This window comes from Nostoc sp. DedQUE08 (assembly GCF_034530895.1).
GTDB lineage: Bacteria > Cyanobacteriota > Cyanobacteriia > Cyanobacteriales > Nostocaceae > Nostoc.
Window position 1 is genome coordinate 57672 of the sequence record NZ_JAVRCD010000026.1, and the last position, 45023, is coordinate 102694.

39 protein-coding genes, 1 other RNA gene and 1 pseudogene are annotated in these 45023 nt (G+C 41.0%); 25 read left to right on the top strand and 16 right to left on the bottom strand.

All coding sequences use genetic code 11. The features are described 5' to 3' along the window. Window positions 1-254: 254 nt before the first annotated feature. Complete coding sequence (locus RMY64_RS18460; RefSeq protein WP_322700798.1) at window positions 255-1316, bottom strand: L-histidine N(alpha)-methyltransferase; 1062 nt, start codon at window positions 1314-1316, stop codon at window positions 255-257. A 212-nt stretch (window positions 1317-1528) separates the two neighbouring features. On the opposite strand from RMY64_RS18460, the gene RMY64_RS18465 reads away from it, so the two are divergent. The 4 genes from RMY64_RS18465 to RMY64_RS18480 all read left to right on the top strand — a co-directional run bounded on the left by RMY64_RS18465 (window position 1529) and on the right by RMY64_RS18480 (window position 6237). After that, complete coding sequence (locus RMY64_RS18465) at window positions 1529-3307, top strand: ABC transporter ATP-binding protein (RefSeq protein WP_322700799.1); 1779 nt, start codon at window positions 1529-1531, stop codon at window positions 3305-3307. Between the two features lie 86 nt (window positions 3308-3393). Further along, the gene (locus RMY64_RS18470; protein WP_322700800.1) at window positions 3394-5196 is read left to right on the top strand and encodes an ABC transporter ATP-binding protein; all 1803 of its coding nucleotides are present in this window, start codon (window positions 3394-3396) and stop codon (window positions 5194-5196) included. A gap of 41 nt (window positions 5197-5237) precedes the next feature. Beyond that, the gene (locus RMY64_RS18475; protein WP_322674298.1) at window positions 5238-5492 is read left to right on the top strand and encodes a TIGR03643 family protein; all 255 of its coding nucleotides are present in this window, start codon (window positions 5238-5240) and stop codon (window positions 5490-5492) included. Between the two features lie 211 nt (window positions 5493-5703). After that, window positions 5704-6237, top strand: coding sequence for a dihydrofolate reductase family protein (locus RMY64_RS18480; RefSeq protein WP_322674299.1), 534 nt, complete (start codon window positions 5704-5706; stop codon window positions 6235-6237). Between the two features lie 82 nt (window positions 6238-6319). Here RMY64_RS18480 and trxA read toward each other — a convergent pair whose 3' ends face one another. After that, window positions 6320-6658: a thioredoxin gene (trxA, locus tag RMY64_RS18485; protein ID WP_322674300.1), complete on the bottom strand. Its 339-nt coding sequence runs from the start codon at window positions 6656-6658 to the stop codon at window positions 6320-6322. 228 nt (window positions 6659-6886) lie between these two features. Continuing rightward, entirely contained in the window at window positions 6887-7198 is a 312-nt protein-coding gene (locus RMY64_RS18490) for a hypothetical protein (RefSeq protein ID WP_322684155.1), read from the bottom strand. A gap of 463 nt (window positions 7199-7661) precedes the next feature. Here RMY64_RS18490 and RMY64_RS18495 point away from each other — a divergent pair, with 463 nt between their 5' ends. Continuing rightward, window positions 7662-7877 (top strand): hypothetical protein, encoded by a 216-nt coding sequence (locus RMY64_RS18495; protein ID WP_099101757.1) that lies wholly within the window; start codon window positions 7662-7664, stop codon window positions 7875-7877. 157 nt (window positions 7878-8034) lie between these two features. On the opposite strand, the gene RMY64_RS18500 is transcribed toward RMY64_RS18495, so the two are convergent. The 3 genes from RMY64_RS18500 to aroB form a co-directional block, all read right to left on the bottom strand. Continuing rightward, complete coding sequence (locus tag RMY64_RS18500) at window positions 8035-8355, bottom strand: hypothetical protein (protein ID WP_322674302.1); 321 nt, start codon at window positions 8353-8355, stop codon at window positions 8035-8037. A gap of 262 nt (window positions 8356-8617) precedes the next feature. Next, on the bottom strand, window positions 8618-9196 hold the full coding sequence (locus tag RMY64_RS18505; protein WP_322700801.1) for a Uma2 family endonuclease: 579 nt from the start codon (window positions 9194-9196) through the stop codon (window positions 8618-8620). 111 nt (window positions 9197-9307) lie between these two features. Next, a complete protein-coding gene (aroB, locus tag RMY64_RS18510; protein WP_322700802.1) occupies window positions 9308-10420 on the bottom strand; it encodes a 3-dehydroquinate synthase in 1113 nt (370 codons plus the stop codon). Between the two features lie 235 nt (window positions 10421-10655). Between aroB and petL the strand changes: the two genes are divergently transcribed. The 10 genes from petL to ssrA all read left to right on the top strand — a co-directional run bounded on the left by petL (window position 10656) and on the right by ssrA (window position 17938). Then, window positions 10656-10751: a cytochrome b6-f complex subunit PetL gene (petL, locus tag RMY64_RS18515; RefSeq protein WP_099101760.1), complete on the top strand. Its 96-nt coding sequence runs from the start codon at window positions 10656-10658 to the stop codon at window positions 10749-10751. A 268-nt stretch (window positions 10752-11019) separates the two neighbouring features. Next, window positions 11020-11460: an ATP synthase subunit I gene (locus RMY64_RS18520; protein WP_322674330.1), complete on the top strand. Its 441-nt coding sequence runs from the start codon at window positions 11020-11022 to the stop codon at window positions 11458-11460. Between the two features lie 60 nt (window positions 11461-11520). Next, on the top strand, window positions 11521-12282 hold the full coding sequence (gene atpB, locus RMY64_RS18525) for a F0F1 ATP synthase subunit A (protein WP_012411161.1): 762 nt from the start codon (window positions 11521-11523) through the stop codon (window positions 12280-12282). A gap of 151 nt (window positions 12283-12433) precedes the next feature. Next, window positions 12434-12679: an ATP synthase F0 subunit C gene (atpE, locus tag RMY64_RS18530; RefSeq protein ID WP_012411162.1), complete on the top strand. Its 246-nt coding sequence runs from the start codon at window positions 12434-12436 to the stop codon at window positions 12677-12679. A gap of 181 nt (window positions 12680-12860) precedes the next feature. Continuing rightward, window positions 12861-13292: a F0F1 ATP synthase subunit B' gene (locus RMY64_RS18535; RefSeq protein WP_322674306.1), complete on the top strand. Its 432-nt coding sequence runs from the start codon at window positions 12861-12863 to the stop codon at window positions 13290-13292. A 193-nt stretch (window positions 13293-13485) separates the two neighbouring features. After that, window positions 13486-14058: a F0F1 ATP synthase subunit B gene (locus RMY64_RS18540; RefSeq protein ID WP_322674307.1), complete on the top strand. Its 573-nt coding sequence runs from the start codon at window positions 13486-13488 to the stop codon at window positions 14056-14058. Then, window positions 14055-14609: an ATP synthase F1 subunit delta gene (gene atpH, locus RMY64_RS18545; RefSeq protein WP_322674308.1), complete on the top strand. Its 555-nt coding sequence runs from the start codon at window positions 14055-14057 to the stop codon at window positions 14607-14609. Before RMY64_RS18540 ends, atpH begins: the two co-directional genes overlap by 4 nt. Before the next feature lie 208 nt (window positions 14610-14817). Next, entirely contained in the window at window positions 14818-16332 is a 1515-nt protein-coding gene (gene atpA, locus RMY64_RS18550) for a F0F1 ATP synthase subunit alpha (protein ID WP_322674309.1), read from the top strand. A gap of 96 nt (window positions 16333-16428) precedes the next feature. Then, the gene (locus RMY64_RS18555; protein ID WP_322674310.1) at window positions 16429-17376 is read left to right on the top strand and encodes a F0F1 ATP synthase subunit gamma; all 948 of its coding nucleotides are present in this window, start codon (window positions 16429-16431) and stop codon (window positions 17374-17376) included. A 171-nt stretch (window positions 17377-17547) separates the two neighbouring features. Further along, window positions 17548-17938: a transfer-messenger RNA gene (gene ssrA, locus RMY64_RS18560) on the top strand. A gap of 387 nt (window positions 17939-18325) precedes the next feature. Here ssrA and RMY64_RS18565 read toward each other — a convergent pair. Next, window positions 18326-18781: a helix-turn-helix domain-containing protein gene (locus RMY64_RS18565; protein ID WP_322674311.1), complete on the bottom strand. Its 456-nt coding sequence runs from the start codon at window positions 18779-18781 to the stop codon at window positions 18326-18328. Between the two features lie 1084 nt (window positions 18782-19865). Between RMY64_RS18565 and RMY64_RS18570 the strand changes: the two genes are divergently transcribed. The 5 genes from RMY64_RS18570 (at window position 19866) to RMY64_RS18590 (ending at window position 26185) form a co-directional block, all read left to right on the top strand. Further along, window positions 19866-21605 carry a diflavin flavoprotein gene (locus RMY64_RS18570; protein ID WP_322700803.1) on the top strand — a complete coding sequence of 580 codons (1740 nt, stop codon included), beginning with the start codon at window positions 19866-19868 and terminating at the stop codon, window positions 21603-21605. A gap of 152 nt (window positions 21606-21757) precedes the next feature. Beyond that, window positions 21758-23470: a diflavin flavoprotein gene (locus RMY64_RS18575; protein WP_322684061.1), complete on the top strand. Its 1713-nt coding sequence runs from the start codon at window positions 21758-21760 to the stop codon at window positions 23468-23470. 395 nt (window positions 23471-23865) lie between these two features. After that, complete coding sequence (locus RMY64_RS18580; protein ID WP_322684062.1) at window positions 23866-24927, top strand: hypothetical protein; 1062 nt, start codon at window positions 23866-23868, stop codon at window positions 24925-24927. Between the two features lie 315 nt (window positions 24928-25242). Further along, a complete protein-coding gene (locus RMY64_RS18585) occupies window positions 25243-25470 on the top strand; it encodes a hypothetical protein (RefSeq protein WP_322700804.1) in 228 nt (75 codons plus the stop codon). A 535-nt stretch (window positions 25471-26005) separates the two neighbouring features. Beyond that, complete coding sequence (locus RMY64_RS18590) at window positions 26006-26185, top strand: hypothetical protein (RefSeq protein WP_292785777.1); 180 nt, start codon at window positions 26006-26008, stop codon at window positions 26183-26185. A gap of 20 nt (window positions 26186-26205) precedes the next feature. Here RMY64_RS18590 and RMY64_RS18595 read toward each other — a convergent pair whose 3' ends face one another. Beyond that, window positions 26206-27498 (bottom strand): dicarboxylate/amino acid:cation symporter, encoded by a 1293-nt coding sequence (locus tag RMY64_RS18595; protein WP_322689074.1) that lies wholly within the window; start codon window positions 27496-27498, stop codon window positions 26206-26208. Window positions 27499-27691: 193 nt separating this feature from the next. Here RMY64_RS18595 and RMY64_RS18600 point away from each other — a divergent pair, with 193 nt between their 5' ends. Both RMY64_RS18600 and tnpA read left to right on the top strand, forming a co-directional pair. Further along, window positions 27692-30325, top strand: a complete 2634-nt coding sequence (locus RMY64_RS18600; protein WP_322700805.1) for a DNA polymerase III subunit alpha — start codon at window positions 27692-27694, stop codon at window positions 30323-30325. 327 nt (window positions 30326-30652) lie between these two features. Further along, window positions 30653-31066: an IS200/IS605 family transposase gene (gene tnpA / locus RMY64_RS18605; RefSeq protein WP_322700806.1), complete on the top strand. Its 414-nt coding sequence runs from the start codon at window positions 30653-30655 to the stop codon at window positions 31064-31066. Between the two features lie 86 nt (window positions 31067-31152). On the opposite strand, the gene RMY64_RS18610 is transcribed toward tnpA, so the two are convergent. Together RMY64_RS18610 and RMY64_RS18615 are read right to left on the bottom strand one after the other, a co-directional pair. After that, a complete protein-coding gene (locus RMY64_RS18610) occupies window positions 31153-32886 on the bottom strand; it encodes an NFACT family protein (protein ID WP_322700807.1) in 1734 nt (577 codons plus the stop codon). A 495-nt stretch (window positions 32887-33381) separates the two neighbouring features. Further along, window positions 33382-34617 (bottom strand): annotated as a pseudogene (locus RMY64_RS18615) (glycosyltransferase family 4 protein); the annotation flags it as partial. Between the two features lie 626 nt (window positions 34618-35243). Between RMY64_RS18615 and RMY64_RS18620 the strand changes: the two are divergent. Next, the gene (locus RMY64_RS18620; RefSeq protein ID WP_322684068.1) at window positions 35244-35411 is read left to right on the top strand and encodes a hypothetical protein; all 168 of its coding nucleotides are present in this window, start codon (window positions 35244-35246) and stop codon (window positions 35409-35411) included. Between the two features lie 137 nt (window positions 35412-35548). Here RMY64_RS18620 and RMY64_RS18625 read toward each other — a convergent pair whose 3' ends face one another. Continuing rightward, window positions 35549-36121, bottom strand: coding sequence for a Uma2 family endonuclease (locus tag RMY64_RS18625; RefSeq protein WP_322684069.1), 573 nt, complete (start codon window positions 36119-36121; stop codon window positions 35549-35551). Window positions 36122-36283: 162 nt separating this feature from the next. Here RMY64_RS18625 and RMY64_RS18630 point away from each other — a divergent pair, with 162 nt between their 5' ends. Beyond that, window positions 36284-36808 (top strand): pentapeptide repeat-containing protein, encoded by a 525-nt coding sequence (locus tag RMY64_RS18630; protein WP_322684070.1) that lies wholly within the window; start codon window positions 36284-36286, stop codon window positions 36806-36808. A gap of 110 nt (window positions 36809-36918) precedes the next feature. On the opposite strand, the gene recQ is transcribed toward RMY64_RS18630, so the two are convergent. The 5 genes from recQ to RMY64_RS18655 form a co-directional block, all read right to left on the bottom strand. Next, window positions 36919-39078 (bottom strand): DNA helicase RecQ, encoded by a 2160-nt coding sequence (gene recQ / locus RMY64_RS18635; RefSeq protein WP_322684071.1) that lies wholly within the window; start codon window positions 39076-39078, stop codon window positions 36919-36921. 213 nt (window positions 39079-39291) lie between these two features. Continuing rightward, window positions 39292-39576: a type II toxin-antitoxin system YafQ family toxin gene (locus RMY64_RS18640; protein ID WP_322674324.1), complete on the bottom strand. Its 285-nt coding sequence runs from the start codon at window positions 39574-39576 to the stop codon at window positions 39292-39294. After that, on the bottom strand, window positions 39569-39814 hold the full coding sequence (locus tag RMY64_RS18645) for a hypothetical protein (protein WP_322674325.1): 246 nt from the start codon (window positions 39812-39814) through the stop codon (window positions 39569-39571). The genes RMY64_RS18640 and RMY64_RS18645 overlap by 8 nt, the downstream gene beginning before the upstream one ends. Window positions 39815-40145: 331 nt before the next feature. Continuing rightward, window positions 40146-41720: an AAA-like domain-containing protein gene (locus RMY64_RS18650; RefSeq protein WP_322674326.1), complete on the bottom strand. Its 1575-nt coding sequence runs from the start codon at window positions 41718-41720 to the stop codon at window positions 40146-40148. 139 nt (window positions 41721-41859) lie between these two features. Beyond that, window positions 41860-43266: an AAA-like domain-containing protein gene (locus tag RMY64_RS18655; protein WP_322700808.1), complete on the bottom strand. Its 1407-nt coding sequence runs from the start codon at window positions 43264-43266 to the stop codon at window positions 41860-41862. Window positions 43267-43848: 582 nt separating this feature from the next. Here RMY64_RS18655 and RMY64_RS18660 point away from each other — a divergent pair. Next, window positions 43849-44808, top strand: coding sequence for a protochlorophyllide reductase (locus RMY64_RS18660; RefSeq protein ID WP_322674328.1), 960 nt, complete (start codon window positions 43849-43851; stop codon window positions 44806-44808). Window positions 44809-45023 lie beyond the last annotated feature (215 nt).

Below are 45023 nucleotides of genomic sequence, written 5' to 3' on the forward strand. Positions count from 1 at the left end.
TCTACTGGCTGCCATTATAGTATCTAAGTTATAGCGATTCTCATTTGAATGGGTACATAGTATTGCCCATTATTGTCAACTTCAGATCAAATGCTTGTACCACAAGTCGAATTACCCCCCTTAATTCCCCCGATATATTGGGGGTAAACAAGAAAATCCGGTTCCCTCCCCTTTATAAGGGGAGGGTTAGGGTGGGGTAAAAGAATATTTGATACATTAATCATAACTTTTCAAACATTCTTTAAGTGAAAAACTTAGTTACTGGCAACCTTACAAATTACCATAATATGTGATTTGTATTTGTTAGTAGTATAGTGAATAAGTTGTAGTCCAGAACGTTCTAGCTCTTGCAATAGTTTAGGTATTTCATACTTGTGATGTCGCCAAATAGTAATCTCTTCACCTTTAGAGATTTCAATATTTTTATCTATACCCATGCGACTAAAATTTATAGTGTAATCATGACATAGTTTCAGATTAGCAACAATACTATCTGTTTTGAAATCGTATTTTCTCACTAGTTCGCAATCTTCAGATTTTATCCCAATCTTCTTTTTAACCCATCCATATATTTCTTCTACGTGATACTTGCAGCCACCTCTAACTATTCCATCCCATGTAGAGTTAGAACCAGTTTCGTTAGTAAATACTAAAAGATCATTTTTTCCCATGCTATCTCTAAAGTTTTTGAACACCTCATCTCTATTTTGATGATTTCCAATGGTAACACCTAAGTGTAAAAATATTTTTGCTGTGTCGTCCATTTCAAGGCTAGCTTGATTTTGGAATAAAATTTTGGGTACACAACTACTTTCTATGTCAATTGTGGAACTGAGAAAATCGATGAATGGAAACCATTTTTTAAAATTACTTTTGGAGACATGAAGCAATTCTTCGCTAATATCTAAAGCAATATATTTGTTAACCTTTTCTAATTGATTTAATTTGCGGATAAATTTTTTAACTGGATATGAATTCCCTGCACCAACGTCTATAATATTTACTCTATCGCCAGCTTTGATATTACTATTCAGGTATTTAAAATTATCTTTTAAAAGGTCAATTTCTACATTTGCTCTTCCATACCATCTAGGAATAGCGTGTTTCAAATAAAAATCGTTCCAAATTTTGGCACCTCTCCCTTTATAAGAATACTTGAGAGGAATTTCTCGTCTGACTTCTAATGCATGAATTATCCCTGAAACTTCTTCTTCAGAAAAAAGAGAGTAGAACTCAGAACTTGGCTTTGCTGTGCGACTGATAGCAGGTGAAATATCACAGGGAAGTTGGGAATTGCTATGAAAATTTTGAGCCATTATTCTTGTTCTTTGGTTTTCTTCGGTCTGGAAATTGATTAGCCGCAATGCTTGCTAAAAATGTATTCTCCCATGCCACTGTCCCAAAACTCGGAATTTGCACCACAAACAAGAGAGGTACTCTATATTTCACATTCGCCACTATCAAATGGTCAATTGTTTTTTTACAATCAAAGTACGATAATTTTCCAATGATACAGGGGTGAATTGCAGTGGTTCAGCAACCAGAACTCCAGGAAACTTCGTCGATAAAGGCAACCCAGCGCGTGCTTAAAAGTTTAAGCACTTACCGATGGACTTCGCTTGGAGCATTGGTCAGCCTGTTGCTGTTGACGATCGCAAACGCACTCACTCCACAACTATTTCGGTGGGGAATTGATGAAGGAATCGCGCCAAAAAATCTCCAAATTGTGCTATATAGCGCCGCCTGGATGGTAGTTGCCGCGATCGCTCGTGGTGTATTTAACTTTGGACAAAGCTATTTAGCAGAAGCAGTGTCTCAGGGTGTTGCTTATGACCTGCGAAACAAAATTTTCAGCAAAATTCAAAATCTCAGTTTCAGCTTTCATGACCAGGCGCAGACTTCCCAACTACTAACCCGTGTCACCAGCGACATTGAACAAATTCGTACCTTTGTTGGTACTAGTTTAATTCAGGTCGTCAGTTCAGTTGTGACATTGGTGAGTATTTCGGTGGTTTTGCTGGTAATGAACTGGCAATTAGCACTGATTAGCCTAACAGCAGTGCCGATAACCGCATGGTTAATGGCACGATTCGTCAGCCGAAATAACAAACTTTTTCGGCAAGTACAAGAGCAACTGAGCAACCTCAATGCTATATTGCAAGAGAACTTGCTAGGAATCCGCGTAGTAAAAGCCTTTGTGCGGGAGTCAACTGAAAGGTCGCGTTACACAACTCTGAATGATGGCCTAGTCAAGGCAAACATGAAGACCATTAGCGCCATCCGCGATACCTTCCCCTTGATATTCTTGCTGAGTAATTTGGTAACACTGGCAGTTTTCGCCTATGGGGGAGCGCAGGTGATTGGGCGCAGATTCTCCATTGGCGAACTGGTGGCGTTTAACTCCTACCTAGCGTTGATTCTCCAACCGATTTTGTTGATTGGATTTGCCGCACCCGCGATCGCTCAAGCAGCTGCTTCCGCCGAACGTGTCTACGAAGTTGTGGATGCAGAGGTAGAAATTCGCGATCGCCCCGGTGCTGTCCCCTTTGACATCTGTGGTGGTAGAATTACCTTTGAAAATGTTTCCTTTCGCTATCCCGGAGCGACAACCGAAACTCTCAAAGAAGTATCCTTTGAAACCAAGCCTAACGAGCTAATCGCCGTTCTCGGAATGACTGGTTCAGGAAAAAGCACAATCATGAACCTGATTCCTCGCTTTTACGATGTCACCAAGGGAGCAGTTCGCATTGACGGACGAGATATAAAAAGTTTCACACTCAAAAGTCTCAGATCGCATATTGGTATTGTTTTTCAGGAAACCACCCTCTTCTCTGGCACAATCCGCGAAAATATTGCCTACGCCAAACCCGATGCTACCTTAGAGCAAGTGATTGAAGTTGCAAAAACCGCCCAAATGCACGATTTTATTAGCGGTTTACCCGATGGCTACGAGACAATTGTGGGCGAACGGGGCGTAGGCTTATCTGGTGGACAAAAGCAGCGAATTGCGATCGCTCGTACCTTACTAACCGATTACAGCATTCTGATACTTGACGATAGTACCTCAGCTATAGACGCGAAAACTGCTGCCCAAATTCAAGCCGAACTAGATGGTTTAATGCGCCAAAAAGCTTGTACAACCTTTGTAGTAGCTCAACGTATTAGCACCGTGAAAAATGCCGACCGCATTTTTCTCATGGATAAAGGACGCTTGGTAGCACAAGGCACTCACGAAGAATTGATGCAAACCAGTCCACTCTACGGTGTGATTTTGGAATCTCAGGTAAAGCCGAAGGAGAAAAAATGATCTCCAATTAGCATCATTAATTTTGCTTACAGCCTTGTAATCAAGACTTTTAATCTAAAATCCAAAATCTAAAATCCAAAATTTTTATGAGAGGCACTATTCCCGTTGTTGCATCTGAGGAAAACGCGAGTCAGCAATTTTCCACCCTGCGGCGCTTTTTACAATACGTGCTACTTTATCGCAAAGAAATTCCCATCGCCCTGACATTAGTATTAATTGGTGCCATAACTCAGGCGGTTGGGCCATTCTTTCTGGGCTGGTCGATCGATCATCTGATTGCACAAGGTAATTTGCAAGGACTGCTGCTGTTGTTAGGACTACTAGGGCTGAACTATGGGCTTGGTGTCTTAGCAATTCGGGGTCAAATTATTCGAGTCGGCTGGATTATGCAGCGATTGCTGGCTCAATTGAGGCAAGATATTTTCATTAAAATCCAAAGTCTGCCACTCAGCTTTTTCGATCGCAGCGAAGCAGGCGATTTAATGAGCCGATTGCTGAATGATGTCAACACCGTGAATCAAGCATTTGGACTGACAATCGCCCAAATGCTGGGCAATACTTTCAGTTTGGTGGGCATTGTGATTGCCATGCTCTCAATCAACCTGCAACTTGGTTTGTTGAGCAATCTAGTTGTGCCACTGATGATTTTTACCACAAGTTTATTTGCACGTTGGGCAAGAGTCAGATTTCGCGTCACCCGACAAACTATTGGGGAGCTTTCTGCCAAGTTAGAAGAAGATATTGGCAGCGTGCGAGAAGCGCAAGCATTTAATCGCGTACAGATGAATATCAAAGAATTCGACGTTCTTAACGCCGCCAATAGAGATGCCAACGTTGAGGCTGTGGCAATTACTTCAGCTTTTTTACCCTCGATCGATTTTCTCAACACATTAGCAACGGCAGGCGTACTAGCCTATGGCGGTTATCTAGCGGTAACAGGAGCTGCAACAGTGGGTGTAGTCACATCCTTTTTACTTTACGTCCAGCAGTTCTTCCGCCCGATCCAAATTCTCAGCCAGTTTTATACTCAAGCTCAATCTGCTTTTGCCGGATTAGAGCGAATATTTCTATTATTAGATGAACCGTCAGAACTCAAAGATGCACCCGATGCCATAGAAATGCCGCCTATTCAAGGTGAGGTGACATTCTCAAATGTCAAATTTGGCTATAACCCGGATCGACTGGTTCTTAAAGGAGTGAATTTACACGCCTATCCAGGACAGATGGTTGCATTAGTCGGGCCAACCGGTTCGGGAAAAAGTACAATTATTAACTTGATTTTGCGCTTCTATGATGTATCAAGCGGTGCAGTGAAAATTGACGGTCTTGATGTGCGTAGCGTGACTCAAGCGAGTCTGCGCCGTCAAATTGGCATCGTTCTACAAGATAATATTTTATTCACCGGTACCGTCGCCGAAAATATAGCTTTTGGCGCTCCTTACGCCAGCCAAGCTGATATCGAAGCGGCTGCACAACTGGCAAATGTGCATGAGTTCATTACCTCACTACCACAGGGTTATACAACTCAATTGGGGGAACGGGGAGCGCCTCTGAGCCAAGGACAGCGACAACTAATCAGTATTGCTCGGGCGGTATTAATTAATCCCCGAATTCTGATTCTGGATGAAGCCACTAGCAGCATCGATACCCGCACAGAAGCACTAGTACAAAGTGCGATCGCTCGATTACTCCAAGGTCGTACTAGTTTCGTAATTGCCCACCGTCTCAGTACAGTTACTCAAGCAGATCGGGTATTAGTAATTCAGCAGGGAGAAATTGTCGAACAGGGTACTCACGCCGAACTCATTAATCAGCAGGGTGTTTATGCCAACCTATATGCCCTGCAACTGGGTGCAGCAGACACAATGGTTCTTGAAAACCAAAAGTAAAATAAATATATAGCTAGAATTTATCAATTACCAGCAGAAGAATGAAGTTACCTAACCTTGATTCACAAAGCATCGATCGCATCATTGAAATGGCATGGGAAGACAGAACATCTTTTGATGCTATTGAGGCTCAGTTTGGGCTATTGGAAAAAGAGGTAATCGCCCTAATGAGGCGCGAAATGAAAGAATCTAGTTTTAAGATGTGGCGAAAGCGAGTCACCAAACGCAATACAAAGCATTTATCTCAGCGAGAATTTATTGCAGGCCGGTTTAAATCGCATAATCAAAAAACCTAAATAATTGGGTAAGCGTAGGCGTAGCCCGCACTTCTCTACGAGACGCTCCGCGAACGACTTGGCTCAGTGACCATCGTAGACATCACTCTTTTGCGATCGGAACCACCAAGGGCTAAAATGCTGTAGAAGAAATAAGGCTGCGATCGCGCTTCGCGTTGCCACAGGCATCGCTTGGACTCATTGAGTGAAAACTACCAAAGAGAGAAGCACAATGACGAAAGTTACACTCTACATTGCAGCTAGTTTGGATGGCTACATTGCTCGCAGCGATGGCAAAATTGAGTGGCTATCAATCCTTGATATAGAAGGTGAAGACTACGGTTACACTGATTTTTACAAATCGATTGATGCGATCGCCTTGGGTAGCAAAACCTATGAAGTAGGGCTGGGTTTCGATCGATGGCCTTATCCAGAAAAAAAATCTTTCGTATTCACCCAGCGTAATTTCCAATCCGATCGTGAGGACGTTGTATTTGTTTCTGACCCAGTAAAACAGGCGTTAGCAGATATAGAGGCTCAAGGTTTTAAAAATATCTGGCTAGTTGGTGGCGGAAAATTAATCAATTCGTTTCTTCAGCACAGCTTGATTGACGAATATATTATTTCAACGATTCCAACTATCTTAGGTGGCGGTATACATCTTTTTCCACCACCTACCCCTGAAGTAAAATTGGAGCTGATTAACTCACAACAATATCCAAGTGGTTTACTTCAAGCACATTATAGGCGAAAAGTAAATGGTTAAAATAATTCGTAATCCTTAACGATCTTCTCTACGAATTACGTTAGCGCAGCGTTAGCGACGCAGGAGCGTCATTACGAATTAGCTAAACAAGCTTCTGAACAGCGTTGCTAAAGTCTTCGTAAGGAGAAACCCCTACTATAGTTTCTGCTAAAATACCATCTTTGAAAATTAAAACTGCTGGAATACTGCGAAGACCGAATTTTTTGAAAATGGGCTTATTCCTGTCAACGTCTACCTTGACTACTTTAGCGCGACCTTTATATTCTTCGGCAAGTTGATCCATTAACGGACTGACTAGGCGACAGGGGCCACACCAAGTAGCAGTAAAATCAACAACAACAACTTTCTCTTCACTTCCATTTAAAACAACATCAAATTCACTTTCTTCAACGTAAGTAACTATGTCAGTATCAGTAGACATTTTTTAATTCCTTAGTGGCAAACTAAAATTTCAGCAAAAAACTAACTATACAAACTATACTCCCTTCTGAGTGCCAGATTTATTAGTTACCTACATTCATGGGAAAACTCCCGCAGATGATTTTTGCTGACGAGGGTATATTTAATTACTTATAATCTTTTTACGTAGGGTGCGATCGCATAACGCACATTACTATCTAAAAACCCATACCTTCAAGGCGTAGAAGCGTCAACAGTCATCCTGCTGGCCAAATAATTCTAACAACCCAATTGTGCCGACAAAAAAAGTATAAGTAGCATATTTTATTGGTATCTTTTGTCTTGAAGGTGCATAAAAAGCTGCTATAATACTTTCAATAAAATGGCATATCATCGCAAAACGCTCAATCCAAAAAATTGGATTAAGGCTGCTTGGTACATGAATGTTAGTTATTACTGCATAAATATTCCACGATTCCAATCCAATTGCGCTTGTTATCAGCGCTGTAGATATAATTTTTATAAAGATATAAATCTTTTTCTTGATAAACTTTAAGTCCATACTGCCCAAAATAATATTTAACATATCTACAATACTTGGAAAATTAACCAAAAAGTTAATATGTGTTGTCTAAAAATTTGCCTTAAGCCAACCAATTTTATTTTATAATTTTCATTTTTACAAAAGTCTATAAAAATATAAATATGCTAGAGGTAAATTAGCACAGCTAGCTATATGCCCTCACGATGATAACCTCTATATTAGTAACTTACAAAAAAGAAATTATCCCAAATTATTCGTACATTTGTATTATAGTCCCACATTTGGGCATCCCTAAGATAAGATGTTTTTTAACTGGAAGTACCTGAAGTCAATATTCCCAAAATTTTGAGAAGAGAACAGATTAAAAACTATGAACGATCGAGATTAAATCGCCAGATATTTAAAAAATGACAAAAGTGTGGAATAATACATAAGTGGAAAATTTAATTGCACTCCATAGATTGATAATAAATGTAAAGCTATGATTGCTCAACATTACAACTCAATTCATGTTGAAAATGACTTGCTTAAACAAATCAAAATTAAAGAAAATCAGCTAAAAATTGCACAAGAGTCTGAGATGCTTCATGTAGCAGAAGAATTACAGAGTCAATTATTAAAGCTACAATCTCAATTATCAGAGCCGCAAGAGCAAGACGTTGAAATTCAAGCGTTGATGAGTTTGCTAGACGAATAAAATTGTAAAATTTTGTTGCAAAATTTATTGGTAATACAAAACCTCTGTTGCCCAAAAGCAAAGCATAGTGATTGTGATGTCTGGGAATGTAGCTTATGTGCTACAGCTTAAGAATTAACAAGACAAGCAAAAGCCATAGAAGAGTGATGATTCTTACTTAGATAAGACGTTGGGGTTTTTGCTGAGTATGTGGTCTTTTGCTTTGCGGTACTGAATCAATCTTAAGAATAGGTTTAATTGGGCGCTGTTGTCTTTGATTAAGAATTTGAATTTCTCTCTCAATTGAATCTTTTCCTTGTCTAAAAAATTCTTGAGAATTATATGGAACCAAGTCACGGGATAAATGTTGAGCTTGTCTTGGAGTCAAACTAGGAACTGCTTGTTCAGCATTGGCACAAGTCTGTACAGCCAGTAAAAAAGCTGTTGAAAGCACCAAAGGTTTTATTTTTATACATCCGGTAAATATTAGGTTTAACATAGTTGATAGATCGGTTACGTGAAGACAGTTTCCAACCATATTAGTGTTGGTCTGATTATAAATAAAGTAGACTTATTCCCTTGCTAATTACCTCCTACAAATGGATGAATTATCAATTAATCAGCTAAACTATTAGTATAGTACAGCGTAAATACAGCTACTATCTAAATTAACCAGATAAGTTGCTCAAGCAACTGGTTAAAGTTAGGCAAACCTTCCATGACTTTAAATTTTGATGTATGTTTAAAGCAAGAGAATTGTGCTATTCAGTAGTGAATGGAATTTTCGCCTTTTGAAACACCTGCTCAACAGTAAATTGCAGTCCTTCAAACAAAGAATCTGTGAGTAGTTCTTCTCCCATATAAGTTTGTGGTGCTGTATCTGGATAAAAAACAGTAATGCTTCTGGCTTTACTATCTAATACCCATACCCACAGCACCTTAGCATCCAAATAGTCTTTGGCTTTAGCCGCCATTTGTCCAAAAGTTTGCCCTGGGGAAATAATCTCAATCACCAAATCAGGAGGAACAGAACATGCTCCTTCTTTATCCCAATCAGGGGGTAAACGTTCATTAGAAATATATAAAATATCCGGTATTGGCATCCAATCTCGCCCTCGACGAGTTAATGCAACAGCTAATTCTGGGCAAACTTCTCCTTTTCCCTCACAGCATTGCTCAATCAAATTCAAAAGGGCACGAGTAAGTTTAGAGTGGAATTTTTTTGGTGACATTTTAGGAATTGCTTCACCATCAACAAGTTCGTAGGTGATATCTCCCTCGCCTGGTGGAAGATTTAGGAACTCTTGCAAAGTTAATTGATTTTTGGCTTGGAGTATCATGACTCATTAATTCGTAATTGAAGGACAGAGCAACTAACTTTTATTCTGACTCCTGTTAGCGGTAGCGGGGCGTTTAGCCCATTCTGACTTCTGAATTCTTCTTCAAATTATTTACATTCCCCGCAACACTTGCCGAATAATATCCGATGGCACTTCATCGGTAATTGTTACCACACCAATCTCTGTTGGTAAAACAAACCGAACTTTCCCGGCTTGGACTTTCTTATCTAATTGCAACGCCTCAATAATTGCTTCAATATCTACCCCATCTGGTAACTGAGTCGGTAAACCCGCTTTTTGAATTAAAGCGTTTTGACGTTCTGTGTCTTCCTTTTGCCACAGTCCTAAATCCACAGCAATTTGACCGGCTGCTACCATACCAATAGCTACCGCTTCACCATGATTTACTAGACGATAACCAGTCAAACTTTCCACTGTATGACCGATGGTGTGTCCATAATTGAGAATTGCGCGTAATCCGCCTTCTTTCTCATCTTTGCCAACAACATCAGCTTTAGCTTGACAAGAGCGCGTTAATATGTTGGTTATTAGGTCAGGTTTGACATAGCGGAGTTGGTCGAGGCGTTTACTTGCTTCTAACTGGGCAAACAATTCGGCATCCCAAATCACACCGTACTTGATAACTTCTGCCATCCCTGCCCGAAACTCGCGCATAGGTAGAGTTTTTAACACATCTGGGTCAATCAAAACTAAACGCGGTTGATGGAATGCCCCAATTAAGTTTTTACCGTGGGGATGATTCACGCCAGTTTTGCCACCAATTGCCGAATCTACCATCGCCAACAAAGAGGTAGGCACTTGGACAACATTAATCCCGCGTAGCCAAGTTGCAGCCGCAAAGCCAGTCATATCGCCAATTACACCTCCGCCCAAAGCCACCATCGTAGAAGAACGTTCTAAACGGTTTTCCAAGGCTACATCGTAGAGTTTTTGGATGGAATTGAGGGTTTTGTAACGTTCACCAGGTGGTAGAGTGCAGCTAGCAACTTCAAATCCAGCAGATTTTAGGGATGTAATAGCTCTTTCGCCAAAATGCTTAAAAATCGTCGGATTAGAAACCAGCAAAACCTTCTTGCCCAACTTGAGACTGGCCATCTGTTGACCCAGTTGGTCTAAACTTGAAGGTGCGTTAGCGTAGCTCAACGAAGTTATCGCAATCTCATAAGACTGCTCTGGTAGATTTACATTAATTACAGAAGTCATTGCCCAACCCCAAACAAGCGTCCGTGGGCTGTATTGTATCGCAATCTAGAAAATGGGCATAGGGCATTGGGGATTGGGGATTGGTAAGAATCAGGGAAGCAGGGGGAGAAGTTGCAGTAACTATTTCTCTTCTACCCCCATACCCAATGCCCCATACCCAATGCCCAATGCCCTATGCCCAATACCCAACAACTAATGATTCAATAGATTTAGGAAGTATTCTGGAGAGCAATAAATGTTTGCAATTGTATCTTATATCGTCTTCTTGGGTTTATTCTTTGGCTTATCTGTAGGATTGCTGTTCGGTCTACGGACTGCCAAAATAATTTAATCGAGGTATATTCAACCCAAAACTCTTGTGGGGGCGGGCATCTTGCCTGCCCTCAGTTTACAAATAGGCTATAAAACCTTTACTTTTTCACCAAGTCCGGCAACGTGGACTTGGTAAAATTGCTGTTGGCTTTAGTCCGTCGGTACTTACTGCCTGATGTTGACAAGAAGTTAATTGTTTTTTCCTAAAGTATTGTTACCGCATCGTGATATGATTCAGCTGACTGAATGTGCAGTCATCATATTTAACTGTACTGGTTTCAAGTCCCGTGAGCTTGTCAGACGAATCAATTGCGCCCACTCCGACAACGCAACAAGATGCTAAAACTGGTTCTGGAGGCACAGAATCAGGTAACTCCATGCAAGAGTTCCATGAACTCTTCCAGCGATTGTTGGTAATCACGCTTGTCTTGACGGGGGTTATTTTTATCTCTGTGTGGATTTTTTATTCCTTAAACATTGCCCTAAATTATTTAATTGGGGCGTGTACAGGTGTGGTTTACTTAAAAATGTTGGCTAGAGACGTTGAGCAGCTTGGTAGTCAGAAAACCAGTCTGAGTAAAACTCGTTTTGCTCTGTTTATTGGAGTGATGATCGTGGCAACTCAATGGCGTGAGCTACAGATTTTGCCCATATTTTTGGGATTTCTAACTTACAAAGCCACGCTCCTCGTCTATATGGTGCAAATTGCGTTCATTCCTGATTCTTAAAAAGTCAGGCTCACAAAGATAGTAATCCCATCCTCGCTCGTTGGGGAAAATGCTTGAAGAATGCAAATGCTTAGTGTCTTAAACGCCTTTAATTCTTTTCCCCTCGCCGAATTAGAAGTAGGACATCATTTCTACTGGCAGTTGGGCAATCTTAAAATTCATGGGCAAGTTTTTCTCACCTCATGGTTTGTGATTAGTATTCTAGTAGTGGCTTCAATAGCTGCTACTCGCAACGCACAAAGAATTCCCAAGGGCATCCAGAATTTGATGGAATATGCCTTAGAATTTATTCGCGATCTGGCAAAAAACCAACTTGGTGAGAAAGAGTACCGCCCTTGGGTGCCATTTATTGGCACATTGTTCTTGTTTATTTTCGTATCGAACTGGTCAGGCGCGTTAATTCCCTGGAAGCTCATCAAGCTACCTTCAGGCGAGTTGGCTGCTCCCACCAATGACATCAATACGACTGTTGCATTAGCATTGCTAACTTCCTTAGCGTACTTTTACGCAGGTTTTAGCAAGCGGGGTTTAGGCTACTTTAAGAAATATATAGAGCCAACACCCGTTTTGTTGCCGATCGCAATTCTAGAAGATTTCACCAAACCCCTCTCCCTAAGCTTCCGGCTATTTGGTAATATTTTGGCGGATGAATTGGTTGTAGCGGTGTTGGTGCTGCTAGTTCCTCTATTTGTACCTCTGCCTGTAATGGCCTTGGGTTTATTTACCAGTGCCATTCAAGCTCTGGTTTTCGCTACCCTAGCCGGAGCATACATTCATGAGGCAATGGAGGGGCATGGTGGAGAAGAACATGAGGAGCATTAAACTTCTCAGTTGATAGCACAGTCAAGAAGAGCATATTCGCTCAAAACATCGCAAAGCGCGATCGAAAGAACTCCTGTGCAGCGTGAAAATCACGTTTCTAATCGTTAACGTAATGTCTGTTAGTTTTGTAATCAAAGCAAGGAAAATCAACATGGATCCATTAGTTCAGGCTGCTTCAGTTCTCGCTGCTGCTTTAGCGATTGGTTTAGCTGCAATTGGCCCTGGTATTGGTCAAGGAAACGCTGCTGGACAAGCAGTAGAAGGTATTGCTCGTCAACCTGAAGCAGAAGGAAAAATTCGCGGTACTCTGCTATTAACCTTGGCATTCATGGAATCCTTGACTATCTATGGTCTAGTAATTGCCCTGGTATTGCTGTTTGCTAATCCTTTCGGCTAATACCTGAAATTTTTGTGAGTGTGGAGACGTGAACCATCACGCCTCTACAATCGAAATGTTTTAGGTATCTCAATAGTTATAATGTTCAGTTGACCCTTGTTGGCTATGGGTCTCTAAAATATGAAAGGTTGGATGATGTTGCTAGCCATGAAAACTGCTACTCCAGCCAAAGAGGAGACAAATGTTTGATTTCGATGCTACCTTGCCCTTCATGGCATTGCAATTCCTGCTACTAGCAGCTTTGTTGAATGCAATTTTCTATAAGCCACTGACCAAGGTACTAGACGATCGCGATAGTTATATCCGAACGAATACCCTTGAGGCGAAAGAAAGCTTGGCAAAAGCCGAGCGTTTAGCCGCCGAATATGAGCAACAACTCGCAGACGCTCGTAGACAATCGCAAGCTACTCTAGAAGCAGCTCAACTGGAAGCTAAAAAAATTACTGCCGAGAAAATCGCTGAAGCCCAAAAGGAAGCTCAGTCTCAACGAGAACAAGCTTCTGTTGAAATAGAACAACAAAAGCAAGAAGCTTTTCGCACCTTAGAGCAACAAGTTGATGCTTTAAGCCGGCAGATTCTAGAAAAACTATTGGGGCCAACTCCAGTTAGATAAGCTAACTAGACTGGCTCTGCGAAAGCATACGCGCAACTGGGCCCTAGTCCAGAGCGCAAAATTTAAGTGTCAAATAAAGGCACTTTTTCCCTTCTGGGGAAAGATACTTAATTTCCTTACGGGGAAAAGATACTTAAATTTCCTTCCCTTGGGAAAAATACAACGTATTAGCAAGCGAGCAGCGCACTTGTAAATGGGTATCATGGGGACATTCTTATTACTTGCCGCAGAAGCGAACGCTGTTCACTCTGAATTGGCAGAAGGCGCAGCAGAAGGTGGTTTCGGTCTAAACCTAGACATTTTTGAAACCAATCTGATTAATCTAGCGATTCTGGTTGGCATCTTATTCTACTTCGGACGTAAAGTTTTAAGCAATATCCTGAACGAGCGACAATCCAATATTGCCACCGCAATTCAGGAAGCAGAAGGGCGCTTAAAAGAGGCAAAGACTGCCCTTTCCCAAGCGCAAGAGCAGTTGAAGCAATCTCAGGCAGAAGCAGAACGTATCCGCCAATCGGCCACAGAAAACGCCCAAAAGACGAAAGAAGCCTTGTTGGCGAAGGCAGCGCAAGACGTAGAACGCTTGAAACAAACAGCAGCAGCAGATTTAAATACCGAAACAGAGCGAGCGATCGCTCAACTGCGGCAAAGAGTTGCTGCACTAGCATTGCAAAAAGTCGAATCGCAACTCAAAGGCGGGATTGCCGACGATGCTCAACAAAGTTTAATTGACCGCAGCATCGCACAACTGGGAGGCAATGTATGACAAGTCAGGTAGCAACAGCCGAAATAGCCCAGCCCTATGCACAGGCACTTTTGTCAATAGCGCAATCGAAAAATTTGACAGAAGAGTTCGGGGAAGATGCGCGTACTTTACTGGGACTCTTAAGAGCCGACAAACAGCTACAAAACTTCTTCAGCAACCCGTTTATTCAGGCTGAGAACAAAAAAGCTCTCATCAAACAAATACTCGGTGAAGGCTCTAACCCCTACTTACGCAACTTTTTGTTAGTGCTAGTAGACAAACGCCGCATTGCATTCTTGGAATCAATTTTTCAACAATATCTGGCGCTGTTGCGGCAGCTGAATCAAACCGTATTAGCGGAAGTAATTTCAGCCGTTCCCCTCACAGAAGCTCAACAGCAGGCAATTATCCAAAAGGTCATTGCCATCAGTAATGCTCGCCAGGTAGAACTAGAAACCAGGGTAGACAGTGAGTTAATTGGTGGTGTGATCATTAAAGTAGGTTCGCAGGTAATTGACGCCAGTATTCGGGGTCAGTTGCGTCGCCTTTCATTGCGCTTAACTAATAGCTAGAAAGTTAGGAGTAGAGACGCGATTAATCGCGTCTGTACAGGAGTTAGGAGTTAGAAGTTAGGAGTTAAGAGTTAAGTAAACAATAATTTATTTTGACTTTTAACTTTTAACCTTTGCTTTTTTAACTCATCCGTCTTAACTCATCACTCTTAACTCATCACTCCTAACTATTGAATTTTCCCGTCTCGAAAGCAAACAAGATAGACACATGAGCATATCAATTAGACCTGACGAAATTAGCAGCATTATCCAACAACAAATCGAGCAATACGATCAAGAGGTCAAAGTTGCTAACGTTGGTACTGTCCTACAAGTTGGTGACGGGATTGCCCGGATCTATGGTCTGGAAAAGGCTATGGCTGGGGAACTCTTAGAATTTGAAGATGGCACAATTGGCATCGCCCAAAACTTAGAAGAAGACAACGTGGGCGCGGTGCTTATGGGTGAAGGGCTAGAAATTCAAGAAGGTAGCTCTGTAACCGCCACTGGTAGAATTGCTCAGATTCCAGTAGGAGAAGCCTTAATTGGACGAGTTGTAGACGCTTTGGGTCGCCCCATCGATGGCAAGGGAGACATCAAATCCTCAGAAAGCCGTTTGATTGAATCTCCAGCACCCGGTATCATTGCTCGTCGGTCTGTACACGAACCCATGCAAACGGGGATTACAGCTATTGACTCAATGATTCCCATCGGTCGCGGTCAACGGGAATTGATTATTGGCGACCGTCAAACCGGTAAAACTGCGATCGCTATTGACACAATCATCAACCAGAAAGAAGAAGATGTAATTTGTGTCTACGTTGCGATCGGTCAAAAGGCTTCCACAGTCGCCAACGTAGTACAAACATTGCAAGAAAAAGGCGCACTTGATTACACCGTCGTCGTCACCGCTAGCGCCAGCGAACCAGCAACCCTACAATACTTAGCTCCTTACACAGGCGCAACTATTGCCGAGTACTTTATGTACAAAGGCAAAGCTACCCTGGTAATTTATGACGATCTCTCCAAGCAAGCCCAAGCTTATCGCCAAATGTCACTACTGCTGCGTCGTCCACCCGGACGCGAAGCTTACCCTGGAGATGTATTCTACATTCACTCCCGCTTGCTAGAAAGAGCAGCAAAGCTAAGTGACGAATTAGGTAAAGGCAGTATGACCGCCCTACCAATCATCGAAACCCAAGCTGGTGACGTTTCAGCATACATCCCCACCAACGTAATTTCCATTACCGATGGTCAGATATTTCTGTCTTCTGACTTGTTCAACGCTGGTATCCGTCCGGCTGTGAACCCCGGTATTTCTGTATCCCGCGTGGGTTCTGCTGCGCAAACCAAAGCAATGAAAAAAGTTGCCGGTAAGATTAAATTGGAACTAGCCCAATTTGACGACCTGCAAGCCTTCGCTCAATTTGCTTCTGACTTAGATAAAGCCACTCAAGACCAGTTGGCACGGGGTCAACGGTTACGCGAACTCCTCAAGCAGCCACAAAATTCGCCACTCTCAGTATACGAGCAAGTAGCAATTCTATACGCTGGTATCAATGGTTACTTAGATGATGTTTCCGTAGATAAAGTCACAACCTTTACCCAAGGTTTGCGCGAGTACTTAAAGACTGGTAAGTACGCCGAAGGAGTAAGAGCCTCCAAAGCGCTAGGTGATGCAGAAGAAGCTGCCTTAAAGGAAGCACTTACCGAATACAAGAAGACCTTCAAAGCAGCAGCGTAATTAAAGTGAGGAGTGAAGAGTTAAGAGTTAAAAGTTAATGAAATACTCCTACCTCTTAACTCCTAACTCCTAACTCCTAACTCCTAACTCAAGAATATGGCCAATCTAAAAGCAATACGCGATCGCATTCAGTCGGTCAAAAACACCAAAAAAATCACAGAAGCCATGCGTCTGGTAGCTGCGGCTAGAGTGCGCCGGGCGCAAGAACAAGTGCTAGCGACTCGCCCCTTTGCCGATCGCTTGGCACAAGTATTGTATGGTTTGCAAAGCCGTCTGCGCTTTGAAGAAGCAAACTTGCCACTGCTGAGAAAACGCCAAGTTAAATCAGTCGGGTTGTTGGTAATTTCAGGCGATCGCGGTCTATGCGGCGGCTACAATAGTAACGTTATCCGTCGTGCAGAAAATCGCGCCAAGGAAATCAAGGCAGAAGGTTTAAACTATCAATTTGTGTTAGTCGGACGGAAAGCTACACAGTACTTTCAGCGCCGCAATCAGCCAATTGACGCCACCTACAGCGGCTTAGAGCAAATTCCCACCGCAGCAGAAGCTAATCAGATTGCTGACCAACTACTTTCCTTGTTCCTTTCGGAAGAAGTTGACCGCATCGAATTAATTTACACCAGATTCCTTTCCTTAGTTAGCTCCCGTCCTGTGATACAAACTCTATTGCCCCTCGATCCGCAAGGTCTAGAAGCAGGCGATGATGAAATCTTCCGTTTGACAACCCGTGGCGGTAAATTTGAAGTTGAACGGGAGAAAGTGACTAGCCAAGCCCGCACGTTGGCTCCTGACATGATCTTTGAGCAAGATCCAGTGCAGATTCTCGATTCTCTATTGCCCCTGTATCTGAGTAACCAGCTATTGCGGGCGCTACAAGAATCGGCGGCTAGCGAACTAGCAGCGCGGATGACAGCCATGAGTAATGCCAGTGAAAATGCTGGTGAATTGATTAACACCCTCACGCTGTCCTACAATAAAGCCCGACAAGCTGCAATTACTCAAGAACTCCTAGAAGTTGTTGGTGGTGCTGAAGCACTAACTTAGAAAAATACTTGTTGTGGATCGTCGTAAATAGCCAATCGCTAATTTTAAAACCATTAACGATTGGCTATTTTGAGTAATGGCAGCCATATATCCTGACTTTGATAATTACGAATTACGAATTACGAATTACGAATTAAGAATCGCGTACTATAATTGAAATATGAAGCGCATGGGTCCGTCACGGTTTCGACAGGTTGGCGAACGCTGCTCTGTGATTCAGGTCGAGAGTGAGTCTCCTCTCGCAAATCAAAGGCTCAAACAAAAAGTAAATGCGAATAACATCGTTAACTTTGCTCGTAAGGATGCTCTAGTAGCAGCCTAAAACACCTCTTATAGGTTCGAGCGTCTTCGGTTTGACTCCGTTAAGGACTGAAGACCAAACCCCAACGGATGCTCTAGCAAGCGTTCTCTGGTTGGCTTGCTGGCTAAGATTAAATCAGAGCATCCTACGTTCGGGATAATGAACGATTCCCGCCTTGAGGGTCAGAAAGGCTAAACCTGTGAATGAGCGGGGGGTCAATACCCAATTTGGACAGCAGTTCGACTCTGCTCGGATCCACTAAAAATAGTTAACAAGTCCACTTTACACTGTGATGTGTAAGTGGACTTTGTTTTATGGAAAACTCCATCATAATTTTCTATAATGCACAATTAACTTGAGTTCAACGGCTAAAATAGCAATACCCTTCAGTGAAGCTCAAAATTTTTGGTAAAGATGCGAAACTGGACTGTTATCCTGCTGCGCTAAGGTGTCTCTACAACTTTCTCGGCAAACCTTAAACAAAAATGTGTAGACTTCAGCCCTTAAGCCCAAATAACACCAAAAAGCGCAACAAGTATTATCTCTGCAAAAAGCAGGAACTTTTCAAGAATATAATCTTGGTTTTCAACCAAAATCTAGCGATCGCTACCCAAACGAAACAAGCGATTCGATTCCAAGATGGTGTAATCAGCTAATCACGCTGTTTCTGGGTTTGTGTGCGCTTCCAAGCCTTCTTCCTCTTTTTTTCAGTACCCGTCGTAGTCGATCTGCACTCAAGTTTACTTGACGCTCAGATGCTAGTTTTTTTGCTAATTGTTTAGAGTTATAAGTCTCTGACTCTTGAGCTAAACAATTTTCGAGATAAACCAAATCTGATTCTGAATATCGTGGTTTTCCTCCTCGGCCAGGAGCATCCCATAAACCTGCTAAACCCATTTTTTCCCAGCGATGAAGGGTTTGACGCACTGTTGAAATCGCCCAATTCAAGCCTTTTGCAATTTGCTCATTTTTTAAGCCGCGAGTATTCAGCAGTAAAACTTGAGCGCGATCCTTAGTACGTTGAGGAACATCTTTGGCTTTTCTCAATTCTTCTAAAGTTAGCTTTTCTTCTTCTGTGAGAAACACTTTTAATCGGCATCCCATAAACAATAACCTTTTACAAAATCAATTTTTGTCATTTTTGTATCTATTTACGCCTGTATACTGAAACTATTTAGGTATTTCATAATACATTTTCAATATTTTAACTACAAGTATTAATGATGTCGGCGTCTATAAGGCTACTACGCGATAAGTATTGGCTTGGGAAAACTATCAAAATTTGCATTTTTTCATCAACAATGGATTTTGATAAGAAGTTCGGCACATCAAAATTACACATTAACCTATATAGGTAAACTTATCTGATAGCCTGAAGCTGTAGCTTATAGCTATAACAAGAAAAATTTGTTGGCGTTATCTTGATTAATGTTTAAAGTCGATAATAAAGGACTGTATCATTAAATTCCTGAGATTATTCTTATGCTTACGGAGGTTTATCGAAACTTTAAAAATTATTTTTATGCTAGTTTCCTTTTAGATGAGTGGAAAAATATATACAAGCCTACTTTCTTTTTATTCAACTAGTCTCTGGAAATTTGCCTTGATTATCTCCAAAAAAATATCTTTTTTATCGACTTTACATAAAGTTTATATTCTATGCACCATATTTTTGATTAAGACAAGATATTGAATACCCATTGAATAAACGCTTTTTGGAAGCCTAATAAGGTTTGTCCTACTTTTCCCACTTTTCCCACCTTTCCCACCTTTCCTACCTTTCCTACTTTTTTAATTAAGTGAGTACCCGAAAAACATAAATTTTCCTATTTTCTACTTTATAAATATATTTTTTGACAATATGAAATATTAAAAGTAATCTCGACTTGGTAGGTAGACCAGCAATATAATAATAGTAAAATTATATCTTTCTAGTTAAAAATATAATTACTATGATATTTTTAAATTAAGATAAAACCAGATAAATAGCAAAAACAAGTACTCAGTAAAATTTAGGAATAAATTAATATTTAGTATATTTTTTGAGTCATATTTTTTGCTAAAAAACAGCAATAATTGATACAAGTTAAATTTTTAAAAAACTGATATTCATTACAACTTCAAAGAAAAATAATAGAGAGAATGGGGGCAGAAGAAAAACCTGTTAATTTGCGCTCGGAGACGAATAATGGTAGCGATGTCTACGACCGGCAAGGCCCACGCAGAGAACGTTCAACATCGGTTAACTATACAAACTGTAGAAATTGCCCCTAACACAACGGCGATTCGCTCTCTTGACTGGGATCGCGATCGCTTTGATATCGAATTCGGACTGCAAAACGGTACAACCTACAATTCATATCTAATTAGGGGCGAACAAACAGTTTTGATCGATACTTCTCACCAGAAGTTTCGCGATTTGTATTTAGAGACCCTCAAAAGTCTTGTCAACCCCAAAACAATTGATTACATAATTGTTAGTCACACAGAGCCAGACCATAGCGGCTTGGTAGAAGATGTCCTTCAATTAGCTCCTAGAGCCACTGTTTTAGCCTCAAAAGTTGCGCTGCAATTCCTTGAGGGATTAGTACACGATCCTTTTTCCAAGCGGGTTGTGAAAACTGGCGATCGCATCGATATCGGCAAAGGGCACGAAATGGAATTCGTGAGTGCGCCTAACCTGCACTGGCCGGATACAATCTTTAGCTTTGACCGCAAAACCCAAATTCTCTACACCTGTGATGCTTTTGGAATGCACTTCTGTGACGATCGCACCTTCGACGAAGATTTAGAAGCGATCGAAGCTGACTTTAGATTTTACTACGACTGCTTGATGGGCCCTAACGCTCGTTCGTTGCTGAATGCGATGAAGCGGATGGGCGATCTCGGAAAGATTAATATTATCGCCAATGGTCATGGGCCTTTATTATACCACCATTTAGATGTTCTGACCGGGTGCTACGAAAATTGGAGCCAAAAACAAGCGAAAGCAGAAACCACAGTTGGCTTGTTTTTTGTCTCAGAATATGGATATGGCGAACGCCTTGGTCACGCAATTGCCGAAGGTATCCTGAAAACTGGCGTTGGCGTAGAAGTACTGGATCTGAGTACTGCTGAAAGCCAAGAAATTCAAGAATTAGCTGGGAGAGCAGCTGGCATCATTATCGGGATGCCTCCAACTACCTCCGCCGCCGCCCAAGCTAGTATCAGTTCGGTGCTAGCTGTCGCCAAGAACAAGCAATTTCTTGGGCTGTTTGAATGTTACGGTGGGGATGATGAACCCATTGATACACTCCGCAGACAATTTCTTGACTCTGGCATCAAAGAAGCTTTTCCACCCATTCGGATTAAAGAGACTCCCAGCGCCTCAACATTCCAGTTGTGTGAAGAAGCGGGTAAAGACATCGGACAATTGCTAGTGCGCGATCGCAACATCAAGCAAATCAAGTCCCTTGATGTCAACATGGAAAAGGCACTGGGTCGCATTAGCAGCGGACTATATATAGTCACCACGAAAAAAGATAATGTCTCAAGTGCAATGCTGGCATCTTGGGTAACGCAAGCGAGTTTGCAACCATTAGGATTCACAATTGCCGTTGCTAAAGACCGCGCCATTGATTCCTTAATGCAAGTAGGCGATCGCTTCGTCCTCAACGTTTTGGAAGAAGGCAATTATCAAGAACTCAAGAAACACTTCCTCAAGCGCTTGCATCCTGGTGCTGATCGTTTTGCTGGGGTAAAAACTCAAACCGCGAAAAACGGTTCGCCGATTCTGACTGATGCTTTGGCATACATGGAATGTGAAATCCAGACCAGCATGGAATGCAGCGACCACTGGATATTATACTGCACCGTCCAAGAAGGTCGTGTCTCCAAAAACGATGGATTGACAGCCGTTCGCCATCGCAAAGTAGGTAATTACTACTAAATATTGGGCATGGGGCACGGGGCATAGGGCATGGAGTACGGGGTATGGGTTATTTATCTTTGTTCCCAATGCCCAATTCCCAATGCCCAATGCCCTATTCCCAATGCCCTATTTTCAATGCCCAATGCCCAATTCGCTAACTTTTAACAGCTATGACCAATTCCAAGCCACGCGACGTACAAGTTTTACCAATTGCTACCAATACTAAGGCTATCAGAGCGCGTAGTTGGTCACGTCTGCGGTTTGAAATTGAATACGCACTTGAAAGAGGTACTACTTCCAATTGCTATTTAATTGAAGCTGATAAAACCGCACTTATCGATCCACCGCCAGAAAGCTTTACCGAAATTTATTTAGAGGCATTGCGGCAGACTTTAGATTTGCAAAGTTTGGATTATATAATCTTGGGTCATTTTAGTCCCAATCGAGTTGCAACCCTCAAAGCAATTTTAGAACTAGCACCACAGGTAACTTTTGTCTGTTCTCTTCCTGGTGCGAACAATTTGCGTGCTGCTTTCTTAGAGCAAGATTTAAATGTCTTGGTGATGCGGGGGAAAGAAACTCTGGATTTAGGCAAGGGTCATGTTTTGAAATTCTTACCCACTCCGAGTCCGCGTTGGCCGGAAGGACTTTGTACCTACGACCAGCAAACCCAAATTCTCTACACAGATAAGTTATTTGCAACTCATCTTTGTGGTGATGATGTGTTTGATGATAACTGGGAAGCGCTCAAAGAAGACCAGCGTTACTACTTTAACTGCCTGATGGCTCCCCAAACTCCTCATGTGCAAGCAGCTTTGGAGAAAATATCAGATTTGCAGGTGAGAATGTATGCTGTAGGTCACGGGCCCTTGGTACGCACCGGCTTAATCGAACTTACCAAAGCTTATGGAGAGTGGAGCCGTTCTCACAACGATCGCGAAATTTCCGTTGCCTTACTTTACGCTTCAGCTTACGGAAATACAGCGACTTTAGCACAAGCGATCGCTCTGGGATTAACTAAAGGTGGAGTTGCAGTTAAATCGATTAACTGTGAATTTGCTACCCCTGATGAAATTCGCATCAACCTCGCGCAGTCAGAGGGTTTTATCATTGGTTCTCCTACCATTGGTGGTCATGCGCCAACTCCGATTCATACTGCTTTAGGGATTGTGTTATCGAGTGGTGACAACAGCAAACTCGCTGGAGTTTTTGGTTCCTACGGCTGGAGTGGCGAAGCATTTGACTTAATCGAAGGTAAACTCCGGGATGCTGGGTATCGCTTTGGCTTTGACACTTTGAAGGTGAAGTTTAAACCTGATGATGTCACCCTCAAGTTCTGTGAAGAATTAGGTACAGACTTTGCCCAAGTACTGAAAAAGGCTAAAAAGGTACGCGTACCCCAACAAGCGGCTACTCCAGTGGAACAGGCTGTTGGTCGGATTGTTGGTTCCGTCTGTGTGGTGACAGCGAAACTTGGAGAAGTGTCTACCGCGATGTTAGGCGCTTGGGTTTCTCAAGCCACCTTCAACCCACCCGGAATAACTGTTGCGATCGCTAAAGAGCGAGCGATCGAATCTTTGATGTATCCAGGCGGTAAGTTTGCCTTAAATATTTTACCTGAAGGCAATCATCAAGATTACATGAAACATTTCCGTAAATCTTTCGCGCCTGGGGAAGATCGATTTGCCAACTTTAGTACAGCAGTTGCAGATAACGGTTGTACTGTCCTCACTGATGCATCAGCATATTTGGAATGTTCAGTCAACCAACGTCTGGAATGTGGCGATCATTGGGTTGTGTATGCAACTGTAGATGAAGGGAAATTACTCAAGCCTGATGCTGTGACTGCCATTAACCATCGCAAAACTGGCACTCATTATTAACTTTTATTGGTACTCTCCAACTTAGGAGATTACCGTGCAATGCGACTCTAGCAGCATTTTTGCTACTTACTCAGTGTGCTAGGGATACAATCAACCACCCTAGATGTCTGCACATCTAATAAATCCACCTACACATGAGAGTGATAGGTGGATTAATTTTTTTTGCTGAGAAGAATGCGTTTAGAAAAAACAGCAATGGTTAAACACACGTATCTACATAATAAATTCATATTTTCTTTAGCATAAATTTACACGTATAGAATTTAACATATACAAAATATGATTAAGTAAAGGTTATGAAGCTATTAAAATCCGATCTCATGAATTATTGTAATGTTTCATGACTAAGCTTAAAAATTTATTACATTCAGCCAGTGAAAATAAGGAGATCCTAATTGATTAGGAAAATAGACGCGCAAAATTTTCAGCTTAAGCCGCTTGGGACGTACTTGGTTGAAGCTGAACTAATTACTCCAGATCAATTAGACACAGCACTCAAGACACAAAAGTTAAGTGGTGAACAGTTGGGAGAAATTCTGGCAATACATGGTTTTGTTAAGCAGCAAACCATTGAATACTTCATGTCAAACGTTGTATTGCCAGAGCGACGCAAAATCTTGAAAAACCAATCTTATTCAGACAATGGTAAGAGCGATCGCATATCTGTAATTGAGTCAACGAGTTCGATAAAACCAGAAGATGCGATCTTGCTGTTGCAATCATCGCATCAATTCAAAGTATATCTTTCTGCCAACAAAACCCTCAAATTCCTGCTTGGCGTGGTTTTATGTTTGGCTCTTGTCAGTCTTTTTGCTAATTACAATGTCTACTATCTACCTGACTTCCCTGGGAGAGATATCTTTAGAATTATATTCGACCTCAACAGCGAGGATAGTATTCCTACAATTTACTCTGGAGGAGCTTTACTATTTTGTTCTATTCTGCTAGAAATCATTTTCCAAGCTCAGAAGTCAACTAAAAATAAAGACTTCTGGGCATGGAGAGGATTATCAATAGTCTTTGCTGGTTTGTTCTTAGACGAATTGATCAGTCTTCATGAAAGACTAACTACACCATTGCGAAGTACATTCAGTACCAGTGGTTTTTTGTACTACGCTTGGGTGATTGTGGGTGCTATCTTCGTACTCGGATTCTTGCTAATGTTTGGGCGATTTGTGTTTACTCTTCCTAGCAAGACACGACGCTTATTTTTCATTGCTGGAACAATCTACGTGGCAGGTGCAATTGTTAGTGAATTGATAGGCGGATACTATGAATATTACTACACCCCCAATAACATGGTTTATGTCTTCATAACGACTATAGAAGAAGTGCTAGAGATGCTGGGCATAGTTATCTTTATTTATACGCTGTTGTCGTACATAAGTTGCAATATTAAAGGTCTAGATATAGGAGTCCACATTAGTGGTTATAGGAAGCAAGACCAACGGACTTAGCTCAAACATATAGCAATCTGATTTAATTTCTGAATTAATCGTAGGGACTAGGGACTGGGGACTGGGGACTGGGAAGAAGGAATAAAGCTGTACTGAGTTTTTTTCACGCAATCAAATATGAGTCCTATAGCCAAATAAAATATTTGAAACTTTTGTACTTAAAAAGAGGTAGTTTTTGATTAGCAACTTGAGTTATTACTGTCCAAGTAGGCGATCGCCAACTTGAAGGCAACAGTAACGATGTATTCCAAAGCACCCCGGTAATTGCAAAGACACCTCTGTGGCGTCAATGTAACGACCTGTTGTCTGGTGGTCTTGGTAGCGAGCGATATCCTGAAGGCTAGCAATGACCGGGATAAATTTGTCTTTGCCCCTGGAGAAGGTACTGATATTATTACCGACTTCTACAAAGACAACAATTTAATTAGCTTGTCTGGTGGTCTAACCTTCAGGCAACTGAGTTTCTGTAGTCATAACATCATCGTGACTACTACTGATGAAATCTTGGCAACTCTGACTGCTGCTAATTTCACTATCGTTTAGTATCAAAATCGAGGGGCCAGTTATGGATTCCTTAAAGAATCAATAATGACTGTAGAAGCAGCCTTTTGATCGAACTGACTGTAAATTCACAGTTAGTAACATAAATCACTAGGATTTACATACAATACATACATACTGTAGGTGATTTGGACTTTTGAGCCATATCTAACACCCAACACAGTCAATATGCGACCAAATAAAGGCTGTGTTCAGCACCTGAAAGGTTCATTTTGCATAACACATATTATAGGTGATTTTTAGAGTGTGTAAGTCCTAATTACAAGTCTTATTGTGTAAGCCCTTACTAACGTATCTGTAATAGAAATTTCGTGAAATGGTATGACTTTTCACGGGATATGGATTCAGAAAAATGGTGCGTGCAATTTCAGTATTAAAGCGTAAACAACATAAATTCACTTGGTGAAATTCCGCAATTGCCACAAAGACAATAGCAAAAACGCAGGGTAGCCTTTAACTAGAAAAACAGTATTAGGTAATTCCTAGACACAACTTTTATATTATTTTTCTTCTTCTTATGACTCCAAAACACACCAAAATTAAATTTCCTCTTTGGCAGTATCTGAACCAGCCCTTATTTAGTCGGGATACTAAATTAGTATTGAATCCCCAACGCTTTGTATTGATCTGGCGTCTGCAACTTTTAGAACGTTGCTGGACTAAAGAATGTGACGCCAAAGGGCCTCAACAGCATTAGATATTTAAAAAGCTGGCAAACTAAGCCTCGTCTACAGAACGTGGCTTTTTGCCGTCAAGTAAAGCACTAACAGTCATATCTCCCATAACATTAATTGCGGTGCGGCAGCGATCCAAAAACCAGTCTACAGTAACTAGCAAAGCGATGTATTGGGTAGGTAAGCCGACAGAAGTGAAGACTAGTGTCATCGTTACCAGTCCTGCATTGGGAATATTTGCCGCACCCACAGATGCAAAAATCGAGGTAAGGATGACAATTAACTGCTGTCCTAGACTCAGATGTTGTCCAATCAGTTGGGAAATATACAACGCAGACATTGCTTCATAAAGGGCAGTACCGTCATTATTGAAATTTGCCCCAACTAATGCCCCCAAGGCAGCAGAAGATTCCCTTAAACCGACTTTTGTTTGCAAAACCTCAAAGGTTACGGGCATTGCCGCCGCCGAGGAAGAAGTTGAGAAAGCTGTCAAAAAGGCATCAGAACCGCCAGCGAGGAATTTTAGCGGGTGTACCCAAGAACCAAATTTTACTCTGGTGAGGTAGTAGCACGCTTGCAATACCAGTGCTAACAATACGGCAACGATAAATGCACCCAAAGATTTAAACGGTGCAAAGCCCTGCATCGCAATAGTTTTAGCTACAATTCCAAAGACTGCGAACGGTACTAAGGCAATTACCCAGTTGAGGATGCGGACTACCGCTTCAAATAAAATTCCGATGACATCCTCTATCGGCTGAAATCCATTCTTGCCTTGAGCAATTTGTTCAGATTTTAATCCCCGCAGAACGATGCCAAAACTTAGGGCAATCACAATCAACTGGATGACATTATTATCAACCAATGGCTTGAGGACGGCTTCTGGTACAGCATCTTTGAGTATTCCCCAAGGATCGAGACTTTGAGCAGTTATTGCCGTACTTGTTGAGGTGTTTACATTGCCCCAAGTCCCCGGACGCAGTACATTAGCTACCAAAAGTCCCACCAAAATAGCTACGGTAGTGTTAGTTAAAAGTAACACTGCCAACCGCCGTCCGGCTGTACCAGGGATATTGGTAGTCATTAAAGTATGCAGCACTGCTACCAGAATCAGGGGTGTAGCCAAGGCGCGGAGAGCCTTTAACACCAATTCTGCCGGAATTGCTAAATTATTGATTAAAGCGGCGTTGCTGGGATTGGGATTCCCCGCACCAAGGGCAATTCCGACGCTGACTGCCGCTATTAAAGCGATGAGAATTTGCAACGTGAGAGGGATACGCTGCCACCAAGGGCTAGCTTTGGTTTCAGGCGAAGTAGTTCTCTCTGTTTGACTCATTGGCTAGATACTGGTTAACTGCTGTAACTATTAAAACAACACTAATAATAGTGATAATTCCCGAAAAAGAACAGCTTTAATTTTGGTTAAAAACTGTTAATCTAAGATTCCGTTGCTTTGCAAAATCTGGCTCGAAAGGGTATACCACAAGGTAGGCCCCTAGAGATATCTTGGCTTGTGGTTGGAGGTGCTTATGTCCTTTGTTCCTTTACATATTCACAGTGACTATAGTTTGCTCGATGGGGCAAGTCAGCTACCAGAGTTGGTAGATCGAGCGATCGCATTGGGAATGAAAGCGATCGCTCTTACCGATCATGGTGTCATGTATGGAGCCGTCGAACTGATCAAAATCTGCCGTAGTCAAAATATTAAGCCGATAATCGGCAATGAAATGTATATCCTAAACGGCGATCTTGAAAAACAAGAACGTCATCGTCCCAAGTATCATCAAGTCGTTTTAGCTAAAAATACCAAAGGTTACAAAAATTTAGTTAAATTAACTACAATTTCTCACCTCCAAGGTGTTCAAGGGAAAGGAATTTTTTCTCGTCCTTGTATTAATAAAGATTTACTCAAACAATATCATGAAGGTTTGATTGTCACCAGCGCTTGTCTGGGTGGAGAAGTTCCCCAAGCAATTCTTAGTAATAGGCCAGATGCCGCCCGGAAAGTTGCCCAATGGTATAAAGATGTATTTGGTGATGATTATTATTTAGAAATTCAAGACCACGGCTCTCAAGAAGACCGGATTGTAAATGTAGAAATAGTAAAAATTGCTAGAGAGCTAGGGATTAAAATTGTTGCTACCAATGATTCACATTTTATATCTTGTTTTGACGTTGAAGCGCACGATGCTTTGCTATGCATTCAAACTAACAAGCTAATTGCTGAAGATAAGCGGATGCGTTATAGCGGCACAGAGTATCTCAAATCTGGTGAGGAGATGCAGCAGCTATTTCGCGATCATTTGCCGGATGATGTAATTGCAGAGGCGATCGCTACTACTGGAGAAGTAGCCGATAAAGTTGAGCCTTACCATATTATGGGTGAGCCTCAAATTCCTACACCTCCCATTCCCTCTGGTCATACTGCTGACACTTACGCTGAAGATGTTGCATGGAGTGGACTTTTAGAACGGTTAAATCGCAAATCTCGTCATGAAGTCGATTCCGTCTATAAAGAAAGATTGGAATACGAACTTAAAATGATTCAGCAGATGGGTTTTTCCAAATACTTTTTAGTTGTTTGGGACTACATCAAATTTGCTAGAGATAATAACATTCCTGTGGGGCCAGGTCGCGGTTCGGCGGCTGGTTCATTAGTTGCCTATGCGATGCGAATTACTAACATTGACCCTGTGCATCATGGGTTACTATTCGAGCGTTTCTTGAACCCAGAACGGAAATCAATGCCTGATATTGATACGGATTTCTGTATTGAACAACGAGACAAGGTTATTGAATATGTCACCGAGAAATATGGTGCAGATAGAGTTGCCCAAATTATTACTTTTAACCGTCTAACTTCTAAAGCAGTTTTGAAAGATGTCGCCAGAGTGTTGAATATTCCCTACGGGGAAGCTGACAAAATGGCAAAATTAATTCCTGTGGTACGGGGGAAACCAACTAAACTCAAGGTGATGGTTTCCGATAAAACTCCAGAACCAGAGTTTAAAGAGAAATATGATAGAGAACCCCATGTTCGCCACTGGCTTGATATGGCGATGCGAATTGAAGGAACTAACAAAACCTTTGGTGTTCATGCAGCCGGTGTGGTAATTTCTGCCGATCCACTTGATGAAATTGTCCCACTACAGAAGAATAATGACGGTTCTGTGATTACCCAATATTTCATGGAAGACCTGGAATCAATGGGTTTGTTGAAAATGGATTTTCTAGGTTTACGGAACCTGACGCTAATTCAAAAAACTGTAGATTTGATTCAAGAAACGAGAGGATATCGGGTCGATCCCGATGAAATTCCCCGCGATGAAAGAAAAGCCCAAAGGATATTAGCTAAAGGTGAACATAGCACTCTACCAAAAGATGTCCAAAAAACTTATGAATTATTAGAAGCAGGTGAGTTAGAAGGGATATTTCAACTAGAATCTTCTGGGATGCGTCAGATCGTGCGAGATTTGAAGCCTTCTAATATAGAAGATATTTCTTCAATTTTGGCACTTTATCGACCAGGGCCATTAGATGCGGGACTAATTCCTAAATTTATTAACCGCAAACATGGTCGAGAAAACATTGATTATCAACACCAAGTTCTGGAACCAATATTAGACGAAACCTATGGAATTATGGTCTATCAAGAGCAAATCATGAAAATTGCTCAAGATATGGCAGGATATTCTTTAGGACAAGCTGACTTACTGCGTCGAGCGATGGGTAAAAAGAAAGTTTCTGAGATGCAAAAGCAGCGAGAAAAATTCGTGGATGGCGCAGCTAAAAATGGCGTTCAGAAAAAAGTTGCGGATGAATTATTTGAGCAAATGTTGAAGTTTGCTGAATATTGTTTAAGCTATGATACGGAAATATTGACAGTAGAATATGGATTGTTGCCGATTGGGGAAATTGTCGAAAAACGCATTGAATGTACTGTGTACAGCGTTGATAATAATGGAAATATTTACACGCAACCTGTAGCACAGTGGCACGATCGCGGACAGCAAGAGGTGTTTGAGTATTGTTTGGAAGATGGTTCAATAATTCGGGCAACAAAAGACCATAAATTTATGACTGTTGATGGTCAAATGTTGCCAATTGATGAAATATTTGAGAGCGAATTGGATTTGATGCGGATTGAGAGTTTACCGAATTGAGAATAGCCAGAGAATAGCCAGAATAGCCAGCCAGGGAATAGAATTCCCTGTCTAATAATGCAAGTCCTCTTCTAGAGGACTAGAAAAAACTTGGTTTAATTGTTCACTAGTTTCAGATAGTCGTCTTCAGACGACTTTAGCTTTCAGACAGGGAATTTCATTCCCTGGCTGGCTGCTGCTGGCTGCTGCATTCTGGCTGGCTTCGTGAACTGGCTGATTTGCTGATTCCTACTTCCCTGGCTGACGGACATTGCTAATATGATAATTTTTTCTAGCAATATGGGAAACATAAATGTATGTAAATAAATACAAAATTTAAAAAATATTATGTCTCTGTGGCGACTTTATTATCATATTGTTTGGGCAACAAAAAAACGCCAACCTCTAATTACCTCCGATAAAGAAACTGAGCTTTATAATTACATCATTAATAAATCCAATGGTTTAAATTGTAGACTCCATGCAATTGGAGGTATTAAAGACCACATACATTTAGTAGTATCTATCCCCCTAACAATCGCGATCGCAGAGTTTGTGAAAAAAATTAAAGGAAGTAGTTCTCACCATTTCAATCACAATCTTTGCCCTACATCAGAAAAATTTACTTGGCAAGAAGGATATGGTATATTCTCCTTGGGCAGTAAGCAACTTGAGCAAGCTGTTATATATGTTCAAAATCAAAAAATACATCATCTTGAAGGCACAGTAAATTCCCATTTAGAAAGGGCAACTCAAAGCTGATTTATTTAATCAATTTGCACCCAGAGAAAAAAGCAAGCAAAGAAAAACTAAAATAACTGATTTAGGTTTTAGTGAAGTAGAGAGCGTCATTTGGAATTTTGAATTGTTAATTGTGGTTTTCCCCAAAGTATGGTTTCTTGCTTGTAAATGGCAATTCCGGGTTTTGCTCCTTTGGGTTTGTAGACGTGTTTTGGCTGAGTGTAAACTACTGGTACTTGCTCACTCTGACGGGCGCGACTGTAATATGCAGCGAGATTAGCTACAAATTGCAAATCAGCTTCTTCTGCCACAGCACCCGGTTCTAGACGTAGTAATACATGACTCCCTGGAATTTCTTGAGCGTGGAACCAGATGTCATAATCCCCTGCTACACGAAAGGTCAATTGGTCATTCTGGCGATTGTTACGACCGATTAATACTTCAAAGCCGCCGGGGGTAAGGTAACGATGAAAGTTAGTGCTGGGAGGTTCGTTTGCACTACGACTGCGGTATTCTGGATCTTCTAGATATTTTTGCCCAATCAACTCTTCGCGGATTTCTTCTAAAGCTCGCAAATCTTCTGCTGTTTGGTAGGTGTCTATCTGAGCGATCGCAGCTTCTACTTGCTCTAAGTACTCAATTTCTGTTTGTACTTCCAATAGTAGCGGTTCGACAGCAGCACGAGCGCGTTTCAGCTTTTGGTGCTGTTTGTAAAGACTTTGAGCATTTTGAACAGCATTTTTATCTGGCTGGAGAGCGATCGCAACCGGCAAATTTGTCTCAAAATCAGCAATGATAATTTCTTTCATCCCCGGTTCCCAGTTTTGCAGATGAGCCATCAATAAATCTGCTTTTTGCCGATACTCATCGGCTCGATCTGATTGCTGCAAGCGCGTCTCAAAGGTTTGAGCTTTATTGTGTAATTTCGTCAGAATATTATTTAATTTCTGACTCAACTGATGGCGCAATTGGGAAAATAACTGTTGGTCAATTTGGTTACTGTAGTAGCGGTTGAGCAACTCCTGGATATTTTTGACCTTTTCAACTGCACCCCAACCCATTACGGTGTAACCATCTTTTGTCCAAGCGGGTTGAAATTCTTTGGAATCTAGAGCTTGCAGCCATTCTTGCCAACGCTCAAATAGCCGTCGCCAGTCGTCGGGGTTGAGAGTATAGGTGGATGTTTCTGGTACGATATTTGCTTCTAGCAGCATTAACTCCACTAGTGCAGCACTCAAGCCACTATAACTTTTGAGCAATTGCCGCTTGATTGCTCCTGGTACTAAACTTACCCGTTCTTGCCAACGTTCTTGAGATTCACTCAAGTAGGGGACACTTCCAGTTAGTTTCGGTGGTGTTTCATAAAATTGTCCGGTTTGGATGGGACGGACGCTAGATTGTTGCTGACTGACTTGATGAGCGGCGGTGATAATTATATTGTTAGCGTCGGTGAGAATAACGTTGCTATACTTGCCCATGATTTCTGCATAGACATGATATAGAGCGCTTTCTCCAGGACGACGGGCAAATTGTAAATCAATCACACGTTCCCAAGGGGCGATCGCTTCAATCGCCACCAGTGCTAAACCACCCAATTGGTGTATTAATTGTTGGCTAAAGGTAAAGGTATCTGGCGATCGCGGTGGCGGATCGCCAATACAAATATGTGCAGCTTGGGGATGCCAAGAAATTTGTAGCCAATCTCGCTGTTCTAAGGTACGTAATGCCATAGCGATCGTATAGCGATCGCGCTGGTAAACTTGTTCTAAGCGTGATGGTAGCCAGTTAGCGCGGATTTCGCTACAAGCAGCTGTGAGAGTGGTAAAGTCAACTGGTTGCAAAGCGATTAGTTGTTAAAATTCAAATGGTAGCGATCGCTATGCTTTTATTTTTGTTTAGTTAAAGCATAACAGACCTCACCTATCATAGCGGTTACTTGCTTTGGTGATAGCTGCGAATCAAAAAACGCAGAAATTATCATAAGATAAGCTTCTGCGTTTAAGTGATAAGTTCGTTTTTTATACAGTTTGTTTTTGGTGTTGAGTTTTCCAAGCTCAGGCGATGCCTACGGCGGGCAACTCTTGGAGAGGCTACGCCCGAAGCGTAGCTATGCCGCAGGCTTTACGCCTACGCTACCAAATTTAAACCCAAAATATTATCCGAGTTACTCACTCACCATTATCTGTTAAACAAAAGCGTTATTTAGCAGCTAAAACTGGTTCTTTTGCTGCTGATTGCACTAGTTCGGTGGTTGAGTGTACTAGTTCTTTTGCTGCTGATTGCACTAGTTCGGCGGTTGAGTGTACTAGTTCTTTTGCTGTTGACGCTACTGTTTGTGGCTGCAACAGTTGGGTGTAAAGTTCACTCAGTTGATTGGCAACACCATCCCAGCTAAACTTAGTTTCGACGCGCTTTCTACCAGCTTTACCTAATTCATCTCGCCATTCTGGATTTAAGAGAATTCGGTCAATAGCAGATGCAAAAGCCTCTACATCTTGTGGTGGAGCCAATAAACCAGTTTCTTCATTAACTACAGTAAACTGAAGTCCGCCGACATCGCTTGCTACTACTGGTGTACCGCTTGCCATCGCTTCGATTGCCACGAGTCCAAAGGGTTCGTAGTGGCTGGGAACAACGCAAACATCGGCAGCAGCATAATAAGTTGGTAAAATATCTTGACTCAGACGACCTGCAAAGGTGGTAAAGTCGCTCATTCCCAATTCGTTGACGATTTGCCCAATGCGATCGCGCTCAATGCCGTCGCTGTTACCTGGAGTGCTACCACCACCAATAATTAGCTGGATATTTTTGGAGTCGCGTAGTTGAGACTCGTTTACCGCCCGTACCAAAGTTTCTATACCTTTGCGTTGGTCAAAGCGCCCCACGTATAGTACAACTTTGGTTTCTTTATCAATCCCCAATTCAGCCCTAGCTGCTTCTCGTCCAATGGAGCCAAAGCGCTGAATATCTGTACCACAGGGAATAATATCGATATTGCCTTTTGTGGAAACTAGCGATCGCATGTGTTCCTGTTCTTGCGGACTTGTCGCTACAATTCGCTCTGCTTTTTCCAACACTTGTTTTTCCACTGCTAATCGCTGACTAGCAATCAAAGGAATATTTTCTATAGTGTTGTACTTGACTGCTCCTAATGAGTGGTAGGTGTGAACCTGTTTACTCTTTTGGATTTTATTTAACTGCATCCCCACCCAACTAGAGAGCCAGTAGTTAGTATGAACCAATTCGTATGTAAAATCGTTTTTTATTTGAAATTTGAGGAAATTATCCACAAATTCTGGCAGATATTCAAAAATTTCATCTCGCGGCACAAACTCAAGGGGGCCAGCTTTTAAACGGATAGTTCGACAATTGTTGCTATGTTCAACTATCGAGTCTTGCTCCAGACTCACTTTGCGGGTAAACATATCAACTTGCCATCCCAGCTGCGCTAGTGCTTCACCTACATTGCGCACATAAACATTTTGTCCCCCAGCTTCTTCTTTCCCTATTTCAATCGCTGGGTCTCCGTGGACGGAAATCAAGGCGATACGTTTTTCGGTGGTAGAGTTCATAGTTTGTGTGTTGCTGATTTTAACAAAGTTTTAGGTTGTTCCAAGCACGTGTATAGCACACTTACCTGAATTGTTTAGTAACTTTGATTATTATTGATTTTAATTTACTATGTCTAATTTTTTTTAACATCTTCTGTCAGATAGGTTAAAAACAAACATTTAGTTTCTTTAGATATAGGAAATTGTTATATCTATATCTCATCCTTTTGATAGATAAAAATGAGATTTTTTCATTCATGTCTAGCTCCAATTTCATAGATATGGCAATTTTAATTTGCTCTCTACCTATAGACTCAGTTCTTTGACTTCTACGAGAATATATCTGGTGAATAGGGGGTTTGACCCCCTAACACATCTCAGAGTAGGAAGCCAGAAGACTTGAAAAAGAAGTCAGAATTCAAAATTCAGGATTCAGCAATCTTGACGCGACGCTATCTGCTTTTTCGGTCAAAATACCCAACTCAATTATGGCAACTGACGTTTTTATTCTGTTTTGATAAAAATATATTTATTTAGCTTATATTCTCTAAAATAAATCTAAATTCTCTTTTTACGCAATTTTACTGTTTTTGCTTCAAACTAATAAATATAGTCACCACCAATTTTCAAACGGAGAAGATTAGTATATGAGTTTGATAGATGGTATATTTCTGACGATATTAAATACTGTTGCCTGTCTAGCACTGCCTAAGCTGCTATCTGTAATTCTACCTGGCAAAAACCAAAACACTCAGTCTTCAAAGTCTGCTATGACATCACAAGATTCTAACTCTGAAATTCCCAGTTTTTCTTAATGTAAACTGACGAGCTAGAGATATCGCCTTGATGAGGAGAAAACTTAGTTATTGGTGCAAGGCGATATCTGAACAATAAATTATACAGATTGTGTTTTGGGAAAAGAATGAAAGCTGTTTTTCCATTCAACTAAAATTTATACAGGGAAAAACTGGTCTACAGTACAGCTAAAATCAGGCAATAGCGGAGAAATTATATTATCATTACTAAATAGGGTTGCTACCAAATTCAGTTGACTTTGTTCGCGCCGATAGACCTCTAGTTTACGCGATCGCCAATCAGCAATCCAATATTCTTTTACTCCTCTGGAAGAATAAAGTTTAAGTTTTGCTTCCTTATCCCGTCTTTCGTCTGATTTACTTTCAGACAAGACTTCGACTACTAAATCTGGTGCGCCAGTAAAATGTCCTTTTTCGTCTAATGTTAGCGCCAAGGTTTCTTTAGTAGCCCAAACTACATCAGGAATCACATTATCTGATTCTGAAAACAAAACGCCGGGATTGATTACAGCTTCTCCTAAACCAGTAGAATCTGACCAAATGTTAAGCTGTTGGAAAATTCTGCCACAAGTTTGCTGATGTTTAAAGTGAGGTGCCCTAGTCATAAATAATTCTCCATCAACTATCTCGTAACGCGTCCCTTCGTTTTCTGCGAAGAGTTCTACATCGTGAGTTGTCCAGCGTACTCCTGTATTAAGCGTCTCGCTCATTGGCTAACTCCTTTAATCTGGCTTTTGTATTTTAATCATAAAAGGATGTTTGAAAATTCACAGAGTATACTCAACAGGGCTATCTTTTTTCTAGACATAAACCGCCCATAAAGGCTTAGACATCCATATATTTGAGATGAGAAAAAACTTGGAGGTTAAATCATGCCTTGGGAAATAACTGCTGAGGAGTTGCTGGTTCGGTATGCTGATGGAGAGCGAAACTTCGCTGGGATTGAGTTGATTCAATCTGAGGGTGTTCCCCTTGACAGTTCGATTGACCTCGAAGGCGCTATTTTGAGAGATATCAATTTGCGCGGAGCCTATTTGAGACAAGCCGATCTGTGTAGAGCCGATTTGACTGGAGCTGATTTGTTTGGTGTTTCCTTGGAAGGCGCTTGGTTGAAACGTGCTATTGTCAGGGATGCTAATTTATATTCCGCCAACTTGTCTTGGTGCGACTTGACTGAAGCCGATTTGGGAGGAACCAGTTTGGCTCAGATGAATGCTAGTAGTGCTGTCTTCTGTGGAGCAAACATCAGTAGTTTTGAGTTCGCTATTCTGATTAAAACTAACTTCAGAGATGCTTACATCGCTCCAAACATTATTGGGAGTTATGGGAATTTTGTTTACCAGACTACTATGCCCGATGGCACTATAAAAAGCGGCCCATTTTTCGGAGACTTTTAGTTCATCTTCAGTTGCAGCCATAAGGGTGCATTCGGAGCAAGTTAAAAAGATATTTGTAAAGTCTCAATTATTCGCCCTATACTTTGAAAACATCCTCTAAAATTTAATTTTTATTTACGATTTTCTCGCCGCCACTTACTCCGTACTAAACGAATTTCATCAAAAGTGTAGCTTTCTCCTAATTGTTCTTTGATGGGAGTCAGGGAAATATCACCGAGTACTTCTAAAACTTGCCAAATTTTTTGTTGATGTTCTATAGGTACTAATTGATTTAAATCAACTGGCTGATTTTTCTCAATAAGTTTTTCTAGATGATTGCTAACTGTTGCTGGACTAAGATTGCGCTTTTGGGCAATTTGAGCGATATTTAAACCTTGTTGATGCAATTGTAATGTCTGCAATTCGGTGTAAGAAGAAGATGATTTGGGAGATGATACAGAAGTAGCAGATTTATTTTGCAAACCTTTTTCTTGGCGGTAGGCGCGAATTTCTGTAATGAACTTTTCGCCATATTGAGCGAGTTTGTGACTACCTACACCAGAAAGTTTGGCAAATTCAGCTAAATTTTGGGGTTGCACTTGTACCATCAATTTTAAAGTGGAATCGTGAAAGATGACGTAAGGTGGTACAGATTGCTCATCAGCTAATTGTTTGCGTAGCGATCGCAATTTCTGTAATAATATTTCTGCAACTTCTGCTTTTTCACTCTCCGGCTCCCAGGTAATCTTTTGAACTATGGTTACAGCTAAGGAAACTGTGCGTTGTTTTCGCATGACTTGCCAACTTAAGGCATTTAGTTTTAAAACTGAGTAACCATCGCTAGTTTGTTCTATTAACCCCTGATGTAAAAGCGATCGCCCCAACATTCGCCATTCATCTACAGTTCTATCTTTACCAATACCGTAGGTAGAAAGTTTATCGTGTTCGTACTGGATAATTTTGTCTTTTTTTGCTCCTCGCAACACATCAATTATGTGTAGCATTCCAAACCTTTCTTTGCAACGCGCCACACAAGATAAAAACTTCATGGCTTCAATTGTCCAATCTTGCACGGGTTTGGGATGACGACAATTGTCACAGTTACCGCAATTTCCAGGAAACCTTTCGCCAAAATAACCCAGTTGAATTGTTCGTCGACAATCAGTGCCTTCAGCATAATCGATCATCTGCCGCAGTTGTTGTTTAGCAATCAACTGTTCTTGAGGATCGGTTTTTTGATCGATACTCCATTCAATTGTTTTAACATCACCAAAGCTGAAAAATATTGTACATCGAGATGGTTCTCCGTCTCTACCTGCTCTACCCGATTCTTGATAATAACTTTCTATATTTCTGGGTAGATCGAAGTGAACTACCAACCGCACATCGGGTTTATTAATTCCCATTCCAAAAGCGATTGTTGCCACCATCACCCGGACATCATCTCGAATAAATCGCGTTTGATTGCTACTACGTTCTTCATCACTTAATCCGGCGTGATAAGGCAAAGCAATAACTTTATCATTTTGTAGTTTAAAAGTTAATTCATCAACTTTTTTACGAGTTAAAGAATAAATAATTGTCGAACCTTCAGTTTCTCGAATTAGTTCTAATAATTCAGTGTAAGCATATTTAGTTTTAGGACGAACTTCGTAATAAAGATTTTCACGGTTAAAGCTGGCAAGATGGATGCTTGGTTGCTTTAGTCCTAGTTGTTGAATGATATCACTACGGACGCGATCGGTTGCTGTGGCGGTGAGAGCGACTGTAGGCACATCAGGATAACGTTTCCGCAGAGATTTTAACTGGCGATATTCTGGACGAAAATCGTGTCCCCATTCCGAAACACAGTGCGCTTCATCAATAGCAAAGCTAGAAATACCGATTTTTTCTTTAACTAAATCGATAAACGGGAGAAACCTTTCACTGAGGAGACGTTCCGGGGCGACGTAGAGTAATTTTACTTTACCGCCGAGGATGGCTTCTTCCCGCGATCGCACTTGGTAAGCGTTCAAACTGCTATTGAGAAATGTCGCATTAATATTATTATTTCGCAATGCTTCTACTTGGTCTTGCATCAAAGCAATTAACGGCGACACCACCACCGTTAGCCCATTTTTTAACAACGCTGGTAGCTGAAAACACAAAGATTTCCCCCCACCAGTCGGCATCACAACCATTAAATCTCGATTTTGCAGCGCATCTTCGATAATTTGCCGTTGTCCGGGGCGGAATTGGTCATAACCGAAGTGATATTTTAGCGCTTGTTCGAGATGGGGATACTGAAGCATAGCGATCGCTTTTTCGGGGCCGTTCTGCGTGGGTAGTTATTAAAGATATCAGGATTTTAACTCACATCATCGGCAGCTTTGGCCAGACCTACGTTTCTGTTTGCCATCCCACTAAATCAATCATCATACATAATGCGATGTCTACGATGGGCTACGCCCACGCTTGAATTTCAAGACAGTTGTTATAAGATAGGCGATCGCACTTGTATTGAGCTAATAAACATCGTCATGAGTACCAATATCTAACAAAAGAACAACTTGTTCCCCACTCTCTTCATCGGTTTTCAGCGAGAAAACAACGCGACAATCATATCCACAAGAACATGAAAGCAACCCTGAGAGCTTTCCCTCTAGCTTGTGAGTGCCCAAGTTGACTGCAAATATGTCATTCTCCATAGCAGCAATAGTTTCTTCTATTCTGGCCTGTAAGTCAGCATTACGACGAGTAAATTTTCGGAAAGCTCTTTTAAATTTGCTCGTGATAACTAACCTATACATCGGCTGCACTTGGGTTATTGAGATATTCCCGTAATTCTTGAATTGCTTCGGCAGCAGTCTGGATTTTGAGCCTACCTGCTTGAAATTCAGCAATGGAAGCTGCTGCATCTGACGCAATTTCATCTCGCCGACTTTCAATAATTCTGCTTTTGAGAATTTGTACCAGCATTTCTTGCTGCTCTAAAGTAAGCTCCATTGCGGCATCTAAAACTCTATCTAGGTTACTCAATCGCTTCATCCTGTTAATTATTTTGGTTGATAATAGAACTCGTAAGATATAAACTTACAAGTTTTACCTTTATTGCTTTTTTAACTTCATCAAATTCATATTAACTTATCGCACTCAATCAACCTTTATACACAAAAGATCGCTTTTTCGGGGCCGTTCTGCGTGGGCAGTTATTGAAGATATCAGGATTTTAACTCACATCATCGGCAGCTTCGATCGGACTTGTGTTTCTTTAGTCGGGGATTTTGGCTCTGTTGAGATTGTTAGAGAAGTGTTTAACGATGAAAGGAAAGTTAGCTAATTTCCAACTGAGTCCCTAACTAAGTTTTTTTAACAATCGTTATTCTGAGGTTTCTTTAGAGGCTCTTGACTTTGGACAGTGAGGAAATTGCAGGGTTGTAGTAATATCGGTGCATTTTAACTGTGATTCTAAAACATCAATCTTTCGTAAAAGCGATACTCCCCACACTATAGAAATCACTAATTTGATGGTCATCCCCACGAGCAAAAGTGTCACTATTGTGGCATTTTTCTTTTGTTGAGCCAGCCTTTTTTGTTGTTCTGCAAGTCGTGCTTCTACTTCTTGAGCGCGTTCAGCTTCTAAAGCCTGCTGTACTTCTCGCCGATCTAATTCTTCACTAGCAGCTAAAAATCGATAATCTAAGTTACTCAAGCTTTTACAATTTGCCCAAGTTTGCCCATCTATCAAGGCTTGTCCGCGTAATAGGCGAGATTTATCTTTTTCCTCTGAGGCTATCCATGCATTGAAGTTTTCGTAGTAGGGACGCAAGTAAGCTAGTTTTTTCCCAACCCATTCTAAATTGAAAACTTCTTGATAAATTCGATTTTTTACTTGGAGAAAACCTTGTTTTTTGATTACCAAACCAGATAGCAAAAGTTCTACCTGTTCTCGACTATCATCGGCTGGTACTTTCACTCCTTGAAGGATTTGTTGATAAATTCCTAGCAATCTGGCAGCATATTTTTCGTTTCTGAGGATGCGATCGCGAATAGTTCGCAAATGCTCCGGTTCATCTTGTGATTCCCATTTCTCAATGACGTGCGATCGCACCACATTTTCTATCCAAAATTCTTCTGTACCAGGGGGAATTTTTAGCTTTCTACCTATATCATCTTGAGATAAACTCACAAGTAACCGACACAGCTTTTGAGTAAGAAATGGTTGTCCTTCTGTCCAAGCTAATACTTCTTTCAAAACTTTCTGAGGGTGATTGTCTTTAATATCTAATCCCAAGGATAGTGGTTGAGCTTCTTCAAAGGTAAAACCATTAACTTCTATAGTTTTACCAAGATTAAACGGGGTAGTATTATTACCATATATAAATAAGTCTGAAGGTGTCGCAACCCCAAAAATTGCAAATGTTATTCGATGATACTCTGGATTAATTGCTCGTTGGTTATAACAGAATCGAATCATGTTAAAAAAGTCATCAACAGAGAAATTGAGATTGAGTATACTATCAATTTCATCAATAAAAATAAATAGCCTTTCGTTAGGAAACTGAGCTAATAAAACTTCCGAAATAAACCGACTGATTTTCTGAACCAAAGAAAGATCGTTTTGTTCTTGCCACCAGGTTTTTAAATTAACTTTTCCTAACAGTTTAAAACTCAACCATAAGTCACCGACAACTCCTTTATACCATTGCTCTGGAGTTATATTTTCACAACCAATATTAGTCATGTCAACGGTGGCACATTTAAAGCCCTCTTTTTGCAAGCGGTGCTTTGTTTTTACCATAAGTGAGGATTTACCCATTTGTCTACAGCTTAGGATGTGGCAAAATTCACCCTGTTTCAAAGCTTCATAAAGTTCCACATCTGCTCTGCGCTCGACATAGCTAGGAGCATCATTAGTGAGAGTACCACCAACTTGATATCGATAATTTTTCATTTAATTGATTTTTAATTTTAAGTTTATTCTATATCTCAATCAACACATCTGGATTGTGACAATTAAGAAAATTCTGATAATATCGATGAGTAATTAGGTTCGTAATCAGAACTTTAGTGTTTACTATGAACAATCAAAACTAGCTGGTAAATTCACGATAAACATTAGTATTATTTTGCTTTCCAAACTGCTGACTAAAATAAAGACGATATAACTTACACATGGCACTAGCTTGATTGCCGTTTAGTTGAACCAAACCCATACTTTCTAGTTTATAAGCAGCGATCGCGTCTAACTCTACTTTTTCATCTGTTGCAATTACCTGTTCCATAGCTGACATTAATTCTGGTTCTTCTTGCAGTAGTGTCAACAGTTCTCGTAGATGCTGACCGTAAATTCCTACTGGTGTAGATGCAGTTTCTAATAACACCTCTAGCGTCATTTCTCCCTGACATAAATGATAAAATGCAAGGCTCACCAGATAAGGATGACCCCCTACCATTGCTTGTAGGGGTGCAAGGCGTTTTTCCCCTTCCAAGTTTCCTGCCCAATCTAGTTTGTAACGTAATGCTAAACTTTGTACTTGCTTAAGGGTAAATGGTGGCAGTGTAATTGTTATCCCTACATTGAAAGGCGATTGGTTGAGCTTAAGCGGAATATAAATTTCTGTGGTGTGAACCACTATCATCCGCAGTTTTTGCCAAATCCGATCTTGCTTTGCTTGTTCATGCCAAAATCGCAGCATTGGCAGAAAGTCTTGGGCAATATTGGGATATTCAAAAATCCGATGGACTTCATTCAAAGCCAAAACTACAGGATTATCATTAATGTATTGCAACAGATATGCTTCAAAATAGATTTTGCAGCTTACCTTGCTACCCATTTCTATATCCCAAAAATCATCTACACAAGGAAGAAGATTTAACTGCCTACTGACATTTACACAAAACCAACGCAAAAATTTATCCAGGCAAACAAAAACATCTCGGTCAGCTTCTTGAAAGTCCAAATAAACAGTTTGATAATCTTGCTCTCTAGCATAAGCAATCATCCGATTCAGCAGAGAACTTTTTCCCATCTTTCTAGGTGCTTTGAGCCGGATTAAGCAACCAGGGTGTAAAATCTCGTTACAAACAACTTCTTCCAGGGAAGGGCGATTGATGTAAAGAGGAGAATCTAGTGCTATAGGGCCGCTAGGAAATTCTATCTTGCTTGCTGAAAACAAGTCTGGAGAAATCATTTCTAAACTAGATTCTTCACCAAACTTTTCTTGGATCTGATTTTCTTGATTACCTATCTCGTCTTGCAAGTGTTTATTCAAAGCTAAATGTAGATTTTTTTTCGTTATTCTTTTTCCAAGTGCGATAGAAAGGTCTTGCCACAACTCAGAACCAACTTCCTTGATGTAATTGTTGCCGTAGCCTGACACCTCTGCCATCTCACCATAAGTTTTACCCAAACACGATTGATAAAGCACAAACCACTGAATTGGATCGAGAGGCTTGTCTTGGAGAATTTTTTTTACAGATTGTAGAAGCTTATCCACAGAAAATAAATTGTTAAACAGCTAGGCAATTTACTTATACTTTTCAGCCTAGTAGTAATATACATCTGAAATATATCTGAAGAAAAAATATTTAAAAACAAAAAAAGTTGATATCGCATTCATCAGTAGTATACCAAAAATGTGATTGTAATTACTTTTTTGAAGGTTTTTTGTATAGAGGTTAAGTCGGCAAGCACGATAAAACCAATGTATGTTTAGTTTTGTAAAAACTGTGAAATAACGAATTTGTAAAGTATGTGCTGTATTTACATTTCGTAAAAAACTTGGGAATTTTCTCGCCCACTTACTTAGCCCTCTTCCATCACTTTTGGAGAAAGCAATCGCTGCAAGGCTTACGAACCTCACTTTCCAAGTTTTGGCTACATTTTTGAATTTATTATGTTAGAAAATAAAGCTTCAAACCTTGATTTAGTCATAGTTTCAGTTTTCTGCTTCGATTATTGTTTTCACCAAAGTGATAGAAGGGCGTTAGTTCAGCCGAAATACAGCCCTGAAAAACCTGGTGACAACGATGGCTCGCTGGTATGAGATTCTAGAGACAGTCAATGGGAGCTGAACAGAATGGAACAACATCAAAAGCCAACGGTTGTAATTACGGGTGCCTCTTCAGGGGTAGGTTTGTATGCTGCAAAAGCTCTTGCTGAAAGGGGATGGTATGTCGTATTAGCGTGTCGGGATTTAGCGAAGGCACAAAAAGCAGCCCAAAGTGTGGAAATCCCCTACAACAGTTATACCAGCATACATATTGACCTTGGCTCTTTGGAAAGTGTTCGACAATTTGTGAAGAACTTCCGAGCCACTGGCAAGTCTTTAGACGCTTTGGTGTGCAACGCTGCAATTTATATGCCCTTAATCAAAGAGCCGTTACGCAGTCCAGAAGGTTACGAGTTAACTGTCACTACAAATCATCTGGGTCATTTCCTATTGTGCAACCTGATGATAGAGGATCTGAAGAAGTCATCTTTAGAACCAAGGCTGGTAATTTTAGGAACCGTCACCCACAATCCAGACGAACTAGGTGGAAAGATTCCACCACGTCCCGACTTAGGCGATTTGCAAGGCTTTGCAGAAGGATTTCAAGAGCCAATATCGATGATTGATGGCAAAAAATTTGAACCAGTTAAAGCTTACAAAGACAGCAAGGTTTGCAACGTGCTGACTATGCGAGAACTGCACGAGCGCTATCACCAGTCAACCGGTATCATCTTCAATTCTCTCTATCCGGGATGTGTTGCAGAAACGCCGCTATTTAGAAACCACTATCCCCTGTTTCAGAAAATCTTTCCATTATTCCAGAAGTACATCACTGGGGGATATGTATCTCAGGAGTTGGCGGGAGAACGGGTTGCTGCCGTGGTTGCCGATCCTGAGTATAATCAATCCGGTGTTTATTGGAGTTGGGGAAATCGCCAGAAGAAAGATGGCAAATCTTTTGTGCAAAAAGTCTCTCCTCAAGCTCGTGATGACGACAAAGGCGATCGCTTATGGGAACTCAGCGCCAAGTTGGTTGGACTTGCCTGATCAGACAGTGAGGTGGCGTTACACTTGTGCATGATTCATAGATTCATTTTTTTGAATGGCGTTGCTGAATCATGGGATGTTTTCACCTAATTTGGAATTTTCAATGGTTTCAACCGCCAATTCATCCCGCATTTATGCAACGCCTTTTGAATTAATTAGTATTATAGGACTCATATTTGATTGCGTGAAAAAAACTCAGTACACCTTTATTCCTT

What these genes read in the sequence shown, in the direction of transcription:
- RMY64_RS18460 (WP_322700798.1), bottom strand. Translation starts at nt 1,316, where the DNA reads ATGGCTCAAAATTTTCATAGCAATTCCCAACTTCCCTGTGATATTTCA.
- RMY64_RS18470 (WP_322700800.1), top strand. Translation starts at nt 3,394, where the DNA reads ATGAGAGGCACTATTCCCGTTGTTGCATCTGAGGAAAACGCGAGTCAG.
- RMY64_RS18475 (WP_322674298.1), top strand. Translation starts at nt 5,238, where the DNA reads ATGAAGTTACCTAACCTTGATTCACAAAGCATCGATCGCATCATTGAA.
- RMY64_RS18480 (WP_322674299.1), top strand. Translation starts at nt 5,704, where the DNA reads ATGACGAAAGTTACACTCTACATTGCAGCTAGTTTGGATGGCTACATT.
- trxA (WP_322674300.1), bottom strand. Translation starts at nt 6,658, where the DNA reads ATGTCTACTGATACTGACATAGTTACTTACGTTGAAGAAAGTGAATTT.
- RMY64_RS18490 (WP_322684155.1), bottom strand. Translation starts at nt 7,198, where the DNA reads ATGGACTTAAAGTTTATCAAGAAAAAGATTTATATCTTTATAAAAATT.
- RMY64_RS18495 (WP_099101757.1), top strand. Translation starts at nt 7,662, where the DNA reads ATGATTGCTCAACATTACAACTCAATTCATGTTGAAAATGACTTGCTT.
- RMY64_RS18500 (WP_322674302.1), bottom strand. Translation starts at nt 8,355, where the DNA reads ATGTTAAACCTAATATTTACCGGATGTATAAAAATAAAACCTTTGGTG.
- RMY64_RS18505 (WP_322700801.1), bottom strand. Translation starts at nt 9,196, where the DNA reads ATGATACTCCAAGCCAAAAATCAATTAACTTTGCAAGAGTTCCTAAAT.
- aroB (WP_322700802.1), bottom strand. Translation starts at nt 10,420, where the DNA reads ATGACTTCTGTAATTAATGTAAATCTACCAGAGCAGTCTTATGAGATT.
- petL (WP_099101760.1), top strand. Translation starts at nt 10,656, where the DNA reads ATGTTTGCAATTGTATCTTATATCGTCTTCTTGGGTTTATTCTTTGGC.
- atpB (WP_012411161.1), top strand. Translation starts at nt 11,521, where the DNA reads ATGCAAATGCTTAGTGTCTTAAACGCCTTTAATTCTTTTCCCCTCGCC.
- atpE (WP_012411162.1), top strand. Translation starts at nt 12,434, where the DNA reads ATGGATCCATTAGTTCAGGCTGCTTCAGTTCTCGCTGCTGCTTTAGCG.
- RMY64_RS18535 (WP_322674306.1), top strand. Translation starts at nt 12,861, where the DNA reads ATGTTTGATTTCGATGCTACCTTGCCCTTCATGGCATTGCAATTCCTG.
- RMY64_RS18540 (WP_322674307.1), top strand. Translation starts at nt 13,486, where the DNA reads ATGGGTATCATGGGGACATTCTTATTACTTGCCGCAGAAGCGAACGCT.
- atpH (WP_322674308.1), top strand. Translation starts at nt 14,055, where the DNA reads ATGACAAGTCAGGTAGCAACAGCCGAAATAGCCCAGCCCTATGCACAG.
- atpA (WP_322674309.1), top strand. Translation starts at nt 14,818, where the DNA reads ATGAGCATATCAATTAGACCTGACGAAATTAGCAGCATTATCCAACAA.
- RMY64_RS18555 (WP_322674310.1), top strand. Translation starts at nt 16,429, where the DNA reads ATGGCCAATCTAAAAGCAATACGCGATCGCATTCAGTCGGTCAAAAAC.
- RMY64_RS18565 (WP_322674311.1), bottom strand. Translation starts at nt 18,781, where the DNA reads ATGGGATGCCGATTAAAAGTGTTTCTCACAGAAGAAGAAAAGCTAACT.
- RMY64_RS18570 (WP_322700803.1), top strand. Translation starts at nt 19,866, where the DNA reads ATGGTAGCGATGTCTACGACCGGCAAGGCCCACGCAGAGAACGTTCAA.
- RMY64_RS18575 (WP_322684061.1), top strand. Translation starts at nt 21,758, where the DNA reads ATGACCAATTCCAAGCCACGCGACGTACAAGTTTTACCAATTGCTACC.
- RMY64_RS18590 (WP_292785777.1), top strand. Translation starts at nt 26,006, where the DNA reads ATGACTCCAAAACACACCAAAATTAAATTTCCTCTTTGGCAGTATCTG.
- RMY64_RS18595 (WP_322689074.1), bottom strand. Translation starts at nt 27,498, where the DNA reads ATGAGTCAAACAGAGAGAACTACTTCGCCTGAAACCAAAGCTAGCCCT.
- RMY64_RS18600 (WP_322700805.1), top strand. Translation starts at nt 27,692, where the DNA reads ATGTCCTTTGTTCCTTTACATATTCACAGTGACTATAGTTTGCTCGAT.
- tnpA (WP_322700806.1), top strand. Translation starts at nt 30,653, where the DNA reads ATGTCTCTGTGGCGACTTTATTATCATATTGTTTGGGCAACAAAAAAA.
- RMY64_RS18620 (WP_322684068.1), top strand. Translation starts at nt 35,244, where the DNA reads ATGAGTTTGATAGATGGTATATTTCTGACGATATTAAATACTGTTGCC.
- RMY64_RS18625 (WP_322684069.1), bottom strand. Translation starts at nt 36,121, where the DNA reads ATGAGCGAGACGCTTAATACAGGAGTACGCTGGACAACTCACGATGTA.
- RMY64_RS18630 (WP_322684070.1), top strand. Translation starts at nt 36,284, where the DNA reads ATGCCTTGGGAAATAACTGCTGAGGAGTTGCTGGTTCGGTATGCTGAT.
- recQ (WP_322684071.1), bottom strand. Translation starts at nt 39,078, where the DNA reads ATGCTTCAGTATCCCCATCTCGAACAAGCGCTAAAATATCACTTCGGT.
- RMY64_RS18640 (WP_322674324.1), bottom strand. Translation starts at nt 39,576, where the DNA reads ATGTATAGGTTAGTTATCACGAGCAAATTTAAAAGAGCTTTCCGAAAA.
- RMY64_RS18645 (WP_322674325.1), bottom strand. Translation starts at nt 39,814, where the DNA reads ATGAAGCGATTGAGTAACCTAGATAGAGTTTTAGATGCCGCAATGGAG.
- RMY64_RS18650 (WP_322674326.1), bottom strand. Translation starts at nt 41,720, where the DNA reads ATGAAAAATTATCGATATCAAGTTGGTGGTACTCTCACTAATGATGCT.
- RMY64_RS18660 (WP_322674328.1), top strand. Translation starts at nt 43,849, where the DNA reads ATGGAACAACATCAAAAGCCAACGGTTGTAATTACGGGTGCCTCTTCA.